58 protein-coding genes (2 of these 58 only partly in view) are annotated in these 56,547 nt (G+C 60.8%); 54 read left to right on the forward strand and 4 right to left on the reverse strand.

Annotated elements, in window-relative coordinates; all coding sequences use genetic code 11:
- The 37 genes from AC1MDC_RS19710 to flhB form a co-directional block, all read left to right on the forward strand.
- Positions 1–387 carry the 3' portion of a cephalosporin hydroxylase family protein gene (locus AC1MDC_RS19710; protein WP_007958324.1) on the forward strand. It extends 351 nt beyond the left edge of the window, so the window shows 387 of its 738 coding nt (coding positions 352–738); its start codon lies off the left edge, out of view; it ends in the stop codon at positions 385–387.
- A 55-nt stretch (positions 388–442) separates the two neighbouring features.
- Positions 443–3,358, forward strand: a complete 2,916-nt coding sequence (locus AC1MDC_RS19715; protein WP_480393528.1) for a glycosyltransferase family 2 protein — start codon at positions 443–445, stop codon at positions 3,356–3,358.
- A gap of 25 nt (positions 3,359–3,383) precedes the next feature.
- Positions 3,384–4,385, forward strand: a complete 1,002-nt coding sequence (gene pseB, locus AC1MDC_RS19720) for a UDP-N-acetylglucosamine 4,6-dehydratase (inverting) (protein WP_480393529.1) — start codon at positions 3,384–3,386, stop codon at positions 4,383–4,385.
- Positions 4,382–5,539: a UDP-4-amino-4,6-dideoxy-N-acetyl-beta-L-altrosamine transaminase gene (pseC, locus tag AC1MDC_RS19725; protein WP_480393530.1), complete on the forward strand. Its 1,158-nt coding sequence runs from the start codon at positions 4,382–4,384 to the stop codon at positions 5,537–5,539. Before pseB ends, pseC begins: the two co-directional genes overlap by 4 nt.
- A 31-nt stretch (positions 5,540–5,570) precedes the next feature.
- The gene (locus AC1MDC_RS19730; protein ID WP_085699487.1) at positions 5,571–6,191 is read left to right on the forward strand and encodes a pseudaminic acid biosynthesis-associated methylase; all 621 of its coding nucleotides are present in this window, start codon (positions 5,571–5,573) and stop codon (positions 6,189–6,191) included.
- A complete protein-coding gene (gene pseF / locus AC1MDC_RS19735) occupies positions 6,188–6,883 on the forward strand; it encodes a pseudaminic acid cytidylyltransferase (RefSeq protein ID WP_480393531.1) in 696 nt (231 codons plus the stop codon). The genes AC1MDC_RS19730 and pseF overlap by 4 nt, the downstream gene beginning before the upstream one ends.
- Positions 6,880–8,382 (forward strand): UDP-2,4-diacetamido-2,4,6-trideoxy-beta-L-altropyranose hydrolase, encoded by a 1,503-nt coding sequence (gene pseG, locus AC1MDC_RS19740; protein WP_480393532.1) that lies wholly within the window; start codon positions 6,880–6,882, stop codon positions 8,380–8,382. The genes pseF and pseG overlap by 4 nt, the downstream gene beginning before the upstream one ends.
- Positions 8,379–9,431 (forward strand): pseudaminic acid synthase, encoded by a 1,053-nt coding sequence (gene pseI, locus AC1MDC_RS19745; RefSeq protein ID WP_480393533.1) that lies wholly within the window; start codon positions 8,379–8,381, stop codon positions 9,429–9,431. The genes pseG and pseI overlap by 4 nt, the downstream gene beginning before the upstream one ends.
- Positions 9,432–9,657: 226 nt before the next feature.
- A complete protein-coding gene (locus AC1MDC_RS19750; protein ID WP_227234836.1) occupies positions 9,658–10,584 on the forward strand; it encodes a ketoacyl-ACP synthase III in 927 nt (308 codons plus the stop codon).
- A gap of 86 nt (positions 10,585–10,670) precedes the next feature.
- Positions 10,671–11,963, forward strand: a complete 1,293-nt coding sequence (locus AC1MDC_RS19755) for a motility associated factor glycosyltransferase family protein (protein ID WP_480393534.1) — start codon at positions 10,671–10,673, stop codon at positions 11,961–11,963.
- Positions 11,960–12,226 carry a hypothetical protein gene (locus AC1MDC_RS19760; RefSeq protein ID WP_085699477.1) on the forward strand — a complete coding sequence of 89 codons (267 nt, stop codon included), beginning with the start codon at positions 11,960–11,962 and terminating at the stop codon, positions 12,224–12,226. The genes AC1MDC_RS19755 and AC1MDC_RS19760 overlap by 4 nt, the downstream gene beginning before the upstream one ends.
- 243 nt (positions 12,227–12,469) lie before the next feature.
- Positions 12,470–13,330: a flagellin domain-containing protein gene (locus AC1MDC_RS19765; RefSeq protein ID WP_085699475.1), complete on the forward strand. Its 861-nt coding sequence runs from the start codon at positions 12,470–12,472 to the stop codon at positions 13,328–13,330.
- Positions 13,331–13,401: 71 nt separating this feature from the next.
- The gene (locus AC1MDC_RS19770) at positions 13,402–13,758 is read left to right on the forward strand and encodes a flagellar protein FlaG (protein WP_085683005.1); all 357 of its coding nucleotides are present in this window, start codon (positions 13,402–13,404) and stop codon (positions 13,756–13,758) included.
- Positions 13,759–13,839: 81 nt separating this feature from the next.
- The gene (gene fliD, locus AC1MDC_RS19775) at positions 13,840–15,303 is read left to right on the forward strand and encodes a flagellar filament capping protein FliD (RefSeq protein ID WP_085699472.1); all 1,464 of its coding nucleotides are present in this window, start codon (positions 13,840–13,842) and stop codon (positions 15,301–15,303) included.
- Positions 15,304–15,432: 129 nt separating this feature from the next.
- Positions 15,433–15,831, forward strand: coding sequence for a flagellar export chaperone FliS (fliS, locus tag AC1MDC_RS19780; protein ID WP_085699470.1), 399 nt, complete (start codon positions 15,433–15,435; stop codon positions 15,829–15,831).
- A gap of 10 nt (positions 15,832–15,841) precedes the next feature.
- Positions 15,842–16,138 (forward strand): flagellar protein FliT, encoded by a 297-nt coding sequence (fliT, locus tag AC1MDC_RS19785; RefSeq protein ID WP_085683003.1) that lies wholly within the window; start codon positions 15,842–15,844, stop codon positions 16,136–16,138.
- A 172-nt stretch (positions 16,139–16,310) separates the two neighbouring features.
- On the forward strand, positions 16,311–17,786 hold the full coding sequence (locus AC1MDC_RS19790) for a sigma-54 dependent transcriptional regulator (protein WP_003222863.1): 1,476 nt from the start codon (positions 16,311–16,313) through the stop codon (positions 17,784–17,786).
- A 110-nt stretch (positions 17,787–17,896) separates the two neighbouring features.
- Entirely contained in the window at positions 17,897–19,108 is a 1,212-nt protein-coding gene (locus AC1MDC_RS19795) for a sensor histidine kinase (RefSeq protein WP_480393535.1), read from the forward strand.
- Between the two features lie 5 nt (positions 19,109–19,113).
- On the forward strand, positions 19,114–20,505 hold the full coding sequence (locus tag AC1MDC_RS19800; protein WP_085699466.1) for a sigma-54-dependent transcriptional regulator: 1,392 nt from the start codon (positions 19,114–19,116) through the stop codon (positions 20,503–20,505).
- 128 nt (positions 20,506–20,633) lie between these two features.
- Positions 20,634–20,963, forward strand: coding sequence for a flagellar hook-basal body complex protein FliE (gene fliE, locus AC1MDC_RS19805; protein WP_480393536.1), 330 nt, complete (start codon positions 20,634–20,636; stop codon positions 20,961–20,963).
- A gap of 15 nt (positions 20,964–20,978) precedes the next feature.
- Positions 20,979–22,766 carry a flagellar basal-body MS-ring/collar protein FliF gene (gene fliF, locus AC1MDC_RS19810; RefSeq protein WP_480393537.1) on the forward strand — a complete coding sequence of 596 codons (1,788 nt, stop codon included), beginning with the start codon at positions 20,979–20,981 and terminating at the stop codon, positions 22,764–22,766.
- Positions 22,759–23,778 carry a flagellar motor switch protein FliG gene (gene fliG, locus AC1MDC_RS19815; RefSeq protein ID WP_007958288.1) on the forward strand — a complete coding sequence of 340 codons (1,020 nt, stop codon included), beginning with the start codon at positions 22,759–22,761 and terminating at the stop codon, positions 23,776–23,778. The genes fliF and fliG overlap by 8 nt, the downstream gene beginning before the upstream one ends.
- Before the next feature lie 4 nt (positions 23,779–23,782).
- Complete coding sequence (gene fliH / locus AC1MDC_RS19820) at positions 23,783–24,589, forward strand: flagellar assembly protein FliH (protein ID WP_085699461.1); 807 nt, start codon at positions 23,783–23,785, stop codon at positions 24,587–24,589.
- Positions 24,579–25,937 carry a flagellar protein export ATPase FliI gene (gene fliI, locus AC1MDC_RS19825; RefSeq protein WP_085699459.1) on the forward strand — a complete coding sequence of 453 codons (1,359 nt, stop codon included), beginning with the start codon at positions 24,579–24,581 and terminating at the stop codon, positions 25,935–25,937. Before fliH ends, fliI begins: the two co-directional genes overlap by 11 nt.
- A 6-nt stretch (positions 25,938–25,943) precedes the next feature.
- Entirely contained in the window at positions 25,944–26,393 is a 450-nt protein-coding gene (gene fliJ, locus AC1MDC_RS19830) for a flagellar export protein FliJ (protein WP_085699457.1), read from the forward strand.
- A 101-nt stretch (positions 26,394–26,494) separates the two neighbouring features.
- Entirely contained in the window at positions 26,495–26,794 is a 300-nt protein-coding gene (locus AC1MDC_RS19835) for an STAS domain-containing protein (RefSeq protein WP_011333053.1), read from the forward strand.
- A gap of 5 nt (positions 26,795–26,799) precedes the next feature.
- On the forward strand, positions 26,800–28,503 hold the full coding sequence (locus AC1MDC_RS19840) for an ATP-binding SpoIIE family protein phosphatase (RefSeq protein WP_480393538.1): 1,704 nt from the start codon (positions 26,800–26,802) through the stop codon (positions 28,501–28,503).
- Between the two features lie 30 nt (positions 28,504–28,533).
- Entirely contained in the window at positions 28,534–28,881 is a 348-nt protein-coding gene (locus tag AC1MDC_RS19845; RefSeq protein WP_085699453.1) for an Hpt domain-containing protein, read from the forward strand.
- Between the two features lie 105 nt (positions 28,882–28,986).
- On the forward strand, positions 28,987–30,348 hold the full coding sequence (locus tag AC1MDC_RS19850) for a flagellar hook-length control protein FliK (RefSeq protein WP_480393539.1): 1,362 nt from the start codon (positions 28,987–28,989) through the stop codon (positions 30,346–30,348).
- 212 nt (positions 30,349–30,560) lie between these two features.
- Positions 30,561–31,064 (forward strand): flagellar basal body-associated protein FliL, encoded by a 504-nt coding sequence (fliL, locus tag AC1MDC_RS19855; RefSeq protein WP_085699449.1) that lies wholly within the window; start codon positions 30,561–30,563, stop codon positions 31,062–31,064.
- A gap of 9 nt (positions 31,065–31,073) precedes the next feature.
- Entirely contained in the window at positions 31,074–32,042 is a 969-nt protein-coding gene (gene fliM / locus AC1MDC_RS19860) for a flagellar motor switch protein FliM (protein ID WP_003222890.1), read from the forward strand.
- A gap of 57 nt (positions 32,043–32,099) precedes the next feature.
- Positions 32,100–32,558 (forward strand): flagellar motor switch protein FliN, encoded by a 459-nt coding sequence (fliN, locus tag AC1MDC_RS19865; protein WP_085699447.1) that lies wholly within the window; start codon positions 32,100–32,102, stop codon positions 32,556–32,558.
- A complete protein-coding gene (gene fliO / locus AC1MDC_RS19870; RefSeq protein ID WP_480393540.1) occupies positions 32,559–33,017 on the forward strand; it encodes a flagellar biosynthetic protein FliO in 459 nt (152 codons plus the stop codon). It begins immediately after the preceding gene.
- Complete coding sequence (fliP, locus tag AC1MDC_RS19875; RefSeq protein ID WP_039765605.1) at positions 33,017–33,775, forward strand: flagellar type III secretion system pore protein FliP; 759 nt, start codon at positions 33,017–33,019, stop codon at positions 33,773–33,775. The genes fliO and fliP overlap by 1 nt, the downstream gene beginning before the upstream one ends.
- Entirely contained in the window at positions 33,772–34,041 is a 270-nt protein-coding gene (gene fliQ, locus AC1MDC_RS19880; RefSeq protein WP_007951951.1) for a flagellar biosynthesis protein FliQ, read from the forward strand. Before fliP ends, fliQ begins: the two co-directional genes overlap by 4 nt.
- A gap of 3 nt (positions 34,042–34,044) precedes the next feature.
- Positions 34,045–34,830 carry a flagellar biosynthetic protein FliR gene (gene fliR, locus AC1MDC_RS19885; RefSeq protein ID WP_085699443.1) on the forward strand — a complete coding sequence of 262 codons (786 nt, stop codon included), beginning with the start codon at positions 34,045–34,047 and terminating at the stop codon, positions 34,828–34,830.
- A 3-nt stretch (positions 34,831–34,833) separates the two neighbouring features.
- Positions 34,834–35,973 (forward strand): flagellar biosynthesis protein FlhB, encoded by a 1,140-nt coding sequence (gene flhB, locus AC1MDC_RS19890; protein ID WP_085699441.1) that lies wholly within the window; start codon positions 34,834–34,836, stop codon positions 35,971–35,973.
- Positions 35,974–36,197: 224 nt separating this feature from the next.
- On the opposite strand, the gene AC1MDC_RS19895 is transcribed toward flhB, so the two are convergent.
- Positions 36,198–36,572 (reverse strand): DUF6124 family protein, encoded by a 375-nt coding sequence (locus AC1MDC_RS19895; protein ID WP_085699439.1) that lies wholly within the window; start codon positions 36,570–36,572, stop codon positions 36,198–36,200.
- A 532-nt stretch (positions 36,573–37,104) separates the two neighbouring features.
- Between AC1MDC_RS19895 and AC1MDC_RS19900 the strand changes: the two genes are divergently transcribed.
- Positions 37,105–37,419: a hypothetical protein gene (locus AC1MDC_RS19900; RefSeq protein WP_480393541.1), complete on the forward strand. Its 315-nt coding sequence runs from the start codon at positions 37,105–37,107 to the stop codon at positions 37,417–37,419.
- A gap of 248 nt (positions 37,420–37,667) precedes the next feature.
- Here AC1MDC_RS19900 and AC1MDC_RS19905 read toward each other — a convergent pair whose 3' ends face one another.
- The gene (locus tag AC1MDC_RS19905; RefSeq protein WP_085699439.1) at positions 37,668–38,042 is read right to left on the reverse strand and encodes a DUF6124 family protein; all 375 of its coding nucleotides are present in this window, start codon (positions 38,040–38,042) and stop codon (positions 37,668–37,670) included.
- A 551-nt stretch (positions 38,043–38,593) separates the two neighbouring features.
- Here AC1MDC_RS19905 and AC1MDC_RS19910 point away from each other — a divergent pair.
- The 15 genes from AC1MDC_RS19910 (at position 38,594) to AC1MDC_RS19980 (ending at position 53,917) form a co-directional block, all read left to right on the forward strand.
- Positions 38,594–39,325 carry a hypothetical protein gene (locus AC1MDC_RS19910; protein ID WP_227234845.1) on the forward strand — a complete coding sequence of 244 codons (732 nt, stop codon included), beginning with the start codon at positions 38,594–38,596 and terminating at the stop codon, positions 39,323–39,325.
- 197 nt (positions 39,326–39,522) lie between these two features.
- Positions 39,523–41,652: a flagellar biosynthesis protein FlhA gene (gene flhA / locus AC1MDC_RS19915; RefSeq protein ID WP_085699437.1), complete on the forward strand. Its 2,130-nt coding sequence runs from the start codon at positions 39,523–39,525 to the stop codon at positions 41,650–41,652.
- A gap of 11 nt (positions 41,653–41,663) precedes the next feature.
- A complete protein-coding gene (gene flhF / locus AC1MDC_RS19920) occupies positions 41,664–43,004 on the forward strand; it encodes a flagellar biosynthesis GTPase FlhF (protein WP_234204713.1) in 1,341 nt (446 codons plus the stop codon).
- 113 nt (positions 43,005–43,117) lie between these two features.
- Positions 43,118–43,948, forward strand: coding sequence for a flagellar synthesis regulator FleN (gene fleN / locus AC1MDC_RS19925; RefSeq protein WP_003222917.1), 831 nt, complete (start codon positions 43,118–43,120; stop codon positions 43,946–43,948).
- Positions 43,945–44,685, forward strand: a complete 741-nt coding sequence (gene fliA, locus AC1MDC_RS19930) for an RNA polymerase sigma factor FliA (RefSeq protein WP_085682981.1) — start codon at positions 43,945–43,947, stop codon at positions 44,683–44,685. The genes fleN and fliA overlap by 4 nt, the downstream gene beginning before the upstream one ends.
- Before the next feature lie 167 nt (positions 44,686–44,852).
- Positions 44,853–45,224 (forward strand): chemotaxis response regulator CheY, encoded by a 372-nt coding sequence (locus tag AC1MDC_RS19935; protein ID WP_003183998.1) that lies wholly within the window; start codon positions 44,853–44,855, stop codon positions 45,222–45,224.
- An 18-nt stretch (positions 45,225–45,242) separates the two neighbouring features.
- Positions 45,243–46,031: a protein phosphatase CheZ gene (locus tag AC1MDC_RS19940; protein WP_007951961.1), complete on the forward strand. Its 789-nt coding sequence runs from the start codon at positions 45,243–45,245 to the stop codon at positions 46,029–46,031.
- A gap of 37 nt (positions 46,032–46,068) precedes the next feature.
- On the forward strand, positions 46,069–48,348 hold the full coding sequence (locus AC1MDC_RS19945) for a chemotaxis protein CheA (protein ID WP_480393542.1): 2,280 nt from the start codon (positions 46,069–46,071) through the stop codon (positions 48,346–48,348).
- Between the two features lie 49 nt (positions 48,349–48,397).
- Positions 48,398–49,534 carry a protein-glutamate methylesterase/protein-glutamine glutaminase gene (locus AC1MDC_RS19950; RefSeq protein WP_085699432.1) on the forward strand — a complete coding sequence of 379 codons (1,137 nt, stop codon included), beginning with the start codon at positions 48,398–48,400 and terminating at the stop codon, positions 49,532–49,534.
- Entirely contained in the window at positions 49,534–50,274 is a 741-nt protein-coding gene (locus tag AC1MDC_RS19955; RefSeq protein ID WP_064384022.1) for a flagellar motor protein, read from the forward strand. The genes AC1MDC_RS19950 and AC1MDC_RS19955 overlap by 1 nt, the downstream gene beginning before the upstream one ends.
- A 12-nt stretch (positions 50,275–50,286) precedes the next feature.
- Positions 50,287–51,177, forward strand: coding sequence for a flagellar motor protein MotD (gene motD / locus AC1MDC_RS19960; protein WP_085699430.1), 891 nt, complete (start codon positions 50,287–50,289; stop codon positions 51,175–51,177).
- Positions 51,178–51,220: 43 nt separating this feature from the next.
- Positions 51,221–52,009 (forward strand): ParA family protein, encoded by a 789-nt coding sequence (locus AC1MDC_RS19965; protein ID WP_011333076.1) that lies wholly within the window; start codon positions 51,221–51,223, stop codon positions 52,007–52,009.
- A gap of 2 nt (positions 52,010–52,011) precedes the next feature.
- The gene (locus AC1MDC_RS19970; RefSeq protein ID WP_480393543.1) at positions 52,012–52,965 is read left to right on the forward strand and encodes a CheW domain-containing protein; all 954 of its coding nucleotides are present in this window, start codon (positions 52,012–52,014) and stop codon (positions 52,963–52,965) included.
- 73 nt (positions 52,966–53,038) lie between these two features.
- Complete coding sequence (locus AC1MDC_RS19975) at positions 53,039–53,524, forward strand: chemotaxis protein CheW (protein WP_065260749.1); 486 nt, start codon at positions 53,039–53,041, stop codon at positions 53,522–53,524.
- Positions 53,525–53,917 (forward strand): DUF2802 domain-containing protein, encoded by a 393-nt coding sequence (locus AC1MDC_RS19980; protein WP_085699425.1) that lies wholly within the window; start codon positions 53,525–53,527, stop codon positions 53,915–53,917. It begins immediately after the preceding gene.
- 112 nt (positions 53,918–54,029) lie between these two features.
- On the opposite strand, the gene AC1MDC_RS19985 is transcribed toward AC1MDC_RS19980, so the two are convergent.
- Both AC1MDC_RS19985 and fliK read right to left on the reverse strand, forming a co-directional pair.
- Positions 54,030–54,359 carry an EscU/YscU/HrcU family type III secretion system export apparatus switch protein gene (locus AC1MDC_RS19985; RefSeq protein ID WP_007959228.1) on the reverse strand — a complete coding sequence of 110 codons (330 nt, stop codon included), beginning with the start codon at positions 54,357–54,359 and terminating at the stop codon, positions 54,030–54,032.
- Positions 54,356–55,930 (reverse strand): flagellar hook-length control protein FliK, encoded by a 1,575-nt coding sequence (fliK, locus tag AC1MDC_RS19990; protein ID WP_480393544.1) that lies wholly within the window; start codon positions 55,928–55,930, stop codon positions 54,356–54,358. Before fliK ends, AC1MDC_RS19985 begins: the two co-directional genes overlap by 4 nt.
- A 197-nt stretch (positions 55,931–56,127) precedes the next feature.
- Between fliK and ccmA the strand changes: the two genes are divergently transcribed.
- Positions 56,128–56,547: the 5' portion of a cytochrome c biogenesis heme-transporting ATPase CcmA gene (gene ccmA / locus AC1MDC_RS19995; RefSeq protein ID WP_007959232.1), read on the forward strand. Its footprint extends 216 nt past the window's final position; only the first 420 of its 636 coding nucleotides appear in the window; it begins with the start codon at positions 56,128–56,130; the stop codon falls past the right edge of the window.

The raw sequence follows: 56,547 nt of genomic DNA on the forward strand, positions 1-56,547 counted from the left end.
GAAAGCCATCCGATGAGCAAGCGCATCAAGATGATCGAAGGTTCGAGCATCGACCCGGCCATCGCTGCCCAGGTACGCGCGGCAGCCGAAGGCAAGAAAGTCATTCTGGTACTCGATTCCAACCACACCCACGACCACGTGCTCGAAGAGCTGCGCCTCTACGCGCCACTGGTTTCGGTCGACAGCTACTGCGTGGTGATGGACACCGTGGTTGAAGACATGCCGGCCGACTTCTTCCCGGATCGTCCATGGGGCCCGGGCGACAACCCGAAGACCGCCGTGTGGAAATACCTGGAAGAAAACAAGGATTTCGAGATCGATGTTCAGTTGCAGAACAAGCTGCTGATCACCGTGGCGCCGGACGGCTATCTGCGTCGCGTTCGTTAATTCGCAACATCACAAAAGCGTTGTCTCGGCGAGTCGCCGGTTGTGGAGAGAAGTTATGCAAGGCAAGTTCGGTTCTGAATTGACGCTACCGCTCAACGAGCTGTTGACCGTGGTGCTGATTACGCACAATCGTCCGGCGTTCCTGCGTCGGGCGGTCAAGTACTACAGCAGCCTGCCCTGCAGAATCATGGTGCTGGACTCCACCGCCGAGCGGCCTGAAGGCGACTTTTCTTCGGTCGATTACCACCACGTGCCGCAATTCGCCTATTGGGGCATGCAGGCCAAACTGGCCTATGGCGTGGAGCAACTGACCACGCCATACATGGTGCTGGCAGCCGATGACGACTTCATCCTGCACGATTCGCTCGCCGAGTCGGTGGGCTTCCTGGAGGCGAATCGCGACTACGGCATGTGCCACGGCTACTGCCTGATGTACCTGACACTGGCCGGTGGCGTGAGCTACTACCGTCGCGACAAGAAAGTGCAGGAGGACTATGCGTCCGAGCGGGCGCAGGATCGGGTCCTGGACTACATGAGTCAGTACATCCCGCCGTTCTATGCGGTGACCCGTACCGACCTGATGAAAACCTGGCATTCGGCATTGCCGCCGGGCACCAGTTTCCAGTGGCAGGAAATCGGCCATGTTTACTTCCTGCTGGCCAGTGCCAAGGCACGGATCCTGCCGATACCGTATGTGGTGCGGGAGATCAACTATGGCAACTCCGAGCACAGCACCGAGGTGTACCACTCGCTGACTTACATCGATCCTAAATCGGTGGCCGAGCGCGAAGCCTTCGCCGAGTTTCTGGCGCGATTGCCGACAGGTATCAAGGATCTGAATGCAGAGCAGGGCAAGGCCTTTGCCCTCAAAAGTTTCGAGGCGATGGTCGACAGCCTTCAAACCAATCGGGCCCTGACGGCAGAGCTGATTATCCAGTCCACCTGGAACCAGGAACTCAAGCGTCCGGATCGCCGTTTCGGACCTCTGCAGTACGTCGAAATGCCGTTCTACAACCAGGCGTTCTTTGATCGCCTCGCGCAGTTTGAATTCATGCTGCACGCGATGCCGGCCGGCCGCATTCAACTGGAAGGTCTTGAAGGGGTGTGGACCCGTCAGGCGCATCTGATCGAGGCGCGCAACAACGATACCCCTGAAAGTGTGCTCGACCGTCTGTGGCAGGCCCACGACCTCAACGCGTTCAACCGCACCGTCGCCAAACGCCTGGCGGTGCAACTGGAACTGTCTGGCGAGGATGACGAAGCGCAGACGATGCGTGACTGGATCGCCCGCATGGAAGCGTTGACCGTCGCCGACCATCAGCAGGTGTTTGACAAGATGCAGTCCGGGCGTCTGCTCAAGTGGCTGGCGTCGCGTCAGGCGGATGCCGGGCAGATCGCGTCGATTACCGAACACCTGGCCGCCAACGGTGGTGGCCCGCAGTTCGGCATCTTCCTGGTGGACATGGATAACGATATCGACAAGTTGCAGGTCAGCCTCGACAGCCTGCTCGAAGGTCAATCCAAGGCGTTCCGCATTGTCGTGTTCACCACTGGTGACGCCCCGGCAGCGACCACTGCGCAGAACACCCTGCACTTTGTCCGTGTTACGCCGGACAATCTTGTCGACAAGCTTAACCAGAGCGCTCGTCAGTCGCCTTGCGACTGGTTGCTTCTGGCCGAAGCGGGGGATGAGTTCACCGCCGGCGGCCTCTTGCGCGCCAGCCTGGACTTGATGAATGCCGACGGCATCAATGCCGTTTCCACGGACGAGATCCAGCGACGGGAAAACGGTGCGCTGATGGACGTGTTCCGTCCGGGCTTCAATCTCGACCTGTTGCTGAGCCTGCCGGGCCTGATGGCGCGGCACTGGCTGGTCCGGCGTGAAGTGCTGCTGGAAGTCGACGGCTACCGAGCCGATTTCAGCAAGGCGCTGGAGTTCGACCTGCTACTGCGCATCATTGAGCAAGGTGGCCTGAACTGCCTGGCGCACCTCGATGAACCGCTGCTGATCACTCAGGCACCACAGCTGGAAGAGAACGCCCATGAGCGTCTGGCATTGCTGCGTCATCTAGGCAACCGCGGTTACAAAGCCAAGGTCACGTCGGCGCTGCCGGGTGTTTACCAGATCGATTATCACCACAGCGATCGTCCTCTGGTGTCGATCGTTATAGCGGCCGGGGACGATCTGCCTGCTCTGCAACGTTGCCTGGAAGGTGTGCTGTTGCGCACCCGTTATCACAAGTACGAAATCCTGATTGCAACCAAGGCTTCTCAATCGGCCGAGGTCAATGACTGGCTCGGGACTTATCAGCATCCGAAAGTCAGTGTGCTGCGTGCTGATCAATCGCTCAGCGCGCCCGCACTGTGCAACGCGGCCAGCCAGCAAGCTCAGGGCGAGTTCCTGGTGCTGTTGGCGGCGGACGCCGAAGTGGTCAACCCGAACTGGCTCGACTCGCTGCTCAACCATGCTCTGCGTCCGGAAGTCGGCGTAGTTGGCCCGAAACTGGTCGACCGCGACGGCAAGGTCAGCCAGGCCGGCCTGATCCTGGGCATGAACGGTGGCGTCGGTTCGGCATTCGTCGGCGAGAAACACGATGCCGAAGGCTATCTGTACCGGTTGTCCGTAGATCAGAACTACTCGGCGGTTTCGAGCGTATGCCTGATGGTGCGCAAAGAATTGTTCGAGGCTCTGGGCGGTCTGGACGACAGCACGTTCGCTGCCGGCTTCAGCGATGTCGACCTGTGCCTGAAGGCCGGCCAGGCCGGTTACCTGACCGTCTGGACGCCATCGGTGCAAGTCATCCATCAGGGCGAGATCGATCAGGCAGGCCAGGCACTGGCTGCATTGCAGGAAAAATGGGCGGCGACTTTCGCCGGGGATCAGGCCTACAACGCCAACCTGAGCCTGATCGGCAAAGGCTTTGTTTTGAACGACAGTGCTTCGCTGAACTGGGCACAGTTGATCGCCTAGGTCGACAGGGAACGAGACTCAAGACATGTTCAACGGAAAATCGATTTTCATCTCCGGCGGCACCGGCTCGTTCGGGCGCAAGTTCATTGCGCGCCTGCTCGAGCAATACCAGCCCAAGCGCGTGGTGGTGTTCTCCCGGGATGAGCTTAAACAGTACGAAATGCAGCAGACGTTCAACGCGCCGTGCATGCGTTACTTCCTCGGTGACGTGCGCGACGCCGATCGTCTGCGTCAGGCCATGCGCGGCATTGATTACGTGGTGCATGCTGCGGCGTTGAAGCAGGTGCCGGCGGCGGAGTACAACCCGACCGAATGCATCCGCACCAACGTCAACGGCGCGGAAAACATCATCGCTGCCGCCATCGACAACGGCGTGAAGAAAGTCGTCGCGCTGTCCACCGACAAGGCCGCGAGCCCGATCAACCTGTACGGCGCCACCAAGTTGCTGTCGGACAAGTTGTTCGTTGCGGCCAACAATATCGCCGGCGAACAGCAGACGCGTTTCGCCGTGGTGCGCTACGGCAACGTCGCCGGTTCGCGCGGCTCGGTGGTGCCGTTTTTCAGCAAGCTGATCGCTGACGGCGCGCAGGAACTGCCGATCACCGACGAGCGCATGACCCGCTTCTGGATCACCCTCGATCACGGCGTGCAGTTCGTGCTCGATAGTTTTGCGCGGATGCACGGCGGCGAAGTGTTCGTGCCGAAGATTCCGTCGATTCGCGTGGTCGATCTGGCGCGGGGAATGGCCGAGCACCTGCCGCACAAGAACGTCGGCATCCGTCCCGGCGAGAAACTGCACGAGCTGATGGTGCCGCTGGACGATGCGCGGATGACCCTGGAATTTGCCGATCACTACACGATCCAGCCGTCGATTCGTTTTACCAGCGTCGACGTGGATTTTGCCGAGGACAAACTCGGTGAACGTGGCGTGCCGGTCGGCGAAGATTTCGAGTACCGCTCCGACACCAACCCGCACTTCCTCTCGGTGGGGCAGATCGCCGACCTGCACGCGAAGCTGTCGGTATGATTCCCTACGGTCGGCAAAGTCTCGATCAGACGGATATCGACGCGGTTGTCGAGGTGTTGCAGTCCGACTGGCTCACTCAAGGCCCGACCATCGAACGCTTCGAGCAGGCGGTGGCCGAGCGTTGTCAGGCCGATTTCGCCGTGGCGGTGTGCAATGCCACCGCGGCGTTGCACATTGCCTGCGTGGCGGCGGGGCTGGGCCCGGGTGATCGTTTGTGGACCACGCCGAACACCTTTCTCGCGTCGGCCAACTGCGGCCGTTATTGCGGTGCCGACGTGGATTTCGTGGACATCGATCCGCTGACCTGGAACCTCGATGCCGAAGTTCTGGCGAACAAACTCGATGCTGCCGAACGCGACGGTACGCTGCCCAAAGTGCTGGTGGCGGTGGCGTTCTCCGGGCAGAGCTGCGACATGCGACGGATTGCCGAACTGGCCGAGCGCTACAACTTTACCGTGATCGAAGATGCGTCCCACGCGGTCGGCGCAAGCTATGCCGGACGCCCGGTGGGTTGCGGTGAATTTGCCGCGATGACCGTGTTCAGCTTCCACCCGGTGAAGATCATCACCAGCGGCGAGGGCGGCATGGTGCTGACCAATCGCCCGGAACTGGCCGAGCGCCTGCAACGCCTGCGCAGCCACGGCATGACCCGCGATCCGCAGCAGATGGCCGAGCCCAGCCACGGCCCTTGGTACTACCAGCAGGTCGAGCTGGGCTTCAATTACCGGATCACCGATCTGCAAGCCGCGCTGGGCCTGTCGCAGCTGAGAAAACTGGATGAGTTCATTGCACGCCGTCGGCAACTCGCCGCGCGTTACGACCGTCTGCTGGCGTACCTGCCGGTCACCGTGCCGAGCATCCAGCCGGACGCCGAATCGGCCTGGCATCTTTATGTGGTGCGTTTGCAGACCGAGCGCATCAGCCTCAGTCACCGTCAGGTATTCGAAGGCTTGCGCGCCGCCGGTATCGGCGTGAACCTGCACTACATTCCGCTGCATTTGCAGCCGTACTATCGTGACCTGGGTTTTGCCGAGGGCGACTTTCCCGAAGCCGAGCGTTATTACGCCGAAGCGATCAGTCTGCCGCTGTTTCCGTTGCTGAGCGATCAGCAGCAGGACTACGTGGTCGAGCAATTGCGTCGGTTGACTGAATGATTGCCGCCGCGGCGGTGGATGGAAAACGGTAATGCGTGATCTGAGCGAGCAGGAACAATTCTGGCAGGGCGAGTTCGGCAACCAGTACGTTGACCGCAACGTCGGCCAGCCACTGGTGGCGGCCAATCTGGCGTTGTTCGCCAAGGCGCTGACCCGGGCCGGGCGGATCGACAGCCTGCTGGAACTGGGCACCAATGCCGGCAACAACTTGCAGGCATTGCGTCAGCTGTTGCCGCGCTGCGAACTGTTCGGAGTCGAAATCAACGCCAGCGCCTGTGCCCAGGCCCGGGCGCTGGAGATTGCGAACATCTGGCACGGCTCGCTGTTCGACTTTCCCCGTGAGCGCCAATACGATCTGACCCTGAGCAAAGGCGTGCTGATCCATCTGGCGCCGGAGCTGTTGGCGACGGCCTATGCGCAACTGTATGAGTTGAGTTCGCGCTACATCCTGATCGCCGAGTACTACAATCCGTCGCCGGTGGAGGTGTCCTATCGCGGCAACAGCGGCAAGCTGTTCAAGCGCGACTTCGCCGGGGAAATGCTCGATCGCTATCCTGATCTGCAACTGCTGGATTACGGCTTCGGTTATCACCGCGATCCGCAATTTCCGGTGGACGACATCACTTGGTTCCTGCTGGAAAAACGTCCTTGAACAACGTCGCAATCATCCCGGCCCGCGGGGGCAGTAAACGCATCCCGCGCAAGAATCTCAAACCGTTCGACGGTGTGCCGATGATTGTCCGCTCGATACGCATCGCCCTTGATTCAGGGTTGTTCGAGCAGGTGGTGGTCAGCACCGACGATGCAGAGATCGCCGACGTGGCGCGGGCCAACGGTGCTGACGTGCCGTTCATGCGTCCGGCGCAGTTGGCCGATGATTTCACCGGCACCGCAGCGGTGATCGTGCATGCCTTGCAGCAACTGCCGGCCTTCGATTACGCCTGCTGTGTGTACGCCACCGCGCCGTTGTTGCAGGCGCGGTTTCTGCGTCAGGGCTTTGAATTGCTGGCGCAGCATCCGGACAAGTCCTTTGCTTTTTCAGTCACCGATTTCGGCTTTCCGGTGCAGCGCGCCTTGACCCTCGACGGACAGGGTGCGTTGACGGCGTTGTACCCCGAATTTCGCAATACCCGTTCACAGGATCTGCCGGCTGCCTTTCAGGATGCCGGCCAGTTCTATTGGGGGCGCAGCGAAGCGTGGCTGGGGGGCGAGGTGCTGTATTCGTCGGCCAGCCTGCCGGTGATCCTGCCCCGGTATCTGGTGCAGGACATCGATACCGTCGAAGACTGGAAACGCGCTGAATACCTTTACGCCGCCCTCAAGGCTGGCGGAGAGCTGCAATGAGAGTACTGATCCGCGCTGACGCCTCGCCGACCATCGGCAGCGGCCATATCGCCCGGTGCCTGACGCTGGCGCGAGTACTGCGCACGCAAGGCAGCCATGTCGCGTTCGCCTGCCGTCGGTTGCCCGGCCATCGGCTCGATGCGTTGCAGAGCGAAGGCTTCGAGACCTTCGCGTTGCCGGATCGCTATGCCGGTGAAGACCCGGAGCAGGCCATCGAATCGATGCTGCCGTGGCAGGCGGATATCGATGCGCTGGCAATGCAACTGGAAGGGCAGCCTGAGTTTGACTGGGTGATCGCCGACCATTACGGCCTCGATCATCACTGGCAGACCGCTGCCCGTCGTTTTGCCCCAAGGATCGCCGCCGTCGACGATCTGGCGACCCGTCGCTACAGCGTGGATCTGCTGCTCAATCAGAATCTGTCGGGGCTCAGCGAAAACTATCAGCCGCTGCTGCCCGCCGGGTGCCGGACGCTGCTCGGCCCGCGCTTTGCCATGCTGCGTGAAGAATTCAGCGGCCCGACCATCGAGATCAAACCCGCGGCGCGTCGGGTACTGGTGAATTTCGGCGGTTTCGATGCGGCGCGCCAGACCCATCACGCGATGCTGGCGCTGGCGGATTTTTCGGCGCTTGAAGTGGATTTCGTCGCCGGCGCCGACAACCCGGCCTGGGCAGAGATGCAGGCGCTGGCCGAATCGCGGCCGCACTGGCGTCTGCACAGCTTCGTCAGCGATTTTCATCGGCGTATGACCGAGGCCGACCTGTTCATCGGTGCCGGCGGCGGCACCAGTTGGGAGCGTGCAGCTCTGGGCCTGCCGACGATCTGCATTGCGGTATCGAACAACCAGCAGGCCAACGGCGAGGTGATGGCGGCGGCCGGAGCGCATGTGTTTATGGGCGCGCGAGAGCAGGTGAGTGTCGAGCAACTGCGTGATGCCATCGGTTTTGTCGTCGACAATTTTTATCTGCGTCAGAGCCTGGCCGAGCGTTCACGACAACTGGTCGACGGGCGCGGTGCGTTGCGGGTAGCGGCGGCACTGGTCGGTGCGGTGCTCAAGTTGCGCCTGGCGACGCCGGATGACGCGCAATTGTTGTTCGACGGGCGCAATGCGGAGGCGGTGCGCCGCTGGTCACTGGACAGCGGCGTGATCGATTGGTCGCAACATCTGAACTGGCTGGATGCGAGCCTGCGCAATCCTCAGCGGTTGTTGCTGGTGGCCGAAGCAGATGACGGCCCGGTCGGCGTCCTGCGCTACGATTTGCGCGGCCTGGAGGCAGAGGTTTCGCTGTATCTGCTCGAGGGGCGTTTCGGTCTGGGTTGGGGCAGGGCGTTGCTGGCGCAGGGTGAGGCTTTTGTGTCTGCGCATTGGCCGCAGATGACCGCCATCACCGCCCAGGTGCTGCCGGCCAATCGGCCCTCGATGAATGTTTTTCGTGACGCCGGGTTCACTCAGAGTGCCTGTGCGTTCACCAAGGTTTTGAAGGAATCCCGTCAATGAGCAGTTTCAAGATCGGCAACCGCCGGATCGGTGCCGATGCGCCGCCGTTCATCATCGCCGAAATGAGCGGCAACCATAACCAGTCGCTGGACGTCGCCTTGCAGATTGTCGAGGCGGCGGCAAAGGCCGGTGCCCATGCCTTGAAGCTGCAAACCTACACCGCCGAAACCATGACCCTGGATCTGGCTGAAGGCGAATTCTTCATCAAGGATCCGAACAGTCTGTGGGCCGGTACCTCGCTCTACGACCTGTATGAAAAGGCCCACACGCCCTGGGAATGGCATGCGCCGATCTTCGCCCGGGCCAGGGAACTGGGCATGCTCGCGTTTTCGACGCCGTTCGACGACAGCGCCGTGGATTTCCTCGAAAGCCTCGATGTGCCGGCTTACAAGATCGCCAGTTTCGAGAATACCGATCTGCCGTTGATTCGCCGTGTCGCAGCGACCGGCAAACCGCTGATCATTTCCACCGGCATGGCCAGCATCGCCGAACTCGACGAAACCGTGCGCGCTGCCCGCGAGGCCGGGTGCAAGGATCTGGTACTGCTCAAATGCACCAGCACTTACCCGGCGACCCCGATCAACAGCAACGTGCGCACGATCCCGCATTTGCGTGAGCTGTTTGGCTGTGAGGTCGGGCTGTCCGATCATTCGATGGGTGTCGGCGTATCGGTGGCGGCGGTGGCCCTCGGCGCCACGGTGGTGGAAAAACACTTTACCCTCGACCGTTCAGCCGGTGGCGTGGACGCCAGTTTCTCACTGGAGCCGGCGGAGCTGGCCAGCCTGGTGGTCGAGACCGAACGCGCCTGGCAGGCCATGGGCCAGGTACATTACGGCGTGACCGAGGCTGAGCAGAAGTCGCTGGTTTACCGTCGGTCGCTGTACGTCACGGCCGATATGGCGGCCGGTGAACCCTTTACGGCGGCCAATGTGCGCGCCATTCGTCCCGGTCTCGGTCTGCCGCCCAGGCACACCGATGCCGTCCTCGGCCGCCGCGCGCGCGCGCCGATCAAACGCGGCACGCCACTGGACTGGTCGCTGGTCGAATAACCCGATCTGCACCGATTCGGCAAAATAGCGTGACCTGCGAGTCATAACGCGCATCTTCACTGTATTGTATTGACCGGGGAGATGGCGCCTGGCCCGTTATCGGTTCCAGTGATAGCCCTTTGCGCTCCCCGTGGCTGCCCTTTGTGGCGGCCGTTTTTCTGTTTGTCGGCGCCCCTCGAATCCTTGCGAGCGGTGGTATTGGGCTGTTTATTATTGGGAAGCCGTAATGATTGGCATAAAAAGCATTGCGAGCTACGTTCCTGTAGCCGGCGTGGACAATTACGCACAAGGTGCAAAATTCGAGAAGGATGAAGAATTCATCCTCGGCAAGATCGGTTCGGCCTTCCTGCCACGTAAAGACGCAGAACAGGAAACGTCCGATCTGTGCGTTGAAGCGGCCAATGCGCTGTTTGCCAACAACCCTGAGCTGAAACGTGAATCCATCGATGCGCTGATCGTCGTGACCCAGAACGGTGACGAAGAAGGCTTGCCGCATACTGCTGCAATCGTGCAGGACAAGCTTGGCCTGCCGACCCATGTCGCGGCGTTTGATATTTCCCTGGGCTGCTCCGGTTACGTCTACGGCATCTACGCGATCAAGGGCTTCATGGAAGCCGCCGGCCTGAAGAACGGCCTGCTGATCACCGCTGACCCGTATTCGAAGATCGTCGATCCGGAAGACCGCAACACCACCATGTTGTTCGGCGACGCCGCCACCGCCACCTGGATGGGCGAAGATCCGGTCTGGGCGCTGGGCAAGGCCAAGTTCGGCACCGACGGTTCCGGCGCACCGCACCTGAAAGTCACCGATGGCGTGTTCTTCATGAACGGGCGTCAGGTGTTCAACTTCGCGCTGCTCAAAGTGCCGGCGCATCTTCACGAACTGCTCGACGATTCCGGTCTCAAGGCCGATGACATCGATGCCTTCTGCATCCACCAGGGCAGTGCGGCGATTGTCGACGCCGTGGCGCGGCGCTTCGAAGGCGAGCCGGAGAAGTTCATCAAGGACATGGTCGAGACCGGTAACACCGTGTCGTCCAGTGTGCCGTTGCTGCTGGAGAAGCACGTGCTTGATTCCGACTGGAATCGCATCGCGATCAGTGGTTTCGGTGTCGGACTGTCGTGGGGTTCGGCGATTATCTATCGTCCTTGAATCCACCAAAAACGACGGATACAAAAAGAGCGTTCAAGGGGTAACCTTGAACGCTATTTTTTTGCCTGAAGGGAGCGCGAGGCACCATGAGCGAGTTTTTCCAGGCCAACGCTGAAGTCATCGAACGACGCTGGCCGGCGCTGTTCGCACGATTGCTGAACGAAGAAAGTTCGACGATCGAGGCCGAACTGACGCAAGGGTTGGGCTCGACGCTGAGCATCGGCGGCATTCAGCTCACCAGTCGTCATGATCGTGTCCGGGAGGCGCAGATTCAGGCCGCTAGCCTGCCGACGGACAAGCCGCAGCTGCACGTCTACGGCACCGGCCTGGGTGATCTGCCCACGGTGCTGCTGGAGCGCGCCGGGCTTGAGCGACTTTACGTACACATCCTCAATGGCGCGCTGTTTGCTCTGGTGCTGCAACTGCTCGATCAGCGTGAGTGGCTGCAGGATTCGCGGGTTGAATTGCTCTTCGCCGGCGACCTGCCCGACATCTGCACGCCGTTCTTCGCATTGCCTGCCGAAATGCTGCTGGCCGATGACTTCAACGCGAAGATTCGTGATCGACTGGTCAGCGAAGTGCACCTGAGCTTCAACAACCGTGAATTCGATCCGCAGTCACCGTTCATTCAACAGCGTCTGCAGGATTGCTTGCCGGTATTGCTCGCTGACGATGATGTGGCGACGTTGTTCGGTACCTGTGCCGGTCGGGAGATTTATGTGATCGGCACCGGACCGACCCTTGAGCAGCATTTCGAGCGACTGGCCGCGATTCGCGAGCGGGCCGGGCGTCCATTGTTCATCTGTGTCGATACCGCTTACCGCCCGCTGCGTGAGCACGGGATCGTGCCCGACTACGTGGTGAGCATCGACCAGCGCATCAGCTTCCGGCATTTGCCCTTTGAAGAGTCCGACGGCATCCCGCTGGTGTATTTGCCGATGAGCGACCCTGAGGTGTTGAGGGCATGGAAGGGCAAGCGCTACGGCGGTTATTCGCTGAGTCCGGTCTATGCGGCGTTGCGTGAGCTGCACCCAAGAGCGCTGCTGCATGTGGGCGGCAGTGTGATTCATCCGGCGGTGGATCTGGCGGTGAAGATGGGCGCGGCGCGGATCACGCTGTTCGGCGCCGATTTTGCCTTCCCGATGAACAAGACCCACGCCGGCTGGAGTGACGGTGACCTGGGCCCCTCGGTGAATCAGGCGCGACACTGGGTGCGTGACGGCTTCGGCGAGCGTGTCAGTACGCAGCTCAATTTTCGCGGTTATCTGTGTGTGCTGGAGCGATACATCGCCAGTCAGCCGCACGTCGAGTTTTTCAACAGTAGCCGCGCAGGTGCGTTGATTGCCGGGACGCGTTTCAATCAGGAGTTCGTGCAATGAGTGCGCTGCAAGGCTGTATCGACGAATGCCGGCGGTGCGCCGGCCTGTTTCGCCTGGGGCGCGATGTCGAAGCGGCGCTGGAGATGGTGGATGTATTCGAAGGTGCACAGCAATTGCTGGTGTCCGCTTCGCCGGATATCCAGCAGTCGTGGGCGCAAGTGCTCACGCGAATGCTCGAATGTCAGGAGTGCCAGGACTGGCTCGGGCTCGCCGATTTCATGGAGTACGAATTGATCGGGTTGCTGGAAAATTCTGCGGCTTGAGAAAAGCCGACAGCACTGGCCCGCAGGTTTGCGCCACGGACGGTTTTATGACGTCATTTTTTCGAAGGTAAAGTGCTGCTAAGTCTTTGTTTTCTTGGGGGTGGCAGGTTGATGGCAAATTTTTTCAAAAAAGCCCTCAAGCAACCTGCAAACCCGACGATAACTATTACGAAGGTTCTCTAGGCCATACCCGGCGGTTGCCAGGGCCGGAAGCCGCAGTACCCAACCAACGAGGAATTCGTCATGGCTTTAACAGTAAACACCAACACCACGTCGTTGAACGTTCAGAAAAACCTGAACCGCGCTTCCGACGCTCTGTCGACTTCGATGCAGCGCCTGTCTTCCGGCCTGAAAATCAACAGCGCTAAAGACGACGCCGCTGGCCTGCAGATCTCCAACCGTATGTCTTCCCAGATCCGCGGTAACACCCAGGCAATCCAGAACGCCAACGACGGTATCTCCGTTGCCCAGACCGCTGAAGGCGCTCTGCAAGCTTCGACCGACATTCTGCAGCGTATGCGTGAACTGGCTGTTAAAGCACGTAACGGTACCAACGGTACTGCTGACCAGACCGCTACCAACGCTGAATTCGCTCAGATGTCTGACGAAATCACCCGTATCTCGGCCGCTACCAACCTGAACGGCAAAAACCTGCTGGACGGTTCGGCTGGTACTGTGACTCTGCAAGTGGGTGCAAACACCGGTTCGGCTAACCACATCGACCTGGTACTGAGCTCCAAGTTCGACGCCGTCAGCCTGTCCGTAGGTAGCGGTACTGTAGTTCTGACCGGTACTTCGGGTACTGGTGCTGGTTCTGCTGCGCAGAACATCGACAACGCGATCACTGCAATCGACGCCGCTATCGCTGCAATCGGTGCAACTCGTGCCAGCCTGGGTGCTTCGCAAAACCGTCTGACCAGCACCATCCAGAACTTGCAGAACATCACCGAGAACACCACTGCTGCACAAGGTCGCGTACAAGATACCGACTTCGCCGCAGAGACTGCTAACCTGACCAAGCAGCAAACCCTGCAACAGGCTTCGACCTCTGTTCTGGCCCAAGCCAACCAACTGCCTTCCGCTGTACTGAAGCTGCTTCAGTAATTTCGGAATGAGTTTTAGCGGGGGAGTGCGCTTGCGTGCTCTCTCGCTTTTTACGTTATGAGGTGATGAGCATGGACATGAGCGTCAAGCTTAACGTGTCTTATCCGGCTCCCAAGCCAGCCAATACCGTTGCTGACAAGCCGGTGGAAACGAAGCCTCAGACCGTTGAAGCGGTTCCTGCCTCGAAAAAGAGCCAGGAAGCCGATGAAAACAAGCTGAAGCTGGCGGTGCAGGAGATCGAGAAGTTCGTTCAGTCGATCAAGCGCAATCTGGAGTTCTCGATCGATGAGCATTCCGGGAAGGTCATCGTCAAGGTGATCGCAAGCGAGACGGGCGAGGTCGTACGACAGATCCCTTCCGCAGAAGCCCTGAAGCTGGCAGACAGCCTCGCCAACGCAAGTCACGTGTTGTTCGACGCCAAAGTCTGATAACTGGCATGAATAGTGTTTGAAGTTCTTTAGGCGCCGGCAAGGGTCAAAAGACTGGCAACAACCCCAAGGGAGATGCACATGGCAAGTCCAATTTTACCGGGTTCGGGCCTGGGCTCCGGCCTGGACATCGGTGCAATCGTTACTGCGCTGGTCAATGCCGACAAGTCGCCGAAGCAGACGCAGATCGATAATGCGACTAAAACCAACACGCTGAAGATTTCCGGTATCGGCACGTTGAAGAGTGCGCTGACCGCATTCCAGACCGCGATGACCAATCTGGGCAGCAAGACCAATCCAGCGTTTGCCGGTTACACGGCAACTTCGGGCACTCCGGCCGTTCTGGGGGTTTCTGCGGATAACACCGCCGTCTCGGGTACTTACAGTGTTGTTGTGAATAATCTGGCTACCGGCTCGAAAATAGCCAGTGCATCCTTTGCCGGCGGTGCTGCCAGTGCCATTCCGAGTGGTACCCTGAAAATCACTCAGAATGGCACTGATTACAATGTCACGATCCCGGCCAATGCCACCTTGCAGAGTACCCGGGATGCGATTAACTCGGCTCAGGCCGTCAACGGTATTTCCGCCAACATTGTGACCGACAGCTCGGGTGCTTCGCGCCTGGTGATCAGTTCGAGCAAGACTGGCGCCGGCTCCGACATGAAAGTCAGCGGCATTGCCGGCCTGGAAATCGACGGTACCCAGTCGATGGGCTCCAACCCGGCCGCCGGTGACTCCGGCGCGGTCAATGGCCTCGCCAAGGATGCGTCGCTGACCATTGATGGTCTGGCGGTGACCAGCAAGAGCAACACGGTTACCGGTGCTATCAGCGGTCTGACGATGAACCTGGTAACGGCCAGCCCGGGTACGCCACCGACACCTGTCACGGTGACTGTCGACGGTAATACCAAAGGTTTGCAGACGTCGGTTCAGGCGTTCGTCGATGCCTACAACACCTTGAAAAACACCATCGACACCTTGTCCAAGGCGACCCCGGACGAAGATGGCAAGCTGACCGTTCAGGCGGCGTTCACCGGTGACTCCCTGGCGCGCTCGCTGGTTGCCGATATCCGTGGGCAAATTACCGCCCCGAGTGCAACCGCTGGCAGCCCGATAGCCTATCTGTCGCAGTTGGGGGTCATGACCGACCGCAATACCGGTAACCTGACGTTCGACACGACTGCATTCAACAAGGCCATGGCTACGCCGGGCATGAGCGGCAAGGTCCAGGAGATGTTCACTGGCACCAACGACACCAATGGTCTGTTGGCGCGCATGAGCAAGGCCGTGGATCCTTACCTCAAGGCTTCGGCCGATGGCAAGACCACCACCGGCCTGCTGGATCAGCGCCTGACTATCCTGAACAACAACACACGTAACCTCACTTCCCAGCAACTGGCGCTGGATCTGCGTGTGGCCAACCTGACCAAGACATTGACTGCCAAGTACAACGCCATGGACTTGCTGGTAGGGCAAATGAAGGCTACGGCGAGCAACATCACGTCGTTCTTCAGCTCGCTGAATGCTCAGCAATCCGCGAAGTAATATGCAAGAGCGACAAAAACCCGGCTACGCTTTCGAGCGTGCGCCGGGTTTTTGTCTTATGGCCTAAAGTTTTTCGACTCGCTGGCGATACACTGTTCATACGAGTCATTGTGGCAAATGAGGTAGAACATGAATCCGATGTTAGCCCTTCGGCAATACCAGAAAGTAGGTGCGCAGGCTCAGACGTCCGAAGCCAGCCCTCATCGCCTGGTGCAAATGCTGATGGAAGGCGGCCTGGACCGTATCGCCCAGGCCAAGGGTGCGATCGAGCGCAAGGATATTCCTGCCAAGTGCACGTCGATCAGCAAGGCCATTGGCATCGTCAGCGGCCTGCGTGAAGGCCTGGATCTGGAAAATTGCGCGGATACGCTGGCAGATCTGGATGGTCTTTACATCTACATGATGAAGCGTCTCGCCGAGGCGAACATCAGCAGCGACCCGCGTATTCTGGACGAGGTTGCCGGCTTGTTGAGCACGGTAAAAGAAGGCTGGGACGCCATTGCTCCTACGCCTGCTCCTCAGTTTTAAGGAGATCATCATGAGTCTTGTATTGCAGCGAATCGAAGAAACCCGAGTGGCGTTGGTCGGTGCCCTGGCCGAGCGCAACTGGGAGGCGATCGGTCAACTGGATCTCGATTGCCGTTCCTGCATGGAAGATGTCATGAGTGAGGCGTCTCTTGATGAAGTAGCGCTGCGGGACAATCTTGAGGAGTTGCTGCACGTGTACAAGCAGCTGCTTGAAGTCGCCATGGGTGAGCGTCAGGCGATAGTCGACGAGATGTCGCAGATCACCCAAGCGCAGAATGCGGCAAAGGTTTACCATCTGTTTGGTTAATTAACCCTCAGTTAATCCAGACATGTGCGCCATAAATTTGACTGTGCACGGTTTTTTGACTTAACTAGTGGCTGTTTTCAGATTTCAGGCGTCTACAGGCACAAGGTGTCCTGCAAGCGTCTCGCTTGCCCCTCATTTTGGGCATTGAGTTGACTAGGGAAGTTGCTATTGCATGTGGCGTGAAACCAAAATTCTGCTGATCGATGACGATAGCGTCCGCCGCCGCGACCTGGCGGTGATCTTGAATTTTCTTGGCGAAGAAAATTTACCCTGCGGAAGCCATGACTGGCAGCAGGCAGTCGGCTCTTTGTCGTCTAGTCGTGAGGTCATTTGCGTACTGATCGGGACGGTCAATGCTCCTGGTGCGCTTTTGGGCCTGTTAAAGACACTCTCAACCTGGGATGAGTTCCTTCCGGTTTTGCTGATGGGCGATAATTCTTCGGTTGACTTGCCCGAAGACCAGCGCCGCCGGGTACTTTCGACCCTCGAAATGCCGCCGAGCTACAGCAAACTGCTGGACTCCCTGCACCGCGCCCAGGTCTATCGCGAGATGTACGACCAGGCCCGCGAGCGCGGCCGTCATCGTGAGCCCAACCTGTTCCGTAGTCTCGTCGGCACCAGCCGCGCGATCCAGCACGTGCGTCAGATGATGCAGCAAGTGGCCGACACCGACGCCAGCGTACTGATCCTCGGCGAGTCCGGCACCGGCAAGGAAGTGGTTGCGCGCAACCTGCATTACCATTCCAAGCGCCGCGACGCGCCGTTCGTGCCGGTCAACTGTGGCGCAATCCCGGCCGAGTTGCTGGAAAGCGAGCTGTTCGGTCACGAGAAGGGTGCCTTCACCGGCGCGATCACCAGCCGTGCCGGTCGTTTCGAGCTGGCCAACGGCGGTACGCTGTTCCTCGATGAAATCGGCGACATGCCGCTGCCGATGCAGGTCAAGCTATTGCGTGTGCTGCAGGAGCGCACCTTCGAGCGCGTGGGCAGCAACAAGACCCAGAGCGTCGACGTGCGCATCATCGCGGCGACCCACAAGAATCTCGAAAGCATGATCGAGATCGGCACCTTCCGCGAAGACCTCTACTATCGCCTGAACGTGTTCCCGATCGAGATGGCGCCGCTGCGTGAGCGCGTCGAAGACATTCCGTTGCTGATGAACGAGCTGATCTCGCGCATGGAGCACGAGAAGCGCGGTTCGATCCGCTTCAACTCTGCTGCGATCATGTCTCTGTGCCGCCACGGCTGGCCGGGCAACGTCCGCGAGCTGGCCAACCTGGTGGAGCGCATGGCGATCATGCATCCGTACGGGGTGATCGGCGTTGTCGAGCTGCCGAAGAAATTCCGCTACGTCGACGACGAAGACGAGCAAATGGTCGACAGCCTGCGCAGCGATCTGGAAGAGCGTGTGGCGATCAACGGCCATACGCCGGACTTCACCGCCAACGCCATGCTGCCGCCGGAAGGTCTTGACCTGAAGGACTACCTCGGTGGTCTGGAGCAGGGCTTGATCCAGCAGGCGCTGGACGACGCCAACGGCATCGTGGCCCGCGCCGCCGAACGCCTGCGCATTCGCCGCACCACGCTGGTGGAGAAGATGCGCAAGTACGGCATGAGCCGTCGTGAAGGAGATGAACAGGCGGATGATTGACGCCTGTTTTTCAACTGCTTCATTTATAAGCGGTTTTTTTTAGGCACGGGTATTGCTACATCCCTCGCAACGTTCCGTTTAACTGACGGTCAGCCAAGCGAGAGAGCACAATGCCCCAAGCCTCCCAGATGTCTTCTGTCCCCGAGTCCTCGGGGCAACTGCCGTCCGTAGAGCAGGCGAGCCGCCAAGGGCTTGAGCAGGCATTCGCCCTGTTCAATCAGATGTCCAGCCAGCTGACCGACTCCTACAGCATGCTCGAAGCCCGGGTCACCGAGCTCAAGGGCGAGCTGGCCGTAGTCAGCGCCCAGCGCATGCAGGAACTGGCGGAAAAAGAACGGCTGGCCAACCGTCTGCAAAACCTTCTCGATCTGTTGCCCGGTGGCGTCATCGTCATCGACGGTCACGGCATCGTGTGCGAGGCCAATCCCGCCGCCATCGAATTGCTTGGCCTGCCGCTGGAAGGCGAATTGTGGCGCCATGTCATCGCCCGTTGCTTCGCGCCCCGTGAAGATGACGGCCACGAAATTTCCTTGAAAAACGGTCGACGCCTGTCGATTGCCACCCGCTCGCTGGATGCCGAGCCGGGGCAGTTGGTGCTGCTCAACGACCTGACTGAAACCCGTCACTTGCAGGATCAGTTGGCCCGCCACGAGCGACTGTCGTCCCTGGGGCGGATGGTCGCGTCGCTGGCTCATCAGATTCGCACGCCGTTGTCCGCCGCGCTGCTGTACGCCAGTCATTTGACCGAGCAGCAATTGCCGGTCGCCACCCAGCAGCGTTTCGCCGGGCGCCTCAAGGAGCGCCTGCACGAGCTGGAGCATCAGGTGCGCGACATGTTGGTGTTCGCTCGCGGTGAGCTGCCGCTGACCGACCGCGTCACGCCAGGCGCCTTGATGCAGTCGTTACAGGCTGCGGCGCTGACCCATGTGCAGGATCTGCCGATTCGCTGGCAGTGCGACAGCCACGCCGGCGAGTTGCTGTGCAACCGCGACACGCTGGTCGGGGCGTTACTCAATCTGATTGAAAACGCGATTCAGGCGAGTGCCGGCGAGGTGCGTCTGAAGGTGCATTGTTATACCCGCGACAACACCTTGCGCCTGTGTGTGAGTGACAGCGGCAGCGGTATCGATGCGGCAGCGCTGGCGCGGTTGGGCGAGCCCTTTTTCACCACCAAAGTCACCGGCACCGGCCTGGGCCTGACCGTGGTCAAGGCCGTGGCGCGTGCGCATCAGGGAGAATTGCAGCTGCGTTCGCGGGTCGGGCGCGGTACGTGCGCGCAGGTCATCCTGCCGTTGTTTTCTGCTGTACAGGGAGCTGAGTGAAGGTCATGGGCATCAAGGTTCTGCTGGTCGAGGATGACCGCTCGTTGCGCGAGGCGCTGGCCGATACGCTGTTGCTGGCCGGCCACGACTACCACGCAGTGGGTTCGGCCGAAGAGGCGCTGAAGGCCGTCGAGCGCGAAGCGTTCAGTCTGGTGGTCAGCGACGTCAACATGCCGGGCATGGACGGCCATCAATTGCTCGGCTTGCTGCGCGCGCGGCAGCCGCAATTGCCGGTGCTGCTGATGACCGCCCATGGCGCGGTCGAGCGCGCGGTCGATGCGATGCGCCAGGGGGCGGCGGATTATCTGGTCAAACCGTTCGAGCCCAAGGCCCTGCTGGATCTGGTAGCGCGTCACGCCCTGGGCAGTCTCGGTATCAGCGACGCTGAAGGGCCGGTCGCGGTCGAGCCCGCCAGTGCTCAATTGCTGGATCTGGCGGCGCGGGTCGCACGCAGCGATTCCACCGTGCTGATCTCCGGCGAGTCCGGTACCGGCAAGGAAGTGCTGGCGCGCTACATTCACCAGCAGTCTCATCGCGCCAGTCAGCCGTTCATTGCGATCAACTGTGCGGCGATCCCGGACAACATGCTCGAAGCGACCCTGTTCGGTCACGAAAAAGGCTCGTTCACCGGCGCCATCGCAGCCCAGGCCGGCAAGTTCGAACAGGCGGACGGCGGCACCATTCTGCTCGATGAAATTTCCGAAATGCCCCTGGGCTTGCAAGCCAAGTTGCTGCGGGTGTTGCAGGAGCGGGAAGTGGAGCGGGTCGGTGCACGCAAGCCGATCACCCTCGATATTCGCGTGGTGGCGACCACCAACCGGGATCTGGCCGGCGAAGTCGCGGCGGGGCGGTTTCGTGAAGACCTTTACTATCGTCTGTCGGTATTTCCCCTGGCCTGGCGTCCGTTGCGCGAGCGCACCGCCGATATCCTGCCGCTGGCCGAGCGGCTGTTGGCCAAACACGTCAATAAAATGAAGCATGCAATGGCGAAGTTCTCGCCCGAGGCGCAAGCGTGCCTGATCGGTTATCCGTGGCCGGGCAACGTGCGCGAGCTGGATAACGCGGTCCAGCGGGCCTTGATTCTCCAGCAGGGCGGGTTGATCCAGCCGCAGGATTTCTGTCTCTCCGGGCCTGCGCTGTTCGCTCCATTGCCGGCGGTTGCGCCGGTTGTACCGGTCATTCGCGAAGTCGAGATCGAGGCGGACTCGGCCGGTGCGCTGGGCGATGACCTGCGTCGCCGCGAGTTCCAGATGATCATCGACACCCTGCGCACCGAGCGCGGTCGGCGCAAGGAAGCGGCGGAAAAACTCGGCATCAGCCCGCGCACCCTGCGTTACAAACTGGCGCAAATGCGCGATGCGGGCATGGATGTCGAAGGCTACCTGTTCGCGACCTGACCAGTGGCGCAAACGTTTGAAACGGCTTTTCTGAAAGCGGTGCCCATGAGCTGGCACCGTTGTTGCTAACACCTGAGTACCCGCCGAGTGAGTGTCAAAAAATTGCGGGCCGCCCAAGAGAGTAGACCATGAGCCAAGGTATTGAATTTAATCGGTTGATGATGGACATGAAGGCCATGCAAATGGACGCCATGTCGAAGCCGAAATCGACTTCCGCTGCCCCGGAAGTGGCAGGCAGCAACTTTTCCGACATGCTCGGTCAGGCCATCAACAAAGTGAACGATACCCAACAGGCTTCGAGTCAATTGGCCAACGCGTTCGAAATCGGCAAGAGCGGCGTCGATCTGACGGACGTGATGATTGCCTCGCAAAAAGCCAGCGTGTCGTTCCAGGCCCTGACCCAGGTGCGCAACAAGCTGGTTCAGGCTTATCAAGACATCATGCAGATGCCGGTTTAAGGACGAGATTGAGTCATGGCAGAAGCAGTCGCCGATAACGTTCCGGCCAAGGCCACCCCGATAGACGGCAAACCGCCGCTGTTCGGCCTGTCCTTCCTGGAAAACCTCTCCGAGATGACCGTGCTGCGTCAGGTGGGCCTGTTGGTCGGCCTGGCCGCGAGCGTGGCGATTGGCTTTGCCGTGGTGCTGTGGTCGCAGCAACCGGACTACCGGCCTCTGTACGGCAGCCTTGCCGGCATGGACGCCAAGCAGGTCATGGACACTCTGGCCTCCGCCGACATTCCCTACACCGTCGAACCGAACTCCGGCGCCTTGCTGGTCAAGGCCGATGACCTGTCCCGTGCGCGACTGAAACTTGCGGCCGCTGGTGTCACTCCCAGCGACGGCAACATCGGTTTTGAAATTCTCGACAAGGAACAGGGGCTGGGCACCAGCCAGTTCATGGAAGCGACCCGTTACCGTCGCGGCCTCGAAGGTGAGCTGGCCCGCACCATTTCCAGCCTGAACAACGTCAAGGGCGCGCGCGTTCACCTGGCGATCCCGAAAAGTTCGGTGTTCGTGCGTGACGAACGCAAGCCAAGCGCTTCGGTACTGGTCGAGTTGTACTCCGGTCGTTCGCTGGAGCCTGGCCAGGTGGTTGCCATCATCAACCTCGTGGCAACCTCCGTTCCCGAGCTGAGCAAATCGCAGATCACCGTCGTCGACCAGAAGGGCAACCTGCTGTCGGATCAGGCGGAAAACGCCGAAATGACCATGGCCGGCAAGCAGTTCGATTACAGCCGCCGCATGGAAAGCATGCTGACCCAGCGTGTGCACAACATTCTGCAACCGGTACTGGGCAACGATCGCTACAAGGCTGAAGTCTCGGCCGACATTGATTTCAGTGCCGTCGAATCGACCGCCGAGCAGTTCAACCCGGATCAACCGGCCCTGCGCAGCGAGCAGTCGGTCAACGAACAACGCACCGCCAGCAATGGCCCGCAAGGTGTGCCGGGTGCCCTGAGCAACCAGCCGCCGTCGCCGGCTTCGGCACCGCAAACCACCGGTGGCGCAGCGGCCCCGGCGAGCATGGTGCAACCTGGCCAGCCACTGGTTGATGCCAACGGTCAGCAGATCATGGACCCGGCCACCGGCCAGCCAATGCTCGCGCCGTACCCGGCGGACAAGCGTCAACAATCCACCAAGAACTTCGAGCTCGACCGTTCCATCAGCCATACCAAACAGCAGCAGGGTCGCCTGAATCGCCTGTCGGTGTCGGTCGTGGTGGACGATCAGGTCAAGATCAACCCGGCCAACGGCGAAACCACCCGTGCGCCGTGGAGCGCCGACGAATTGGCGCGCTTCACCCGTCTGGTGCAGGACGCCGTCGGCTTCGATGCCAGCCGTGGCGACAGCGTCAGCGTGATCAACATGCCGTTCTCCGCCGAGCGCGGCGAAGTGATCGCCGACATTCCGTTCTACTCCCAGCCATGGTTCTGGGACATCGTCAAACAAGTGCTGGGCGTGTTGTTCATCCTGGTGCTGGTGTTCGGCGTGCTGCGTCCGGTGCTCAACAACATCACCGGTGGTGGCAAAAGCAAGGAGCTGGCCGGTCTGGGCGGCGACATGGAACTCGGTGGCATGAGCGGTCTGGATGGTGAACTGTCCAACGATCGCGTCAGCCTCGGCGGCCCGACCAGCATCCTGCTGCCGAGCCCGAGCGAGGGTTATGACGCTCAGTTGAACGCAATCAAGAGTCTGGTGGCAGAAGATCCGGGTCGTGTGGCCCAGGTCGTGAAAGAGTGGATTAACGCAGATGAGTGATAACCGAGCCGCCGTCGCCAAACTGTCCCGGGTCGATAAAGCCGCGATCCTGCTGCTGTCCCTGGGTTCGACCGATGCCGCACAAGTGCTGCGCCACATGGGCCCCAAAGAGGTCCAGCGCGTGGGTGTGGCCATGGCCCAGATGGGCAACGTCCACCGTGAGCAGGTCGAGCAGGTCATGAGCGAGTTCGTCGACATCGTCGGCGACCAGACCAGCCTGGGCGTCGGCTCCGACGACTACGTGCGCAAAATGCTCACCCAGGCCCTGGGTGAAGACAAGGCCAACGGCCTGATCGACCGTATTCTGCTGGGCGGCAACACCAGTGGCCTCGACAGCCTGAAATGGATGGAGCCGCGCGCCGTTGCCGACGTGATCCGTTACGAGCACCCGCAGATCCAGGCGATCGTGGTCGCGTACCTCGATCCGGATCAGGCCGGTGAAGTGCTGGGCAACTTCGACCACAAGGTGCGTCTGGACATCATCCTGCGCGTCTCGTCGTTGAACACCGTACAGCCGGCCGCGTTGAAAGAGTTGAACCAGATCCTCGAGAAGCAGTTCTCCGGCAACTCGAACGCCTCGCGCACCACCCTGGGAGGCATCAAGCGGGCGGCGGACATCATGAACTTCCTCGACAGCTCGATCGAAGGCCAGCTCATGGACTCGATCCGCGAAGTCGACGAAGACCTGTCCGGTCAGATCGAAGACCTCATGTTCGTGTTCAACAACCTGGCCGATGTCGACGACCGCGGAATCCAGGCGCTGTTGCGCGAAGTGTCTTCCGATGTGCTGGTGCTGGCCCTCAAGGGTTCGGACGAAGGCGTCAAGGAGAAGATCTTCAAGAACATGTCCAAGCGTGCCGCCGAACTGCTGCGCGACGACCTCGAGGCCAAGGGCCCGGTGCGCGTCAGCGACGTGGAGACCGCGCAGAAGGAAATCCTCACCATCGCCCGCCGTATGGCCGAAGCCGGAGAAATCGTGCTCGGTGGCAAGGGCGGCGAGGAAATGATCTAAGCCCATGGACAAGCATGACGACGATGTGACGGACCTGATCCGTGCCCGGGACGTCCGCGGCTTCGATACCTGGGCCTTGCCCAGCTTCGACCCGCCGAAACCGGAGCCCGAGCCGGAACCGGAGCCTGAACCGCCGGAAATGGAAGAAGTGCCGCTGGAAGAGGTCCAGCCACTGACTCTGGAAGAACTCGAAAGCATCCGTCAGGAAGCCTACAACGAGGGCTTCGCCATCGGCGAAAAGGAAGGCTTTCACAGCGCCACCCTCAAGGTGCGTCAGGAAGCCGAAGTGGTCCTGACGGCCAAGGTCAACAGCCTTGAGCAACTGATGGGCCACCTCTTCGAACCCATCGCCGAGCAAGACACCCAGATTGAAAAGTCGCTGGTCGACCTCGTGCAGCACATCGCCCGTCAGGTGATCCAGCGCGAACTGGCCATCGACTCGACGCAGATCGAACACGTCATGCGCGACGCCCTCAAGCTGTTGCCGCTGGGCGTGGGCAATGTGCGGCTGTACGTCAATCCGCAGGATTTCGAACAGGTCAAAGCCTTGCGCGAACGTCATGAGGAAACCTGGCGCATCGTCGAGGATGAATCGCTGCTGCCGGGCGGTTGCCGGGTCGAGACCGATCATAGCCGGATCGACGCCAGCATCGAAACCCGCGTCAGCCAGGTCATGGCCAAGCTGTTCGACCAGTTGCACGAACAGGCCCTGCACCCGGCTGCACCGGATCTGAGCCTGGACCTGCCGGAGTCGCCAAAACCGGCACCGGTCGCAGAAGAGCCGCTCGCGGACGCCCCCGATGCGCCTTGAACGCACCAGCTTCGCCAAGCGCCTGAGCACTTACGCCGAGGCCACCGAAATCGCCGGCGCGCCGATCCTCGAAGGGCGCCTGCTGCGCATGGTCGGCCTGACGCTCGAAGCCGAAGGCCTGCGCGCCGCCATGGGCACCCGCTGCATGGTGATCAACGACGACACCTATCACCCGTCCCAGGTTGAAGCCGAAGTCATGGGCTTTTCCGGCAGCAAGGTGTTCCTGATGCCGGTCGGCAGCGTGGCCGGCATTGCGCCGGGCGCCCGTGTGGTGCCGCTGGCTGACACCGGTCGCCTGCCGATGGGCATGAGCATGCTCGGTCGCGTACTGGACGGCGCCGGACGTGCGCTGGACGGCAAGGGCGGCATGAAGGCCGAAGACTGGGTGCCGATGGACGGCCCGACCATCAACCCGCTCAACCGTGACCCGATCAGCGTGCCGCTGGATGTCGGCATCCGTTGCATCAACGGTTTGTTGACGGTCGGTCGTGGTCAGCGTCTGGGCCTGTTCGCCGGTACCGGTGTCGGTAAATCGGTGCTGCTGGGCATGATGACCCGCTTCACCGAAGCCGACATCATCGTCGTCGGCTTGATCGGTGAGCGGGGTCGTGAGGTTAAGGAATTCATCGAGCACATCCTCGGTGAAGAAGGCCTCAAGCGTTCCGTGGTGGTGGCGTCGCCGGCGGACGATGCGCCACTGATGCGTCTGCGCGCGGCGATGTATTGCACGCGGATCGCCGAGTATTTCCGTGACAAGGGCAAGAACGTCCTGTTGCTGATGGATTCCCTGACCCGTTTCGCCCAGGCCCAGCGGGAAATCGCCCTGGCCATCGGCGAGCCGCCGGCGACCAAGGGTTATCCGCCGTCGGTATTCGCCAAACTGCCGAAACTGGTGGAGCGCGCCGGTAACGCGGAGAAGGGCGGTGGGTCGATCACCGCGTTCTACACCGTATTGTCCGAAGGCGATGACCAGCAGGACCCGATCGCCGACTCCGCGCGGGGTGTACTCGACGGGCACATCGTGCTGTCGCGGCGGCTGGCCGAGGAAGGTCATTACCCGGCCATCGATATCGAAGCCTCGATCAGTCGGGTGATGCCGGCGGTGGTGTCGCCGGAACACATGACTCGCGCGCAATACTTCAAGCAGCTGTGGTCGCGCTATCAACAGAGTCGCGACCTGATCAGCGTCGGCGCCTATGTCGCGGGCGGCGACCGCGAAACCGACACGGCCATTTCCCTTCAACCGCAGCTGGTCAGGTATCTGCGTCAGGGTCTCAACGACAACATCAGTCTGGGTGAAAGCGAGGCGTACCTCAGCACGATTTTCGCCCCGGCGGCCGGCGGGTAATCCGTCATGGCCCTGAGTCGAGCCGCGCGCCTGGCGCCGGTGGTGGACATGGCCGAGAAGGCCGAGAAAACCGCCGTGCAGCGCCTGGGTTATTTTCAGGGTCAGGTGAAAGTGGCCGAGAGCAAACTCGCCGACTTGCATGCCTTCCGTCTGGATTACTCCGAACAATGGATCGTGCGTGGCAGCACCGGCGTGTCCGGGCAATGGCTGCTCGGTTTTCAGGGCTTTCTCGCGCAACTCGACACCGCTGTCGATCAGCAGCGCCAGAGCCTGCAATGGCACCAGAACAACCTGGACAAGGCTCGTGATGCCTGGCAGCAGGCATTCGCCCGGGTCGAAGGTCTGCGCAAGCTTGTACAACGCTATATGGAAGAAGCGCAGCGCGCCGAAGACAAGCGCGAACAGAAGCTGCTGGACGAATTGTCCCAGCGTTTGCCGCGCCACGAGGCGTTTTGACGGGCAGATCTCGCACAAATCCCGACGCCATCGCGCCTTGCCCATGGCCCCTCCAAGTGCTAAACCTTGTACACGTTCGTCAATGACAAGGAAGCCAGTACATGTCAGTCGTTACAGAAGTTTCTGCGGACAAGAAAAAACTGACGATTTCGGTCAAGGGGCGATTCGATTTCGCCAAGCATCAGGAATTTCGCCAATCCTACGAAAAAGAGCAGCCCGAGTCGGTGATTGTCGACCTCAAGGAGGCGACTTATCTCGACAGTTCGGCACTCGGCATGCTGCTTCTGTTGCGTGATCACGTCGGTGGCGACGACTCGGAAATTCGCGTGGTCAACAGCAGTTCCGACGTGAAGAAAATCCTCGCCATCTCCAACTTCGACAAACTGTTCGACATCAGTTGACGGCCATGCAGCCGCAAGAGCCGCTGACAATCCTGATCGCCGAAGACAGTGCCGCCGACCGGCTGCTGTTGTCGACCATCGTCCGTCGTCAGGGGCATGAAGTGCTGACGGCCGCCCACGGTGCGGAGGCGGTCGAGGCGTTTATCCGGCAAAAGCCGCATCTGGTGCTGATGGACGCCATGATGCCGGTGATGGACGGGTTCGAAGCCGCGCGGCAGATCAAGAAGCTGGCGGGTGAGAGCCTGGTGCCGATCATCTTCCTCACCTCGCTGACCGAGAGTGAAGCCTTGGCCCGTTGCCTTGAGGCCGGCGGTGACGACTTTCTGGCGAAGCCTTACAACCAGGTGATCCTCGCCGCCAAAATCAAGGCGATGGATCGCTTGCGGCGTTTGCAGGCCACGGTTCTTCAGCAACGCGACCTGATCGCCAGGCATCACGACTATCTGCTCAACGAGCAACGGGTCGCCAAGGCCGTATTCGACAAGGTCGCGCATTCCGGTTGCCTGAGCGCACCGAACATCCGTTACCTGCAATCGCCCTATGCGCTGTTCAACGGCGATCTGTTGTTGGCCGCGTACACCCCGTCCGGCGACATGCATGTGTTGCTCGGTGACTTCACCGGTCATGGATTGCCCGCGGCCGTCGGCGCGATGCCGCTGGCCGAAGTGTTCTATGGCATGACCGCCAAAGGTTACGGTCTGGCCGAGACCCTGCGGGAAATGAACGCCAAGCTCAAGCGCATCCTGCCGGTGGACATGTTCTGTTGCGCCACGCTGTTGTGCCTGAGTTTTCAGCGACGTTCGGTGGAGGTCTGGAACGGCGGCATGCCTGACGGTTATCTGCATTGCCTCGCCACCGGGGAGCGTACGCCGCTGGCGGCACGCCACTTGCCGTTGGGGGTGCTCAGCCCGCAGACCTTCGATGACCGCACCGAGGTTCACCCGATGGCGGTGGGTGACCGGGTATTCCTGCTCTCGGACGGCGTCATCGACACCTGCGATGCCAACGATCAGTTGTTCGGTGTCGAGCGCTTGCGCAAGGTGTTCGCCGCCAATCGCCAGCCGGATCGGCTGTTCGAGGAAATCGAGCAGGCGTTGCAGGACTTTCGCGGCCAGGCCCGGGACGATGTGAGCATGGTCGAGGTCAGCCTGCTGGAAATGGCGCAGGTCAATCCAACGGCGCCGGTGTATTCCGACAGTGGCCAGTCCTGTCCGCTGGACTGGTCGGTGAGCTTCGAATTTCGCGGTGCCACGCTCAAACGCTTCAATCCGCTGCCTTACCTGTTGCAGTTGCTGCTTGAGGTGCATGGCTTGCGGGCGCAGAGTGGCGCACTGTACAGCGTGCTGGCCGAGCTTTATTCCAATGCGCTGGAACATGGCGTGCTGGGTCTGGATTCGAGCCTCAAGCGCGATGCCTCAGGTTTCGCCCGTTATTACGAGCAGCGCAATGCGCGCCTCGAGGCCTTGCAGGACGGTTACGTGCGCGTGCATTTGCAGGTGCGGCCGGAAGGCGAGGGCGGTTGTCTGGTGGTGCGGGTCGAGGACAGCGGCCAGGGATTCGATGTCTCGCGCGTGATGGAGCAGCCGCTCGACGATGTCCGTCTGTCGGGACGCGGTGTCAGTCTGATCCGGCAGTTGAGCAAAAACCCGAGCTGGTCGGACGATGGTCGCAGTGCTCGCGTGGAGTTTTTCTGGGAGGCTCTGGCATAATCCGCGCATTCTTGATCAAGGAGTGAACAAGTGGCTGATACACATGTGGACCACGAGGCGCTAAGCGCGCTGCGGGAAGTGATGGAAGACAGCTATCCGGAACTGCTGGATACCTTTCTTGCCGATTCCGAAAATCGCTTGCGGGAGTTGCAGCAGACTGCCGATGCCGATGCATTGTCATCCGTTGCGCACAGCTTCAAGGGCAGCAGCAGCAACATGGGCGCGATTCGTCTTGCGGTGTTGTGCCAGGAGCTGGAACAGCATGCCAAAGACAAAAGCCCTTCTGAAATCATCAAGCTGGTCGCCGATATCCATAGCGAATTCGCCGATGTGCGGCCCGTTTATGTCGCCGAGCGGCAGCGCTCGCTGACCCACTGAACCTGCCGTCGGGCGGTTTTGTCGCAATTCTGACGAAACTGGCCCGGCACTTGCAGTCATCTATCCCAACTGTACCTACGATCCCAGTGCAGCGGAGACCGTGCCATGCCTGCAAGCCCCAACATTCTTCTTCAGACCGCCGCCCAGGCCAAGGCACAAGCTGCCTCGGCCAAATCATCGGCAGTGGCCGCAGAGCCCGGGGACAAGGCCTCCAGCTTCGCTCAGGTGTTCGCCGATCAAGGCCCGAACAAACCCTCGGTGAGCGTCGACAATTCGGCCAAACCTGCCCGTGACAAGGTTGCTGACAACAGCGGCAAGAAAGACCTGGGCAAGGATCAGTCTGCCGCCCCGGCGCCGGCGGTTGCCGATAGCGGCAAAGCCTTGCCCGCCGACAAACCGGCGACGGCGGCAACGGACGACAAGACTGCTGCTGATGACGACACTGCCGACACCGCGCCGGCCCCTGTTGCCGAAACGGCGCCGGTGGACCCGGCACTGGTGGCAGCAGTAGAGCCCGTCGTTACCGCACCGGTAGCCGCCACCCCTGTCGTCGATACCGCTGCGAAACCGGAAACCGATCAACCTGCCCTGGCGGCATTGCCGGGTATGGTCAAGGATCCGGCACCGGCCACTGACCCGGCTTTCGACCCCGAGGCGGATCCGCTGGATTCGCTGCCTGCCGTGCGCATGGCCATGGAGCAGAGTGGGCACATTTCCGCGTCCAGTCAGTCTCAACCCAAGGCCACCCCGGCCCAGGCTCAGGCTGACGGTGAATTGACCTCGGCGCAGAACTTCGCTGCCGGCATGGCCAGCATGCTTGATGTGCAGGCGGACAAGGACAGCACCAGCCAGGGCGGCGAAAAGGCATTCAGCGGTCTGATCGATGACGGCCTGAAAGACCTGAAGACTGCCACCAGCGACACCCGCGTGGATGATTTCGCCAACCGTCTGGCGGCGCTGACTCAGGCTGCCACGCCGAAAACCGCCAACGCGGTGCCGGTGAACCAGCCGATTGCCATGCACCAGAACGGCTGGACCGAAGAAGTGGTCAACCGCGTCATGTACCTGTCGAGCAACAACCTGAAGGCGGCTGACATCCAGTTGCAGCCGGCCGAGCTGGGACGGCTGGATATTCGGGTGAACATGGTGCCGGACCAGCAGACCCAGGTGACCTTCATGAGTGCGCATCCGAGCGTGCGTGAAGCCCTCGACGGTCAGATGCACCGCCTGCGCGAGATGTTCACCCAGCAAGGCATGGGGCAGGTCGACGTCAACGTTTCCGACCAGAACCGTGGCTGGCAGGGCCAGGGCCAGGAGCAGGCGCAACAAGGCCAGACGGGGCGCACCCGTGCTGCTGGTGGTCGCCTGGACTCTTCGGAAGAAGAGTTGACGTCTGCGACCGTGGCTGAAGCGACCGCTACGGCCACACACGTGATCGGCTCCAGCGCTGTCGACTACTACGCCTGATATTCAAGGCAAATTAACTGTGGGAGCGAGCTTGCTCGCGAAGGCTTTTTGACGAACAACACCTGTGTTGAATGTTAAACCGCTTTCGCGAGCAAGCTCGCTCCCACAGTTGTTTGCGCTGCCCCTGTCTACCCCTCCAACACTTCTGGCATAACACTTGCTCTTGCCTTGCCGTGCGACTGTGAAAACCCGATTAGTGACGGATTATTGGCATGGCGAAGAGCGAAGCTGCAGCAGTAAAAGACCCCGCAACCAAAGGCAAACTCAAGCTGATCATCATGATCGTGCTGGGTCTGTTGCTGGCGATCGGTACGTCCGTGGGGGCGACCTGGTTCTTCATGCACAGTGCCCAGAGCAAGCCCCAGGCGGCCGCCGAAGCGGCGCCGGTCGGCAAGCAACCGGCGATTTTCGAGCCGATGGCGCCGGCCTTCGTGGCCAACTACAACCAGAACGGCCGTCAGCGCTACATGCAGGTGAGCATCACCATGCTGGCGCGCAATCAGGCGGATCTGGAAGCGCTCAAAGTGCACATGCCGGTAATCCGCAACAACCTGGTGATGCTCTTCTCCGGTCAGGATTTCGCCACGCTGGCGACCCCGGTCGGTCAAGAGATGCTGCGCCAGAAGGCCACAGCCAGCGTCCAGGAAGTGGCGCAGAAAGAGCTGGGCAAAGTGGTGATCGAACAGTTGCTTTTCACTAATTTCGTACTGCAGTAGGAACACGACATGGCCGTGCAGGATCTGCTGTCCCAGGATGAAATCGACGCGCTGTTGCATGGCGTCGACGATGGTCTGGTACAGACCGATAACGCTGCCGAACCCGGCAGTGTCAAAAGCTACGACCTGACCAGCCAGGATCGCATCGTCCGTGGACGCATGCCGACTCTGGAAATGATCAACGAGCGTTTTGCCCGCTACACCCGTATCAGCATGTTCAACATGCTGCGCCGCTCGGCGGACGTTGCCGTCGGTGGCGTACAGGTGATGAAGTTCGGCGAATACGTGCACTCGCTGTACGTGCCGACCAGCCTCAATCTGGTCAAGATCAAACCCCTGCGCGGCACCGCGCTGTTCATCCTCGACGCCAAACTGGTGTTCAAGCTGGTGGACAACTTCTTCGGCGGCGACGGCCGTCACGCCAAGATCGAAGGGCGTGAATTCACCCCGACCGAACTGCGCGTGGTGCGCATGGTGCTGGAGCAGGCGTTCGTCGATTTGAAAGAAGCCTGGCAGGCGATCATGGAAGTCAACTTCGAGTACATCAACTCGGAAGTGAACCCGGCCATGGCCAACATCGTCGGCCCGAGCGAAGCGATCGTGGTTTCCACGTTCCACATCGAACTCGACGGCGGTGGCGGCGACCTGCACGTGACCATGCCGTACTCGATGATCGAGCCGGTGCGTGAAATGCTCGACGCCGGTTTCCAGTCGGACCTCGACGACCAGGACGAACGCTGGGTCAACGCCCTGCGCCAGGACGTGCTGGATGTCGACGTGCCGATCGGCGCCACCGTGGCTCGCCGTCAGTTGAAACTGCGCGACATCCTGCACATGCAGCCGGGTGACGTGATTCCGGTCGAAATGCCGGAAGACATGATCATGCGCGCCAACGGCGTGCCGGCCTTCAAGGTCAAGATGGGCTCGCACAAAGGCAACCTCGCGTTGCAAGTGATCGAGCCGATCGAGCGCCGCTGAAGCGGCGCCCTCATTCCCTGATTCTTTTACCGGTTTTTTGCCCGCCGAGGACAAATGATGAACGACGATATGAACACCCAGGACGATCAGGCACTGGCCGATGAATGGGCTGCCGCCCTGGAAGAAACCGGTGAAGCCGGACAGGCCGACATCGACGCGCTGCTGGCCGCCGACGCCAGCGCTTCGGGCTCCAACCGTCTGCCGATGGAAGAGTTCGGCAGCGTGCCGAAAAGCAACGAGCCGGTGTCGCTGGACGGCCCGAATCTGGATGTGATTCTCGACATCCCGGTGTCGATCTCGATGGAAGTGGGCAGCACCGACATCAACATCCGCAACCTGCTGCAACTCAACCAGGGTTCGGTGATCGAGCTTGATCGTCTGGCCGGTGAGCCGCTGGACGTGCTGGTCAACGGCACCCTGATCGCCCACGGCGAAGTGGTGGTGGTCAACGAAAAGTTCGGCATCCGTCTGACTGACGTGATCAGCCCGAGCGAACGCATCAAGAAGCTGCGCTGAGTGAAAAAGGTTCTGGGGGCTTTGTTCGGTCTGGCGCTGGCGTTGCCGTTCAGCGTGCTGGCGGCCGAGCCGGTGGCGACCACGGCAGCGGCGGCTGCCCCGGCCGTCAACAGCGGCGTGGCGGGTCAGCTGACGCAACTGGTGCTGGGGCTGTTGCTGGTGCTGGGGTTGATCTTCTTCCTCGCCTGGTTGTTGCGCCGGGTGCAGCAGGCAGGTCCCGCCGGCAAGGGCCAGGTGATCGAGTTGATCGGTTCCCGCGCGCTCGGGCCGCGTGACCGTCTGGTGCTGGTGCAGGTCGGCAACGAGCAGATTCTGCTCGGCCTCAGCCCCGGAACCATCACTGCGCTGCACGTGCTCAAAGAGCCGGTCGAGGTGCCGAGCACCGCCGACAAAGCGACTCCGGAATTTGCCCAGCATCTGTTGAAGATCCTCGGCAAGGATCAGAAGGATAAGAAGTAATGGGTGCGTTGCGCATCGTCTTGACCCTGGCCCTGATGTTGGCCGCGCCGCTGGCGTTTGCCGCCGATCCGTTGTCGATCCCGGCGATCACGCTGGGCACCAACGCCGAGGGCGCGCAGGAGTACTCGGTAAGCCTGCAGATCCTGCTGATCATGACGGCGCTGAGCTTCATTCCGGCCGCCGTCATCCTGATGACCAGCTTCACCCGGATCATCATCGTCTTCTCGATCCTGCGTCAGGCCCTGGGTTTGCAGCAGACGCCGTCGAACCAGATCCTCACCGGCATGGCCCTGTTTCTGACGCTGTTCATCATGGCGCCGGTGTTCGACCGGGTGAACAACGATGCCTTGCAGCCGTACCTCGCGGAAAAGCTGACCGCCCAGCAGGCAGTGGAAAAGGCCCAGGTGCCGATCAAGGACTTCATGCTCGCCCAGACCCGCTCCAGCGATCTGGAGCTGTTCATGCGCCTGTCCAAACGTACCGACATCGCCACTCCGGATGCTGCGCCGCTGACGATTCTGGTGCCGGCGTTCGTGACGTCTGAGCTGAAAACCGCGTTCCAGATCGGCTTCATGATCTTCATTCCGTTCCTGATCATCGACCTGGTGGTCGCGAGCGTGCTGATGGCGATGGGTATGATGATGCTCTCGCCGCTGATCATTTCCCTGCCGTTCAAAATCATGCTGTTCGTGCTGGTGGATGGCTGGGCGCTGATCATCGGCACCCTGGCCAGCAGTTTCGGAGGTGTATCGCCATGACGCCGGAAGTAGCGGTCGACATCTTTCGCGAAGCCCTGTGGCTGACCACCATGATGGTGGCGATCCTGGTGGTCCCGAGTCTGCTGGTGGGCCTGCTGGTGTCGATGTTTCAGGCCGCCACCCAGATCAACGAACAGACCCTGAGCTTCCTGCCGCGTCTGCTGGTGATGCTGGTAACGCTGATCGTCGCCGGCCCGTGGCTGGTGCAGACGTTCATGGAATACATCACGCAGTTGTACAAAAACATTCCGATGGTCATCGGCTAAGCCATGCAATCGCTGCTTCAGCTGACCGACACCCAGATCAGTACCTGGGTGGCGACGTTCATGCTGCCGCTGTTTCGTGTCGCCTCGATGTTGATGGTGATGCCGGTCTTCGGGACCACGCTGGTGCCCCGGCGTATCCGTCTGTACTTCGCTTTCGCGATCACCGTGGTGATCACGCCCAACCTGCCGCCGATGCCGGCGGTCAGCCCGCTGGATCTCAGCGGGCTGCTGATGATTGCCGAGCAGATCCTCGTGGGGGCGGTGCTGGGCTTCTCCTTGCAATTGTTCTTTCAGGCCTTCGTGGTGGCGGGGCAGATCGTCGCGATCCAGATGGGCATGGGCTTCGCGTCGATGATCGACCCAACCAACGGCGTGTCGGTGGCGGTGATCGGGCAGTTCTTCACGATGCTGGTGACCCTGCTGTTCCTGTCGATGAACGGGCATCTGGTGGTCTTCGAAGTGCTCACCGAAAGCTTCACCACGCTGCCGGTCGGCGGCGGGCTGATGACCACGCATTACTGGGAGCTGGCCGGCAAACTCGGTTGGGTGCTGGGCGCCGCGTTATTGCTGGTGCTGCCGGCGGTCACTGCGCTGCTGGTGGTCAACATCGCTTTTGGCGTGATGACCCGCGCTGCACCCCAGCTGAACATTTTCTCCATCGGCTTTCCGCTGACCCTGGTGCTCGGCCTGTTCATTGTCTGGGTCGGGCTGGCGGACATTCTCAATCAGTATCAACCGCTGGCCACCGAGGCCTTGCAGTTTTTACGCGAACTGGCAAAGGCGCGCTGAGTCATGGCTGAGAGCGAAAGCGGTCAGGACAAAACAGAAGACCCCACCGAGAAGCGCAAAAAGGACTCCCGGGAAAAGGGTGAGATTGCGCGTTCCAAGGAACTCAACACCCTGGCGGTCATGCTGGCCGGTGCGGGTGCGCTGCTGGTTTTTGGCGGAATGCTGGCGCAGGAGTTGATGGATCTGATGCGCCAGAACTTCACGCTGTCGCGGGAAGTGATCATGGATGAGCGTTCCATGGCGACCTTCCTGATGAACTCCGGGTTACAGGCATTGCTGGCCATCCAGCCAATCATGATTACCCTGTTGCTGGCCGCTTTCCTCGGGCCGATCGCGTTGGGTGGCTGGTTGTTCGCCGCCGGTTCGCTGGCACCCAAGTTCAGCCGGATGAACCCGGCGGCGGGCCTCAAGCGGATGTTCTCGATGAAGGCCGTGATCGAGCTGCTCAAGGCGCTGGCCAAGTTTCTCATCACGTTGGGCGTGGCGCTGGTGGTGCTCAACTCGGACATCGACGACCTGTTGCGCATCGCCCATGAGCCGCTGGACCGGGCGATCATCCACAGCCTGCAACTGGTGGGCTGGAGCTCGCTGTGGCTGGCGTGCGGGTTGATCATCATCGCGGCTGTCGATGTGCCCGTGCAGATCTGGGAGAGCATCAAAAAACTCAAGATGACCAAGCAGGAAGTGCGCGACGAGCACAAGGACCAGGAAGGTCGGCCGGAGGTCAAGCAACGGATTCGCCAGGTCCAGCGCGAGATGTCGCAACGGCGGATGATGGCCGCGATACCGGATGCCGACGTGGTCATCACCAACCCGACCCACTACGCCGTGGCGCTCAAGTACGACGCCGAGAAGGGTGGGGCGCCAATGCTGCTGGCCAAGGGCAGCGACTTCCTGGCGCTGAAGATCCGCGAAATCGCCGTGGCCAACAACGTCATGCTTCTCGAGTCGCCGGCGTTGGCGCGTTCGATCTATTACTCCACGGAACTGGAAGAAGAAATTCCCAGTGGCCTGTATCTGGCAGTCGCCCAGGTACTGGCCTACGTCTACCAGATCCGCCAGCATCAGGCCGGCAAGGGCAAGCGCCCGGAACCGCTCAAGGACGACCTGCCGATTCCGCCGGATCTGCGGCGCGATTCCTGATTGTGATGACGCAAAAAAACCGCCCCCGGTTCAACCCGGTGGCGGTTTTTTAATTCCCGATGATCTGTGGTGCTTGTGAGGCCGCGTTCGCGGGCAAGTCGAATCGTCGCACCGCCGCTCCCACAGGTTTAGCGTCGCTCTGAAAATATGAGCACACCACAAATCACTGTGGGAGCGAGCTTGCTCGCGATGACGTCAGCAACCACGGCACATCACTCAAGCCTTTACACCGGGTTCGGCGACGTCGGTAGTTCCAGATTATCCAGCACCCGATTTACTGCCAGCTCCCCGAGCATGATCAGTTGCGCAACCCCCACCAGCGTCCTGCGCTGCGAGGCGGGCATGAGATGGGTGAAGTCATTGACGATGGTTCTGGCGGAAGCCAGGGTTTCGCAGGCATCGACCAGCAGCTCTTCGTTTTTGAAGTCGGCAGTGACGGCGTACATTCTGCGGGTTTTGCGCGGTGGTGGTGTGGTGCCGGGCGGGCAGAGATAGTGATCGAGGGCGCGGTCGGCGGCTTCGTGAAGCTTTCTGGAATCGAGGGATTCGTAGGGCGAAGCAGGATCGGTTTCGGGTGGGTTGGGTGTTGGTTTGATCATGGTGAAGCTCCTGAGTTATGGGGCCACTCTTACCTGTCGCTAAACAAGTGAAGGTGGCAGCTGTACGCAGGTTAGCGAACCGGTCTCAGGCACCCCGGCAGACCCAAAGGTCTCCCGCATACAGCCGCCATAACGTAATTGCGGAGTCCCACAGCGAAGTCACGAACGCCGATGCACTGAGAAAGTTCGGGTCGCTAAACCCGATCGCTGATTCGTCAGCGACCGACTCACAATAGAACCCGACCCCAAGGCGCACAAGCCGGCGGATTCTGGCGTAGCTGTAGGCAATGGCGCAAGAATTCGTAGCCTCCAAGGCGTGTCTGAAGGTGTCTTTTAAACATCCGAGTTTGGAAGGCGCGTTGTGCTGACTTTTGGAGCCCCTTCGCGAGCGGGCTCGCTCCCCATTAGCCGTTTGTCTGAAAGCCTGTGTTACCTGTCAACTCTGACAGGTGTGCTTTTTTGGGGTTTGGAGTTCGATTGTGAAAGGTGTTGTGCGTTGTGCGTACACCTTGAATCGATACGGAGAAAGACAATGAAAGGCACGTATAGCAGCTATGACCCTGTGACCGGCAAGGGCACAATTGATATAGATATTGTGGGTTCTACGAAAATTGATCTGGAGGAAGTCGAGCTCGAGTTGGTGGCGATGAAGGTGAATGAGAATGAGTCGGAGTCGGATTTCGTGACGCCATATCTGCACTTTTGGGGCCCAGGCGCGTCACCGCGTAAGTTCCACTTCACTGTCCCGCTTGATTTTGCAAAAGTGGTCAATATTTCACCAGGGATGCCTGTCGAGTTTGATATGTCGCCGATAAACCCGTATGAAGCGACAAACCTGCGCTACTAATAGTCATTGGAAGCCGATCTGATGGAGGTGATTGAATCTCGGAGCGCCAGATCAGGCGAATGGTTCGTACCTTCTGAGATTCACCCCAGAAAAGAACGCAGCCCCCGCAGGGTGGGGGCGTTCTTTTTTTCTTGTGAAAACCTCTATTTCCCACCTGAGCAAGAGTTGGGGTAAATAAATACTGGACCTGTCCCATGACAACGACTTGCCCGCGAAGGCGTCAGCAACCACGGCACATCACTCAACCGTTACACAGGATTCGGCGACGTCGGTAGTTCCAGATTGTCCAGCACCCGATTTACTGCCAGCTCCCCGAGCATGATCAGTTGCGCAACCCCCACCAGCGTCCTGCGCTGCGAGGCGGGCATGAGATGGGTGAAGTCATTGACGATGGTTCTGGCGGAAGCCAGGGTTTCGCAGGCATCGACCAGCAGCTCTTCGTTTTTGAAGTCGGCGGTGACGGCGTACATTCTGCGGGTTTTGCGCGGCGGTGGTGTGGTGCCGGGCGGGCAGAGATAGTGATCGAGGGCGCGGTCGGCGGCTTCGTGAAGCTTCCTGGAATCGAGGGATTCGTAGGGCGAAGCAGGATCGGTTTCGGGTGGGTTGGGTGTCGGTTTGATCATGGTGAAGCTCCTATAAGGTGGAGCCGCCCGGAACTGTCGCTAAACAGTAAGGTGGCGGCTGTACGCAGGTTAGCGAACCGGTTATAGGCACCCGGCAGACCTGAGGGTCTCCCGCATACAGCCACCATAGCGGAGTTGCAGACTTTGAGTCTGCGACAAGGCATGGAGCGCTGGTGCACCTATTTATGATTCGAGTCGCTAAACCCGATCGCTGATTCGTCAGCGACCGATCCACAATAGAACCCGACCCCAAGGCGCACAAGCCGGCGGATTCTGGCGTAGCTGTAGGCAATGGCGCAAGAATTCGTAGCCTCCAAGGCGTGTCTGAAGGTGTCTTTTAAACATCCGAATTTAAAAGACACTTCGTGCTGCTTTCTCGGGCCCCTTCGCGAGCGTGCGGCATTGCGGTCAGCAGAAAATCACGCTCAAAACCTCCTTTTCCCTACCCAAGCGAGCTGTGCCTTTTATCTGAAATAGTTCAACACCTGTCAGATCTGACAGTAGACAACCATTACTCTTTGGCGCCCCATAAACCCGGCACTCTTGCCATCATGAGCTCGCGCACCGTGAGTGTGATGGCTGACGATTCTTTCTTTGGAAGTCGGGGATTCATCATGGCGACGCGCGTTTACCGAAAACTGTCGGGCATGGAGCTGGAGTTTGTTTCAGGGAGGCTGGAAAGGGACGCAGGAGAGCGGGCCATCTTCTATGAGGTGACGTTCGACCTGAAGCTGGACTTTCTCAATTTCATGGTCATGGCCAATCAGTACATCCCGAATTATCTTGATTGGCCGATCAATGCGATCCGGCCTGAAATGGGTGGGTTCGCCTATCACTATGCCTACAATTACTTCTTCGATGCGGCAGGTAATATCCGCGATAACCAAGCGTTGTTTGCCCTGTTTACCCACTCCAGCTTTTACATGGATCAATGGTCGAGTGGGGGTGAACCGCTGGAGCGTAGGTATGAAAAACCCTCGTTCGTTGTCGTCAACAATTGGCTTCGTGTGACAGCCAGGCAGTACTTTCGCCTGAGTGCGGGCTATCCACTGATCGAGATCAGCGACCTGCCGCGCATATTCTTCGAATGGGCCCTGAATCTGATGGAGAGTGATGATCTGTTCTCTGGCGCCGCACCTGAAACCAGAGTGGTGCTTATGCAGGCTGACGAGGAGGTTGTTGATGTCGGCGGGGAAAGTGTGTTCAAGGGAACGCACTACCTCGATAGCGCAGCGCTGTCTTTCGGTCCTATTACGAAAGCCCATGTTTTGGTTGCCGGTTGACCGGCGAGATTTCAAATCTTCGCATTGCTCTGTCGCTGGGGCAGGCTTGCGCCGGACTCGGTGCACTTGCCCCCTCTCATTCAGGTCCGTCGCCCCTCTATTTCAATCCCCCGCAAAAGTTGGAAGGCTTCTTGCAGTAGCCGCCGTGCGCCTGCTTCGGGCGTCAAAAGTTTGCTTTAAAGGAACGGGGAAAACCGGTGGATCGCTCTCAGTTAATCAACAGTGCTCGCTCGAACATTGCCGACCTCAGTCGGGGCAATCTGGGTGTGCCGCTGTTGCTGCTGGTCATGCTGGCGATGATGATGTTGCCGGTGCCGCCGTTCCTGCTCGACGTGTTCTTCACCTTCAACATTGCCCTGTCCATCGTCGTGCTGCTGGTCTGCGTGTACGCCTTGCGGCCGCTGGATTTCGCGGTGTTCCCGACGATCCTGCTGGTGGCGACGCTGTTGCGACTGGCGCTGAACGTGGCCTCGACCCGTGTGGTGATGCTCCACGGTCAGGACGGCCACGCCGCTGCCGGTAAGGTGATCCAGGCCTTCGGTGAGGTGGTGATCGGCGGTAACTACGTGGTCGGTATCGTGGTTTTCGCGATCTTGATGATCATCAACTTCGTCGTGGTGACCAAGGGTGCCGGGCGGATTTCCGAGGTGAGCGCGCGTTTCACCCTCGATGCGATGCCCGGCAAACAAATGGCGATCGACGCCGACCTTAACGCCGGTCTGATCGATCAGGCCCAGGCCAAGGCCCGTCGTCAGGAAGTGGCCCAGGAGGCAGAGTTCTACGGTTCGATGGACGGTGCCAGCAAATTCGTGCGTGGTGATGCCATCGCTGGCTTGCTGATTCTGTTCATCAACCTGATCGGCGGCATGGCCGTCGGTATCTTCCAGCACAACATGAGCTTCGCCGATGCGGGCAAGGTTTACGCCTTGCTGACTATCGGTGACGGTTTAGTGGCGCAATTGCCATCACTGTTGTTATCTACAGCAGCAGCAATCATGGTGACCCGTGCTTCCGGCTCGGAAGACATGGGCAAGCAGATCAACCGCCAGATGTTCGCCTCGCCCAAAGCGCTGGCGGTGGCTGCCGGTCTGATGGCGGTCATGGGCCTGGTGCCGGGCATGCCGCACTTCTCGTTCCTGAGCATGGCTGCTCTGGCTGCCGGTGGCGCTTACCTGTTCTGGAAGAAGCAGAACGTGGCCAGGGTCGTCGCGCTGGAAGAGGTCAAGCGCCAGCAGGAACTGCTGCCGTCGCCGGCCCGCGCCATGGAAACCAAGGAGTTGGGCTGGGACGACGTGACCCCGATCGACATGATCGGCCTGGAAGTCGGCTACCGCTTGATTCCGCTGGTGGATCGCAACCAGGGTGGCCAGTTGCTGGCGCGGATCAAGGGCGTGCGCAAGAAGCTTTCGCAGGATCTGGGCTTCCTGATGCCGACCGTGCACATCCGCGACAACCTCGACCTGGCGCCGAGTGCCTATCGCCTGACGCTGATGGGCGTGATCCTGGCCGAGGCCGAGATCTACCCGGATCGCGAACTGGCGATCAACCCGGGGCAGGTCTACGGCACGCTCAACGGGATTACCGCCAAAGATCCGGCTTTCGGCCTGGAGGCGGTGTGGATCGAGGTCAGCCAGCGCGCGCAGGCGCAATCGCTCGGTTACACCGTGGTCGATGCCAGCACCGTGGTTGCGACCCACTTGAACCAGATTCTGTACAAGCACTCCAGCGAGCTGATCGGCCACGAAGAAGTACAGCAACTGATGCAATTGCTGGCCAAGAGCTCGCCGAAACTGGCGGAAGAGCTGGTGCCGGGTGTGGTCACGTTGTCGCAGCTGCTGAAAGTGTTGCAGGCGCTGCTGGCCGAACACGTGCCCGTGCGCGACATCCGCAGCATTGCCGAAGCCATCGCCAACAATGCCGCCAAGAGTCAAGATACCGCCGCTTTGGTGGCCGCTGTGCGGGTTGGCGTATCCCGTGCAATCGTCCAAAGCATTGTAGGGACTGAGTCCGAGCTGCCAGTCATCACGCTGGAGCCAAGGTTGGAACAAATATTGCTCAATAGTCTGCAGAAGGCAGGACAAGGCTCGGAAGAGGGCGTTCTGCTGGAGCCAAGCATGGCCGAGAAGCTGCAGCGTTCGCTGATCGAAGCGGCGCAGCGCCAGGAAATGCAAGGTCAGCCGGTGATTCTGTTGGTAGCAGGCCCGGTTCGCGCGATGCTCTCGCGCTTTGGTCGCCTGGCAGTTCCCGGACTGCATGTGCTGGCCTACCAGGAAATTCCGGACAACAAGCAAGTGACCATCGTTGCGACAGTAGGGCCCAACGGCTGAGGTAGTGGTTTATGCAAGTTAAGCGTTTTTTCGCCGCCGATATGCGTCAGGCCATGAAGCTGGTTCGTGATGAGCTGGGCGCTGATGCCGCCATTATTGGCAACCGCCGCATCGCCGGCGGCGTCGAGCTGACGGCGGCGCTCGATTACAAACTGTCGGCGCTGGCCCCGCGTGTTCCGAACATGGAACTCGAGGATGAGCTGCGCAAGACTCAGTCGCGCATCGTCACCGCCCAGGCCGAGCTGAGCCTGCGTGGCGAAGCCGACGGCAACACCAATCGCCAGCTGTTCGCCGGGTTGCCGTTGACGGCCGGCCTGCCGCTGACCGCTGCCGAACCGCTGACCGAACCGACCTACGAGGCTCCGGCCCGTCCGGCACCGGCGCCTGCACCGGTTTCCGCTGGCGTTGACCCGCGTGCGCTGGACTCGATGCGTTTTGAACTCAACAGCCTGCGCGAACTGATGGAAGTGCAACTCGGCACCCTGGCCTGGAACCAGCTGCAAGGCAGTCGTCCGGCCCAGGCCAATCTGTACCGTCGTCTGCAACGCATCGGTTTGTCCGGCCCGCTGTCCCGCGATCTGCTGTCGATGATCACCGAGATCGACGAGCCTCGTCAGGCCTGGCGCATGCTGCTGGCGCACCTGGCACGAATGATTGCCGTGCCGGATGTCGAGCCGCTGGAAGAGGGCGGGGTCATTGCCATGGTCGGTCCTGCCGGCATGGGCAAGACCACCACCCTGGCCAAACTGGCCGCCCGCTACGTGCTCAAGTACGGCGCGCAGAACATCGCGCTGGTGAGCATGGACAGTTTCCGCATCGGCGCGCAGGAGCAGCTCAAGACGCTGGGCCGCATCCTCAATGTGTCGGTGACCCACGTCGATCCGGGCCAGTCCCTGGTGCAGGCGCTGGATCCTCTGCTGCGCAAGCGCGTGGTGCTCATCGACACCGCCGGCCTGCAGGCCAGCGATCCGGCCCTGCGCATGCAGCTGGAAAGTCTGGCCGGTCGTGGCATTCGGTCAAAAAATTATCTGGTGCTGGCAACCACCAGCCAGAAACAGGTTCTAACCGCCGCTTATCACAGTTACAAGCGTTGCGGGCTGGCCGGGTGCATCCTGACTAAACTGGATGAGACGGCAAGCCTTGGCGAAGTGTTGAGCCTGGCGATCAGTCACGAACTGCCGGTTGCCTACCTGACCGATGGGCCGCGTATTCCGGATGATCTGCATCTGCCGCGCCGTCATCAACTGGTCAGCCGCGCCGTCAGTGTGCAAATGCAGGAAGAACCCAGCGAAGAAGCCATGGCTGACATGTTCGCTGATATCTACCACAGCCCGACCAAGCAGGTTGGCTGAGGTAATGAACCGTTTTTGTACCTACATCGATGGTCTGCCATGCATTGTTCCGGTTGTGAACGCGCAGCCAGTAATGTGGCCTCCGTCTATGCAAGACAAGGTAAAGAAATAACATGGGCAGCATGCATCCCGTACAGGTGATCGCGGTGACCGGCGGCAAAGGTGGCGTCGGCAAGACTAATGTGTCAGTGAACTTGTCCCTGGCCCTGGCAGAGCTTGGCCGTCGGGTCATGCTGCTGGACGCCGACCTGGGGCTGGCGAACGTCGACGTTCTGCTGGGCCTCACCCCCAAACGTACCCTGGCCGATGTGATCGAAGGCCGCTGCGAGCTGCGCGACGTGCTGTTGCAGGGCCCCGGCGGGATCCGCATCGTGCCGGCCGCTTCCGGCACCCAGAGCATGGTTCACTTGAGCCCGGCCCAGCATGCCGGCCTGATCCAGGCCTTCAGCGACATCGGCGACAATCTCGACGTGCTGGTGATCGACACCGCTGCAGGTATTGGTGACTCGGTAGTCAGTTTCGTTCGCGCAGCGCAAGAAGTGTTACTGGTGGTCTGCGACGAGCCGACCTCGATCACCGACGCCTACGCGCTGATCAAGCTGCTGAACCGCGATTACGGCATGAACCGCTTCCGCGTCCTGGCCAACATGGCCCAGAGCCCGCAGGAAGGTCGCAATCTGTTCGCCAAGTTGACCAAGGTCACGGATCGCTTCCTCGACGTCGCCCTACAATACGTCGGCGCGGTGCCCTACGACGAAAGCGTGCGCAAAGCGGTGCAGAAGCAGCGTGCGGTCTATGAAGCCTTCCCGCGTTCCAAGTGCGCACTGGCGTTCAAGGCGATCGCACAGAAGGTCGACACCTGGCCGCTGCCCGCCAACCCGCGCGGCCACCTCGAATTTTTCGTCGAGCGCCTCGTGCAGCAAACGGCAGGACCTGTGCTATGACCGCCAGCGGTATGAACCTTTACAAAAAGTCGGCGCGTGATGCGCAGTACGAGCTGATCGAGCGTTACGCGCCGCTGGTCAAGCGCATCGCCTACCACTTGCTGGCGCGATTGCCGGCCAGTGTGCAGGTCGAAGACCTGATCCAGGCCGGGATGATCGGCCTGCTTGAAGTCTCGACCAAATACGACGCGAGCAAGGGCGCCAGTTTTGAAACGTACGCGGGCATCCGGATCCGCGGTGCGATGCTCGATGAAGTCCGTAAGGGGGACTGGGCACCGCGCTCGGTTCACCGCAATACGCGCATGGTCAGCGACGCGATTCGAGCAATTGAAGCTAAAACCGGCCGTGACGCTAAAGATCACGAAGTTGCGGCCGAACTCCAATTGAGTCTCGACGATTACTACGGGATTTTGAACGACACCCTGGGCAGCCGGCTGTTCAGTTTCGACGACCTGTTGCAGGACGGCGAACACGAAGGGCTGCACGAGGATGGCGCCAGTGCTCATCTGGAGCCGTCGCGCGATCTGGAGGACGAACGTTTCCAGGCCGCGCTGGCGGACGCGATTGCCAATTTGCCGGAGCGTGAGCGACTGGTGTTGGCGCTGTACTACGACGAAGAGCTGAACCTCAAGGAGATCGGTGAAGTCCTTGGCGTCAGTGAATCGCGGGTCAGCCAGTTACACAGCCAGTGCGCGGCCCGCTTGCGGGGGCGTTTGGGGGAGTGGCGAGCGCGCTGAAGGCAGTGTGGGGACACTGCGAACGAGGCTGGTGCGGTGGTGAACGGCACCGGTCTCGATCTGTTGTGCTCCAGACAGTCATCGAGTGTTTTGCCGGATTGATTGAAATGGCGCGTCCAGGTGCTGGGCGCGTTTAAGACTGCTTGGAGGTCGAATTGAACAAAGACATGAAAATCCTCATCGTTGATGACTTCTCAACGATGCGGCGGATCATCAAGAACCTGTTGCGTGATCTGGGGTTCACCAACACCGTTGAAGCCGACGATGGCACCACCGCCATTCCGGTGCTCAACAGCGGCAGCATCGACTTTCTGGTGACCGACTGGAACATGCCCGGCATGACCGGTATCGACCTGCTGCGCCACGTGCGCGCCGATGAAAAACTCAAGCACCTGCCGGTGCTGATGGTGACCGCTGAAGCCAAGCGCGAGCAGATCATCGAAGCGGCCCAGGCCGGCGTGAACGGCTATGTGGTCAAACCTTTCACGGCCCAGGCGTTGAAAGAAAAAATCGAGAAGATTTTCGAACGCATCGGCTGATGAACGCGCGGGGGAGCTATGGAGCATAAAGAATCTTCACAGGGCGACTTCGAGTCGACCCTGAAAAAACACGCGGTCGAACTGGTCGAAAGCCTTGAAAAGGGCAGGTTCGGCGACGCGGTGCAACTGATCCATGAGCTCAATCAGACCCGTGACCGTGGCCTGTACCAGGAAGTGGGCAAGCTCACGCGTGAACTGCACAGTGCGATCGTCAATTTCCAGATCGATCCGCACATGCCGCAGGCTGAGGAAGTGTCGCAAATCACCGACGCTACCGAGCGTCTGGGCTACGTGGTCAAACTGACCGAAGCTGCCGCCAACCGCACCATGGATCTGGTGGAGAGCGCGACCCCTGTGGTCAATGGCCTGGCTGACGAAGCCCAGGCCTTGAGCGCCGACTGGGGCCGCTTCATGCGCCGTGAGGTCGGGGCTGAAGAGTTCCGTGAACTGGCGCGCCGGGTCGACGGTTTTCTGGCACGCAGCAGCGCGGACAACCGCGCGGTGTCGAGCAATCTGAACGACATTCTGCTCGCCCAGGATTACCAGGACCTCACCGGTCAAGTGATCAAGCGTGTGACCCAATTGGTCACCGAAGTCGAAAGCAACCTGCTCAAGCTCGTGCTCATGGCCAGCCAGGTGGACCGCTTTGCGGGCATCGAACATGACCGTGCGGCGATGCTTGCTGAAAAAGATCCACAAAAACATCTCTCGCAGGGTGAAGGTCCGCAGATTCATGCCGATAAACGAGAAGACGTTGTGTCCGGTCAGGACGATGTGGACGATTTGTTATCCAGCCTTGGATTTTAGTTTTCTGGGTTTTTAGACCTGTAGGAGCACCCCATTAATGAGCTTCGGCGCCGATGAAGAGATCCTTCAGGATTTCCTGGTTGAGGCCGGCGAGATTCTTGAGCAACTGTCCGAACAACTGGTCGAGCTGGAAAGCCGCCCGGATGACGCAGATCTGCTCAACGCAATTTTTCGCGGTTTCCACACTGTAAAAGGGGGCGCCGGCTTCCTTCAGCTCAACGAGCTGGTGGAGTGCTGTCACATCGCCGAAAACGTGTTCGACATCCTGCGCAAGGGTGAGCGACGCGTCGATGCAGAACTGATGGACGTGGTGCTCGAAGCGCTGGACGCGGTGAACAGCATGTTCGGCGAAGTCCGTGATCGCAGCCCGATCACCGCCGCCACCCCGGAACTGCTGGCCGCTCTGGCGCGCCTGGCCGAGCCGCAATCGGCGGATGAAGCCCCGGCTTCGCCCGTTGCCGAGATGATCGAAGAGCTGGTCGTTGAAAACGAAACCGGCGACTCCGGCGACATCACCGATAACGAATTTGAACAGTTGCTGGACTCGCTGAGCGCCGTCAAGGCTGAAGCCGAGGCCCCGGCGGCTGCCGCCACGCCTGCTTCCGACGAGGCGGCCAGCGATGAAATCACCGACGCCGAGTTCGAGTCGCTGCTCGACCAGTTGCATGGCAAGGGCCAGTTCGCGGTCGACGCCGTGGCCCCGGCGGCCGCTGCACCGGCTGCTCCGGCGGCGGGCGACAGCTCGGACATCACCGACGACGAATTCGAAGCCTTGCTCGATCAGCTGCACGGCAAGGGCAACTTTGCCGTCGATGCGCTGGAGTCGGCGATTGCTTCGGTTCCTGCGACGACTGCTCCGGCAGCGGCTGCGGCCGGTAGCGATCTGATCACCGACCACGAGTTCGAAGCGCTGCTCGACGATCTGCATGGCAAAGGCAAGTTCACTGATGTCGCCACCGGCGCCGTCGTGACCGCCGGCAATGCTGCAGCTGTTGCAGCGCCTGCTGCCAAGGCCCCGGCCGCTGCGGCAAAACCCGCCGCGAAAGCGCCTGAGCCGAAAGCCGAACCGGCGAAACCGGCTGCCGCTGCGGCACCGGCTCCGGCCCGTGCACCGGCGACTCCGCCACCGGAAAAACCGGCGAGCGAAGCCGAGACCACCGTTCGCGTTGACACCGCGCGTCTCGACGAAATCATGAACATGGTCGGTGAGCTGGTGCTGGTGCGTAACCGTCTGGTACGTCTGGGCCTGAACAGCGGCGACGAGTCGATGCAGAAGGCTGTATCGAACCTCGACGTGGTCACCGCCGACTTGCAGACCGCCGTCATGAAGACCCGGATGCAGCCGATCAAGAAAGTCTTCGGCCGCTTCCCGCGTCTGGTTCGCGACCTGGCGCGTCAGCTCAAGAAAGAGATCAACCTGGAACTGGTGGGCGAAGAGACCGACCTCGACAAGAACCTTGTCGAGGCGCTGGCCGACCCGCTGGTCCACTTGGTGCGCAACGCGGTCGACCACGGCATCGAGTCGCCGGAAGAACGCGAAGCCTCGGGCAAGGCCCGTGGCGGCAAGGTGATCCTGGCTGCCGAGCAGGAAGGCGACCACATCCTGCTGTCGATCTCCGACGACGGCAAAGGCATGGACCCGAACGTCCTGCGTGCCATCGCCGTGAAACGCGGTGTGATGGACAAGGATGCCGCCGATCGCCTGAGCGACACCGAGTGCTACAACCTGATTTTCGCCCCGGGTTTCTCGACCAAGACCGAGATCTCCGACGTGTCCGGCCGTGGTGTCGGCATGGACGTGGTGAAGACCAAGATTTCCCAGCTCAACGGTTCGATCAACATCTACTCGACCAAGGGCCAGGGCTCGAAGATCGTCATCAAGGTGCCGCTGACGCTGGCGATCATGCCGACCCTGATGGTGATGCTCGGCAACCAGGCGTTCGCGTTCCCGCTGGTGAACGTCAACGAAATCTTCCACCTCGACCTGTCGACCACCAACGTGGTGGACGGCCAGGAAGTGGTGATCGTGCGGGACAAGGCGCTGCCGTTGTTCTACCTCAAGCGCTGGCTGGTCAGCTCCGCCGCTCACGAAGAGCAGCGCGAAGGCCATGTGGTGATCCTTTCGGTGGGCACCCAGCGGATCGGCTTCGTCGTCGATCAACTGGTCGGCCAGGAAGAAGTGGTCATCAAGCCATTGGGCAAGATGCTGCAGGGAACCCCGGGCATGTCCGGCGCCACCATCACCGGTGACGGCCGCATTGCACTGATTCTCGATGTTCCGAGCATGCTCAAGCGTTACGCCGCACGGCGTATTTGAATCCGGGGCGGCGGGGCGACAACGTCCCGCCGCACCTAATGGAGTGTTTATGGCAGTCAAAGTCCTGGTGGTGGACGATTCGGGTTTTTTCCGCCGCCGCGTCTCGGAAATTCTTTCAGCGGATCCGAGCATCCAGGTTGTCGGCACGGCAACCAACGGTAAAGAGGCGATCGATCAGGCCCAGGCCCTCAAGCCGGATGTGATCACCATGGACTACGAGATGCCGATGATGGATGGCATCACGGCCGTGCGGCACATCATGCAGCGCTGCCCGACGCCGGTGTTGATGTTCTCGTCGCTGACCCACGAAGGCGCCCGGGTCACCCTGGATGCGCTGGATGCCGGTGCGGTGGATTTCCTGCCGAAGAATTTCGAAGACATCTCCCGCAATCCGGAGAAGGTCAAGCAACTGCTGTGCGAGAAGGTACACAGCATCTCGCGCAGCAACCGTCGTTTCAGTGCCTACAGTGCGCCGGCGCCTGCCGCTGCACCTGCAGCTGCGCCGACTCCTGCGCCGGCGACTTCGAGCTTTGGCAGCCACAGTGCTCCGGCCCGTCCGGCACCTGCGCCTGCACCGACTCGCGCGCCAGCGGCCAGCGCTTCGTCGCCAGCCCCGAAACGCAAAAACTACAAGCTCGTCGCCATTGGTACATCGACTGGCGGCCCGGTAGCGCTGCAACGGGTTCTGACCCAGTTGCCGGCCAGTTTCCCGGCACCGATCGTGCTGATCCAGCACATGCCGGCAGCCTTCACCAAGGCTTTCGCTGAACGTCTGGACAAGCTGTGCCGCATCAGCGTCAAGGAAGCCGAGGATGGCGACATCCTGCGTCCGGGCCTGGCGCTGCTGGCACCGGGTGGCAAGCAGATGATGATCGACGGCCGTGGCGCGGTGAAAATCCTGCCGGGCGACGAGCGTCTGAACTACAAGCCGTGCGTGGACATCACCTTCGGCTCTGCGGCCAAATCCTACAGCGACAAAGTTCTGGCGGTCGTACTGACCGGCATGGGCGCCGATGGTCGTGAAGGTGCACGCCTGCTCAAGCAGGGCGGCAGCACGATCTGGGCGCAGGACGAAGCCAGTTGCGTGATCTACGGCATGCCGATGGCCATCGTCAAAGCTGACCTCGCCGACGCGGTGTACAGCCTGGACGATATCGGCAAGCACCTGGTCGAGGCATGCGTCTGATGGATGTTCTAAGCCTTATCGGGATCATCATGGCGTTCGTCGCCATCATCGGCGGCAACTACCTTGAAGGTGGTCACCTCGGCGCGCTGGCCAACGGCCCGGCGGCGCTGATCGTGCTCGGTGGCACCATCGGTGCCGCGCTGCTGCAATCGCCGATGAGCGCGTTCAAGCGCGCCATGCAGATTCTGGCCTGGATCTTTTTCCCGCCGCGTGTGGATCTGGCGGGCGGCATCGACCGCGTCGTCAACTGGAGCCTCACCGCCCGCAAGGAAGGTCTGCTGGGCCTGGAAGGCGTGGCGGATGCCGAGCCCGACGCTTACTCGCGCAAAGGTCTGCAACTGCTGGTCGACGGCGCCGAGCCGGAAGCGATCCGCAGCATCCTCGAAGTGGATTTCTACACTCAGGAAGCCCGCGACGTCGAAGCGGCCAAAGTGTTTGAAAGCATGGGGGGCTACGCGCCGACCATCGGCATCATCGGTGCGGTGATGGGCCTGATCCACGTGATGGGCAACCTGGCCGATCCGTCGCAACTGGGCAACGGGATTGCGGTCGCGTTCGTCGCTACCATCTACGGTGTGGCCAGTGCCAACCTGGTGTTGCTGCCGGTTGCCGCCAAACTCAAGTCAATCGCGTTGCGACAGTCGCGTTATCGCGAAATGTTGTTGGAAGGGATCCTGTCGATCGCTGAAGGTGAAAACCCACGCTCCATCGAGTTGAAGCTTCAGGGCTTCATGGATTAAGGGACTAACCTCATGGCACGTCGTCGCCAGCATGAAGAGCACGTAAACCATGAACGTTGGCTGGTTTCCTACGCCGACTTCATCACCTTGCTCTTTGCCTTTTTCGTGGTGATGTACTCCATCTCGTCGATCAACGAAGGCAAGTACAAGATCATCTCCGAAGCGCTGATCGGGGTCTTCACCGACTCCGACCGCGCGCTCAAGCCGATTCCGATCGGTGAAGAACGACCGAAGACCGTGACCCCGGCCAAGCCGCTGGTCAAGGACGCCGAACAGGTCGACGCCGGCATCGCCGGGGCCAGCGATCCGCTCAAAAGCATCGCCGATGACATCAGCGCCGCATTCGGCGACCTGATCGCAAGCAACCAGATGACCGTGCGCGGCAACGAACTGTGGGTCGAGATCGAACTCAACTCCAGCCTGTTGTTCGGCAGCGGTGATGCGATGCCGAGCGACATCGCGTTCAACATCATCGACAAGGTCGCGGCGATCCTCAAACCGTTCGATAACCCGATCCACGTCGAAGGCTTCACCGACGATCAACCGATCCGCACCGCGCAGTACCCGACCAACTGGGAATTGTCCTCGGCGCGTTCGGCGAGCATCGTGCGCATGCTGGCGATGCAGGGCGTGAACCCTGGGCGTCTGGCCTCGGTGGGCTACGGCGAATTTCAGCCGGTTGCCAACAACGCCACGGCCGAAGGCCGGGCGAAGAACCGTCGCGTGGTGCTGGTGGTGTCGCGCAATCTCGATGTGCGCCGCAGCCTGACCGGCACCGGAACCGCCAATGCAACACCGGACGCCGCGTTGAAGCGTGCTGGCACACAAACTGCACCGACCCCGGTCAAGACGCCGGGACGCGAGAGTGCCGTCAATTCTCCGTCGCCCGCATTAATACGCTGAACCATGTCTCGGCCGAGTATCCCGGCCGGGAGGAACGATCTGAATGAGAGTCTGGGCAGTCGCCAATCAAAAGGGTGGTGTTGGTAAAACCACTTCTTCCATCGCTTTAGCCGGTTTGCTGGCAGAGGCGGGCAAGCGCGTGGTCGTGGTCGATCTCGACCCGCACGGCTCGATGACCAGCTATTTCGGTTACGACCCCGACAGCCTGGAACACAGCAACTACGACCTGTTTCTGCACAAGGGCGGCGTGCCGCAAGGCCTGCCGGGCCAGTTGCTGCTGTCCACCAGCGATGAACGCATTTCCCTGTTGCCGTCGAGCACCGCGCTGGCCACCCTCGAGCGCCAGTCGCCGGGGCAGAGTGGCCTGGGCCTGGTGATCGCCAAGAGTCTGGCGCAGCTGTGGCAGGACTTCGATTACGCGATCATCGACAGCCCGCCATTGCTCGGCGTGCTGATGGTCAACGCCTTGGCCGCCAGTCAGCAACTGGTGATCCCGGTTCAGACCGAGCACCTGGCCGTCAAAGGCCTGGAACGCATGGTCAACACCCTGGCGATGATCAACCGCTCGCGCAAACAGGCGCTGCCGTTCAGCATCGTGCCGACCCTGTTCGACCGCCGCACTCAGGCGTCGATGGGCACCTTGCGCGTGCTGCGCGACAAATTCCCCGACGAGATCTGGCAGGGTTACATCCCGGTCGATACCCGTCTGCGCGACGCCAGTCGTGCCGGTGTCACCCCTTCGCAGTTCGACGGCAAGAGCCGTGGCGTGCTGGCTTACCGCGCACTGCTCAAGCATCTGCTGGCGCAGCAACTCGTTCCGCAGGTGGCTTGAGCATGAATCGGCCGATCAAACTGACTTCGCGTCCGCAACTGGCTGTGCAGTCCTATCTGGACAGCTTGCTGCAGGAAGTGACAGACGAGGTCGAGCAGGAAATCGCAGCGCCGGCCGAGGAGGTCGAAACTGCTGCGGCACTCGATGAATTCCAGGCTGCCGTGCTTGAAGAGCAGGCCCGGGATGCGCAAAAAGCCGCCCGGCCGGTCGCCCCGGTCGTAGCGCCTGCCGCTGTGGTGGCGAAGGCACCTGCGACGTTGATCAAAGAGCCTGAACCGGTGCGCGTGGTTTCGACCCTGGCACCGCTGCTGCAATCCCAGCTTCTGCAAAGCCCTCCGGCTCCGGCGGTGCCAGAGCCCGCGCCTGAAGCGCCTGCGCCAGCCTCGGTCGAGCCGACCCTGGTGGCGCCGCTGGTCGAAGTGCATCTGCCACCCAGCAATACGCCGCCACCGGTGGAAACCGATGGCCGTCCGGCCTGGGCGTCGGAAGCGTTCGAGTGCCTGCTGTTCGACGTGGCCGGGCTGACGCTGGCGGTGCCGCTGGTGTGCCTGGGCTCGATCTATTCGCTGGCCGGCCACGAACTGACGCCACTGTTCGGTCAGCCGGAGTGGTTCCTCGGCATTCTGCCGAGCCAGGCCGGGAACCTTAAGGTGCTGGACACCGCGCGCTGGGTCATGCCGGATCGCTATCGCGATGACTTCCGTCAGGGTCTGCAATACGTGATTTCGGTTCAGGGTTACGAGTGGGGCCTGGCGGTGCATCAGGTCAGTCGCTCGCTGCGCCTGGACCCGAATGAAATCAAATGGAGAAGTCAGCGGGGTCAGCGGCCATGGCTCGCCGGCACGGTGATTGAACACATGTGCGCCTTGCTCGATGTCTCCGCTCTGGCCGAGTTGATTGCCAGCGGTGGGGCAAAGCACATGTCCGGCAGTAAGCCGAACCACAAACCGACATAAAGACAGTACCGGCATTCAAATGCCGGCGAACGAAACACACACCGCCAGGCGCGGTTTTTCGAGGGGCTAGGGTATGAACGACAAGGCTACGGCGGCAAAGGGTTCCGAAGATCCGATCCTGCAATGGGTGACCTTCAAGCTGGACAACGAAACTTACGGCATCAACGTGATGCGCGTTCAGGAAGTCCTGCGCTACACCGAGATCGCTCCCGTTCCGGGTGCGCCAAGCTACGTGCTGGGCATCATCAACCTGCGCGGCAACGTGGTGACCGTGATCGATACCCGTCAGCGCTTCGGCCTGATGAGCGGCGAGATCAGCGACAACACCCGTATCGTCATCATCGAAGCCGACAAGCAAGTGGTCGGCATCATGGTCGACAGCGTGGCTGAAGTGGTTTACCTGCGTCAGTCGGAAATCGAGACCGCACCGAACGTCGGTAACGAAGAGTCGGCCAAGTTCATCCAGGGCGTATGCAACAAGAACAACGAGTTGCTGATCCTGGTCGAGCTGGACAAGATGATGACTGAAGAAGAATGGTCGGAACTGGAGAACATCTGATTGATTCTGGAGGTAGCGGTCATTGTCCTGTTCCTGTTCTGGGCAGGCACGCTGGCGATGTTTCTGGCGTACATCAAGGCGCAGCGCGTGATCGCTGCGCAACAGGCCCAGGGCGATGCGCTGCGTGATCAGCGCATCAAGGACCTGGCCAAGCGTGTCGACGATTACCAGAACGGCAACGTGCGCATGGGCGAAGCCCTGCACGAGCTGCGCTCGGTCGTCGGTCCGATCCCGGACAAAATCTCCCAGCTCGAACAGCGCGATCCTTCCAGCCTGTCATTCGCCCAGGCGGCGAAGCTGGTGGGGATGGGCGCGAGTGTTGATGAGCTGACCCAGTCCTGCGGGTTGACCCAGGCTGAGGCGGAGTTGATGCGCAAGCTGCACAAGAACTGATTTTTGCGCTCAAGCTGATGGCCTATTCGCGAGCAAGCTCGCTCCCACATTAGATCGGTGTACGCCGAACCAATGTGGGAGCGAGCTTGCTCGCGAAGGCGTCTTTGAAGTCTCAATAATCGTCGCCGCGTTCGGTGACGTCCTTCTCGACCATCGGCGCATCCGGATTGTGTCCCGCCGGGAACTTGCCCTTGAGGTTCCAGGCAAACGCGATGATTTCGGCGATCGTGCGGTACAGCTCTTCAGGAATGCTGTCGCCCAGTTCCATGCGCGCCAGCAACTTCACCAGTTCGGCGTTCTCGTAGATCGGTACTTCACAGTCGCGGGCGATCCGCAGGATTTCTTCGGCCAGTTCTTCGTCGCCCTTGGCGGTGAGGGTCGGGGCGTGGCTGCCGTCGTATTTGAGGGCGATGGCCTGGCGTGGAGCGGTGGTGTCATTCATGCGGTTTCGTCGACCCAGCGGTGTTCGAGGCGGGTTTGGATGCCTTGCGGCGGGGTGCCGAGGTGGCAGTCGAGGTCGCCGACATTCAGCCCGGAATCCAGCAGACGCTGGCGCAGTGCGGTCAGATTGCTTTCGATCAGGCTCGCGGTGTACGGCCGCTCGGCCCATAACTGGCTGGACAGGCTGCCGCTTATCAACTGTGCCTGAATCTGCATCGGCCCCAGCGGTTCCATGTCGAACGCCAGATCGACGCGCCACAGTTGTTGTTTCGGTTCCCGTTCATCGCGGCGCTGCTCGTTCGATTCCTGGTTCTGCGGCGCTTCTTCGCGCTGGAACTTGACCTGCAGCGGCACGATGTCCTGCAGGTTGCGCATCGGGATTTCCAGTTGCCAGGTGCTGAGCAGGCGGCCGTCGTCGGTGACGCCGGTCTGCTCCAGGCTCGACAGCTGATGACTCTGCAGGCGTGACACGGCGGCTGCGGCGAGGCGCAGCAGATGCTCCAGATCGCCTTCGCCTTCCAGACTTTGCAGCAACCGGTCGGGCAGCGGGAAGCTGCTTGGTACCGGTTTCGCGCTGACCTGACCGAGCATGCCGAGGGCGTTGCGCACGAAACTCGGTAGCGCCTGGGCCAGGGTGTTGGCAGCGATGATCGCGTTCAGGTTGGTGTTGCCCGGCAGGCCGGGGGTGAGCTGGGCGATCAGCTTGAGCAGATCGGCTTTCATGTCCGGAACCAGCGTCGGGTTCTGTCCGGTCAGCAGTTTGGTCTCCAAAAACACACCGCTGTTGGCCAGCGCCTGGGCCAGACCTTTTGGGGTGCTCAGTTGCTGCACGTCCGGCAGGTTGGCGAGCAGCCTGTCCACGGCGGCGCGCAAATCCCGGGACGTCTGATCAGTGGCGGGCGGCAGGCTCTGGAGCATTTTCAGCAAGCCGTCGAGCGAACCCTGACGGCTTTGCTGACTGACCAGTTGCTGGCTGACCGCCAGTTGTTCCTGGCGATTGCTCAGCGGCAGGAACTTCAGGGTCTGCGAGTCTTGCACCAGCGCCGACAGCAGGGTGCCGATGCGCAACGGTTGCGGGCTGTCGATGCTCAGGGTGCTGCCGCTGAGCGCGGTGTTGAGCAGGCTGACCATCGAGCGGTAAACCGTCGGTTGCCCCGGAACCTGCGGCAAGACCTGAGCCGTCAGCACCTTGCCTTGCAGCAGCGTGCCGACCGGCAATTGCGCGGTGTCGATGCGGGTGAGGGTGGCGACGCTGCTGGCGATGGCCTGTTGCACGGTGATCGCCAGATTGCCCGCCGACGGCTGGGTGATCGCCAGGCTGGTGCCCTGAGGCAGCGGCAGATTGCTGGTGGCTTGCACGGTGGTCTGACGGCCGCTGTCCAGTGTCACCTTGAGCAGCAATTGAAAGGTCTGATCCGCCTGCTTGAGCGACAACACCTCGGCCTTGGCGCTCTGGCCGGCGGCAATCAGCCCGTCGACCGGCGTCAGTAACTTCAACAGCTCACCCACCTGCGGGCGAGCGGTCGCCGGGGTGGCGGGCGGGAGCGGGAGGATGTTCATTTCGCCTGTCATACGCGGACACAACCTGAGGAAAATGCGCTCGGGAGAGCGGGGGACGCCATGTATAATGCCGCCCGTCCTTCCATTCGTTCAAAAAACATAGCAATTGTTTGACGCAGCTCTCTGGATTGAGCCGTCATTGCATTTATGCTGCAACTCTTTAACGGCCGCGCCAGAGCCGACTTGAACCGTATAAGGCCCGTGATCCCTTGACCAGTCCTGTCCTGCAAACCGTTGCCCTCGCGTGTGAACGTGATCTCAGACTGCTCTTCGACAATCTCGAATTGAGACTGGCCAGTGGCGATATGGTGCAGATCAGCGGCCCCAACGGCAGCGGCAAGACCAGCTTGTTGCGCTTGCTGGCCGGCCTGATGCAGCCGACCGACGGTCAGGTGCTGCTCAACGGCAAGCCGCTGGGCGAGCAACGCAGCGAACTGGCGCGCAACCTGTTGTGGATCGGTCACGCCGCCGGGATCAAGGACTTGCTTACGCCGGAAGAAAACCTCGCCTGGCTCTGCGCCCTGCATCAACCCGCCGAACGCGACGCCATCTGGCAGGCCCTGGCGGCGGTTGGATTGCGTGGTTTCGAGGATGTTCCCTGCCATAGTCTGTCTGCCGGCCAGCAGCGC

The organism is Pseudomonas sp. 1, from assembly GCF_056626735.1.

Bases quoted from the DNA above. Each gene is read 5' to 3' on its own strand.
- AC1MDC_RS19715 (WP_480393528.1), top strand. From the start codon at position 443: ATGCAAGGCAAGTTCGGTTCTGAATTGACGCTACCGCTCAACGAGCTG.
- pseB (WP_480393529.1), top strand. From the start codon at position 3,384: ATGTTCAACGGAAAATCGATTTTCATCTCCGGCGGCACCGGCTCGTTC.
- pseC (WP_480393530.1), top strand. From the start codon at position 4,382: ATGATTCCCTACGGTCGGCAAAGTCTCGATCAGACGGATATCGACGCG.
- AC1MDC_RS19730 (WP_085699487.1), top strand. From the start codon at position 5,571: ATGCGTGATCTGAGCGAGCAGGAACAATTCTGGCAGGGCGAGTTCGGC.
- pseG (WP_480393532.1), top strand. From the start codon at position 6,880: ATGAGAGTACTGATCCGCGCTGACGCCTCGCCGACCATCGGCAGCGGC.
- pseI (WP_480393533.1), top strand. From the start codon at position 8,379: ATGAGCAGTTTCAAGATCGGCAACCGCCGGATCGGTGCCGATGCGCCG.
- AC1MDC_RS19750 (WP_227234836.1), top strand. From the start codon at position 9,658: ATGATTGGCATAAAAAGCATTGCGAGCTACGTTCCTGTAGCCGGCGTG.
- AC1MDC_RS19755 (WP_480393534.1), top strand. From the start codon at position 10,671: ATGAGCGAGTTTTTCCAGGCCAACGCTGAAGTCATCGAACGACGCTGG.
- AC1MDC_RS19760 (WP_085699477.1), top strand. From the start codon at position 11,960: ATGAGTGCGCTGCAAGGCTGTATCGACGAATGCCGGCGGTGCGCCGGC.
- AC1MDC_RS19765 (WP_085699475.1), top strand. From the start codon at position 12,470: ATGGCTTTAACAGTAAACACCAACACCACGTCGTTGAACGTTCAGAAA.
- AC1MDC_RS19770 (WP_085683005.1), top strand. From the start codon at position 13,402: ATGGACATGAGCGTCAAGCTTAACGTGTCTTATCCGGCTCCCAAGCCA.
- fliD (WP_085699472.1), top strand. From the start codon at position 13,840: ATGGCAAGTCCAATTTTACCGGGTTCGGGCCTGGGCTCCGGCCTGGAC.
- fliS (WP_085699470.1), top strand. From the start codon at position 15,433: ATGAATCCGATGTTAGCCCTTCGGCAATACCAGAAAGTAGGTGCGCAG.
- fliT (WP_085683003.1), top strand. From the start codon at position 15,842: ATGAGTCTTGTATTGCAGCGAATCGAAGAAACCCGAGTGGCGTTGGTC.
- AC1MDC_RS19790 (WP_003222863.1), top strand. From the start codon at position 16,311: ATGTGGCGTGAAACCAAAATTCTGCTGATCGATGACGATAGCGTCCGC.
- AC1MDC_RS19795 (WP_480393535.1), top strand. From the start codon at position 17,897: ATGCCCCAAGCCTCCCAGATGTCTTCTGTCCCCGAGTCCTCGGGGCAA.
- AC1MDC_RS19800 (WP_085699466.1), top strand. From the start codon at position 19,114: ATGGGCATCAAGGTTCTGCTGGTCGAGGATGACCGCTCGTTGCGCGAG.
- fliE (WP_480393536.1), top strand. From the start codon at position 20,634: ATGAGCCAAGGTATTGAATTTAATCGGTTGATGATGGACATGAAGGCC.
- fliF (WP_480393537.1), top strand. From the start codon at position 20,979: ATGGCAGAAGCAGTCGCCGATAACGTTCCGGCCAAGGCCACCCCGATA.
- fliG (WP_007958288.1), top strand. From the start codon at position 22,759: ATGAGTGATAACCGAGCCGCCGTCGCCAAACTGTCCCGGGTCGATAAA.
- fliH (WP_085699461.1), top strand. From the start codon at position 23,783: ATGGACAAGCATGACGACGATGTGACGGACCTGATCCGTGCCCGGGAC.
- fliI (WP_085699459.1), top strand. From the start codon at position 24,579: ATGCGCCTTGAACGCACCAGCTTCGCCAAGCGCCTGAGCACTTACGCC.
- fliJ (WP_085699457.1), top strand. From the start codon at position 25,944: ATGGCCCTGAGTCGAGCCGCGCGCCTGGCGCCGGTGGTGGACATGGCC.
- AC1MDC_RS19835 (WP_011333053.1), top strand. From the start codon at position 26,495: ATGTCAGTCGTTACAGAAGTTTCTGCGGACAAGAAAAAACTGACGATT.
- AC1MDC_RS19840 (WP_480393538.1), top strand. From the start codon at position 26,800: ATGCAGCCGCAAGAGCCGCTGACAATCCTGATCGCCGAAGACAGTGCC.
- AC1MDC_RS19850 (WP_480393539.1), top strand. From the start codon at position 28,987: ATGCCTGCAAGCCCCAACATTCTTCTTCAGACCGCCGCCCAGGCCAAG.
- fliL (WP_085699449.1), top strand. From the start codon at position 30,561: ATGGCGAAGAGCGAAGCTGCAGCAGTAAAAGACCCCGCAACCAAAGGC.
- fliM (WP_003222890.1), top strand. From the start codon at position 31,074: ATGGCCGTGCAGGATCTGCTGTCCCAGGATGAAATCGACGCGCTGTTG.
- fliN (WP_085699447.1), top strand. From the start codon at position 32,100: ATGAACGACGATATGAACACCCAGGACGATCAGGCACTGGCCGATGAA.
- fliP (WP_039765605.1), top strand. From the start codon at position 33,017: ATGGGTGCGTTGCGCATCGTCTTGACCCTGGCCCTGATGTTGGCCGCG.
- fliQ (WP_007951951.1), top strand. From the start codon at position 33,772: ATGACGCCGGAAGTAGCGGTCGACATCTTTCGCGAAGCCCTGTGGCTG.
- fliR (WP_085699443.1), top strand. From the start codon at position 34,045: ATGCAATCGCTGCTTCAGCTGACCGACACCCAGATCAGTACCTGGGTG.
- flhB (WP_085699441.1), top strand. From the start codon at position 34,834: ATGGCTGAGAGCGAAAGCGGTCAGGACAAAACAGAAGACCCCACCGAG.
- AC1MDC_RS19895 (WP_085699439.1), bottom strand. From the start codon at position 36,572: ATGATCAAACCAACACCCAACCCACCCGAAACCGATCCTGCTTCGCCC.
- AC1MDC_RS19900 (WP_480393541.1), top strand. From the start codon at position 37,105: ATGAAAGGCACGTATAGCAGCTATGACCCTGTGACCGGCAAGGGCACA.
- AC1MDC_RS19905 (WP_085699439.1), bottom strand. From the start codon at position 38,042: ATGATCAAACCGACACCCAACCCACCCGAAACCGATCCTGCTTCGCCC.
- AC1MDC_RS19910 (WP_227234845.1), top strand. From the start codon at position 38,594: ATGAGCTCGCGCACCGTGAGTGTGATGGCTGACGATTCTTTCTTTGGA.
- flhF (WP_234204713.1), top strand. From the start codon at position 41,664: ATGCAAGTTAAGCGTTTTTTCGCCGCCGATATGCGTCAGGCCATGAAG.
- fleN (WP_003222917.1), top strand. From the start codon at position 43,118: ATGGGCAGCATGCATCCCGTACAGGTGATCGCGGTGACCGGCGGCAAA.
- fliA (WP_085682981.1), top strand. From the start codon at position 43,945: ATGACCGCCAGCGGTATGAACCTTTACAAAAAGTCGGCGCGTGATGCG.
- AC1MDC_RS19935 (WP_003183998.1), top strand. From the start codon at position 44,853: ATGAAAATCCTCATCGTTGATGACTTCTCAACGATGCGGCGGATCATC.
- AC1MDC_RS19940 (WP_007951961.1), top strand. From the start codon at position 45,243: ATGGAGCATAAAGAATCTTCACAGGGCGACTTCGAGTCGACCCTGAAA.
- AC1MDC_RS19945 (WP_480393542.1), top strand. From the start codon at position 46,069: ATGAGCTTCGGCGCCGATGAAGAGATCCTTCAGGATTTCCTGGTTGAG.
- AC1MDC_RS19950 (WP_085699432.1), top strand. From the start codon at position 48,398: ATGGCAGTCAAAGTCCTGGTGGTGGACGATTCGGGTTTTTTCCGCCGC.
- AC1MDC_RS19955 (WP_064384022.1), top strand. From the start codon at position 49,534: ATGGATGTTCTAAGCCTTATCGGGATCATCATGGCGTTCGTCGCCATC.
- motD (WP_085699430.1), top strand. From the start codon at position 50,287: ATGGCACGTCGTCGCCAGCATGAAGAGCACGTAAACCATGAACGTTGG.
- AC1MDC_RS19965 (WP_011333076.1), top strand. From the start codon at position 51,221: ATGAGAGTCTGGGCAGTCGCCAATCAAAAGGGTGGTGTTGGTAAAACC.
- AC1MDC_RS19970 (WP_480393543.1), top strand. From the start codon at position 52,012: ATGAATCGGCCGATCAAACTGACTTCGCGTCCGCAACTGGCTGTGCAG.
- AC1MDC_RS19975 (WP_065260749.1), top strand. From the start codon at position 53,039: ATGAACGACAAGGCTACGGCGGCAAAGGGTTCCGAAGATCCGATCCTG.
- AC1MDC_RS19985 (WP_007959228.1), bottom strand. From the start codon at position 54,359: ATGAATGACACCACCGCTCCACGCCAGGCCATCGCCCTCAAATACGAC.
- fliK (WP_480393544.1), bottom strand. From the start codon at position 55,930: ATGACAGGCGAAATGAACATCCTCCCGCTCCCGCCCGCCACCCCGGCG.